At 69.3% G+C, this 56,248-nt stretch carries 53 protein-coding genes and 2 pseudogenes (1 of these 55 cut by a window edge); 32 read left to right on the forward strand and 23 right to left on the reverse strand.

Annotated features, from left to right (window positions below):
• Positions 1–116: 116 nt before the first annotated feature.
• Entirely contained in the window at positions 117–1,388 is a 1,272-nt protein-coding gene (locus HLA95_RS13805) for an aminotransferase-like domain-containing protein (RefSeq protein WP_191061715.1), read from the reverse strand.
• A 270-nt stretch (positions 1,389–1,658) separates the two neighbouring features.
• On the opposite strand from HLA95_RS13805, the gene HLA95_RS13810 reads away from it, so the two are divergent.
• The 4 genes and pseudogenes from HLA95_RS13810 to HLA95_RS29135 all read left to right on the forward strand — a co-directional run.
• Positions 1,659–2,123, forward strand: coding sequence for a class I SAM-dependent methyltransferase (locus HLA95_RS13810; protein WP_370467491.1), 465 nt, complete (start codon positions 1,659–1,661; stop codon positions 2,121–2,123).
• 50 nt (positions 2,124–2,173) lie between these two features.
• Positions 2,174–3,013 carry an MBL fold metallo-hydrolase gene (locus tag HLA95_RS13815; RefSeq protein WP_222183652.1) on the forward strand — a complete coding sequence of 280 codons (840 nt, stop codon included), beginning with the start codon at positions 2,174–2,176 and terminating at the stop codon, positions 3,011–3,013.
• On the forward strand, positions 3,010–3,810 hold the full coding sequence (locus HLA95_RS13820) for a class I SAM-dependent methyltransferase (protein ID WP_222183653.1): 801 nt from the start codon (positions 3,010–3,012) through the stop codon (positions 3,808–3,810). Before HLA95_RS13815 ends, HLA95_RS13820 begins: the two co-directional genes overlap by 4 nt.
• A 104-nt stretch (positions 3,811–3,914) precedes the next feature.
• Positions 3,915–4,235, forward strand: a pseudogene (locus HLA95_RS29135) (DedA family protein); the annotation flags it as partial.
• Positions 4,236–4,486: 251 nt separating this feature from the next.
• Here HLA95_RS29135 and HLA95_RS13830 read toward each other — a convergent pair.
• The 7 genes from HLA95_RS13830 to HLA95_RS13860 all read right to left on the reverse strand — a co-directional run bounded on the left by HLA95_RS13830 (position 4,487) and on the right by HLA95_RS13860 (position 11,272).
• Positions 4,487–5,275: an SDR family NAD(P)-dependent oxidoreductase gene (locus HLA95_RS13830; protein WP_222183654.1), complete on the reverse strand. Its 789-nt coding sequence runs from the start codon at positions 5,273–5,275 to the stop codon at positions 4,487–4,489.
• Between the two features lie 204 nt (positions 5,276–5,479).
• The gene (locus HLA95_RS13835) at positions 5,480–5,866 is read right to left on the reverse strand and encodes a RidA family protein (protein ID WP_191061032.1); all 387 of its coding nucleotides are present in this window, start codon (positions 5,864–5,866) and stop codon (positions 5,480–5,482) included.
• A gap of 294 nt (positions 5,867–6,160) precedes the next feature.
• Positions 6,161–6,712 carry a hypothetical protein gene (locus tag HLA95_RS13840; protein WP_191061033.1) on the reverse strand — a complete coding sequence of 184 codons (552 nt, stop codon included), beginning with the start codon at positions 6,710–6,712 and terminating at the stop codon, positions 6,161–6,163.
• Between the two features lie 103 nt (positions 6,713–6,815).
• Positions 6,816–7,757, reverse strand: a complete 942-nt coding sequence (locus tag HLA95_RS13845) for an ABC transporter permease (RefSeq protein WP_191061034.1) — start codon at positions 7,755–7,757, stop codon at positions 6,816–6,818.
• The gene (locus tag HLA95_RS13850; protein WP_191061036.1) at positions 7,754–8,800 is read right to left on the reverse strand and encodes an ABC transporter permease; all 1,047 of its coding nucleotides are present in this window, start codon (positions 8,798–8,800) and stop codon (positions 7,754–7,756) included. Before HLA95_RS13850 ends, HLA95_RS13845 begins: the two co-directional genes overlap by 4 nt.
• Complete coding sequence (locus HLA95_RS13855; protein WP_222183655.1) at positions 8,781–10,301, reverse strand: ABC transporter ATP-binding protein; 1,521 nt, start codon at positions 10,299–10,301, stop codon at positions 8,781–8,783. Before HLA95_RS13855 ends, HLA95_RS13850 begins: the two co-directional genes overlap by 20 nt.
• Positions 10,298–11,272, reverse strand: a complete 975-nt coding sequence (locus tag HLA95_RS13860) for a BMP family protein (RefSeq protein WP_191062086.1) — start codon at positions 11,270–11,272, stop codon at positions 10,298–10,300. Before HLA95_RS13860 ends, HLA95_RS13855 begins: the two co-directional genes overlap by 4 nt.
• Positions 11,273–11,553: 281 nt before the next feature.
• Between HLA95_RS13860 and HLA95_RS13865 the strand changes: the two genes are divergently transcribed.
• Positions 11,554–14,376 (forward strand): S53 family peptidase, encoded by a 2,823-nt coding sequence (locus HLA95_RS13865; protein ID WP_222183656.1) that lies wholly within the window; start codon positions 11,554–11,556, stop codon positions 14,374–14,376.
• A gap of 19 nt (positions 14,377–14,395) precedes the next feature.
• Here the strand turns inward: HLA95_RS13865 and HLA95_RS13870 are convergent, their stop codons facing one another.
• The 4 genes from HLA95_RS13870 to HLA95_RS13885 all read right to left on the reverse strand — a co-directional run bounded on the left by HLA95_RS13870 (position 14,396) and on the right by HLA95_RS13885 (position 18,561).
• Positions 14,396–15,952 (reverse strand): M10 family metallopeptidase, encoded by a 1,557-nt coding sequence (locus HLA95_RS13870; RefSeq protein ID WP_191060757.1) that lies wholly within the window; start codon positions 15,950–15,952, stop codon positions 14,396–14,398.
• A gap of 121 nt (positions 15,953–16,073) precedes the next feature.
• Positions 16,074–17,078 (reverse strand): CAP domain-containing protein, encoded by a 1,005-nt coding sequence (locus tag HLA95_RS13875; RefSeq protein WP_222183657.1) that lies wholly within the window; start codon positions 17,076–17,078, stop codon positions 16,074–16,076.
• Positions 17,053–17,478, reverse strand: a complete 426-nt coding sequence (locus HLA95_RS13880) for a hypothetical protein (protein WP_191062180.1) — start codon at positions 17,476–17,478, stop codon at positions 17,053–17,055. Before HLA95_RS13880 ends, HLA95_RS13875 begins: the two co-directional genes overlap by 26 nt.
• Positions 17,479–17,595: 117 nt before the next feature.
• A complete protein-coding gene (locus tag HLA95_RS13885; protein WP_222183658.1) occupies positions 17,596–18,561 on the reverse strand; it encodes a PRC-barrel domain-containing protein in 966 nt (321 codons plus the stop codon).
• 311 nt (positions 18,562–18,872) lie between these two features.
• Between HLA95_RS13885 and HLA95_RS13890 the strand changes: the two genes are divergently transcribed.
• The 6 genes from HLA95_RS13890 (at position 18,873) to HLA95_RS13915 (ending at position 24,957) form a co-directional block, all read left to right on the forward strand.
• Entirely contained in the window at positions 18,873–19,970 is a 1,098-nt protein-coding gene (locus tag HLA95_RS13890) for a sugar ABC transporter substrate-binding protein (RefSeq protein WP_191061353.1), read from the forward strand.
• Positions 19,971–20,046: 76 nt separating this feature from the next.
• Positions 20,047–21,030 carry an ABC transporter permease gene (locus HLA95_RS13895; RefSeq protein ID WP_191061352.1) on the forward strand — a complete coding sequence of 328 codons (984 nt, stop codon included), beginning with the start codon at positions 20,047–20,049 and terminating at the stop codon, positions 21,028–21,030.
• Positions 21,027–22,553: a sugar ABC transporter ATP-binding protein gene (locus HLA95_RS13900; RefSeq protein WP_222183659.1), complete on the forward strand. Its 1,527-nt coding sequence runs from the start codon at positions 21,027–21,029 to the stop codon at positions 22,551–22,553. Before HLA95_RS13895 ends, HLA95_RS13900 begins: the two co-directional genes overlap by 4 nt.
• 16 nt (positions 22,554–22,569) lie before the next feature.
• Positions 22,570–23,520, forward strand: coding sequence for an ABC transporter permease (locus HLA95_RS13905; RefSeq protein ID WP_222183660.1), 951 nt, complete (start codon positions 22,570–22,572; stop codon positions 23,518–23,520).
• Between the two features lie 157 nt (positions 23,521–23,677).
• On the forward strand, positions 23,678–24,568 hold the full coding sequence (locus HLA95_RS13910) for a cation diffusion facilitator family transporter (RefSeq protein WP_191061745.1): 891 nt from the start codon (positions 23,678–23,680) through the stop codon (positions 24,566–24,568).
• Between the two features lie 17 nt (positions 24,569–24,585).
• Positions 24,586–24,957 carry a hypothetical protein gene (locus HLA95_RS13915; protein ID WP_191061746.1) on the forward strand — a complete coding sequence of 124 codons (372 nt, stop codon included), beginning with the start codon at positions 24,586–24,588 and terminating at the stop codon, positions 24,955–24,957.
• A gap of 15 nt (positions 24,958–24,972) precedes the next feature.
• On the opposite strand, the gene HLA95_RS13920 is transcribed toward HLA95_RS13915, so the two are convergent.
• Positions 24,973–25,665: a TetR/AcrR family transcriptional regulator gene (locus tag HLA95_RS13920; RefSeq protein ID WP_191061747.1), complete on the reverse strand. Its 693-nt coding sequence runs from the start codon at positions 25,663–25,665 to the stop codon at positions 24,973–24,975.
• Positions 25,666–25,834: 169 nt separating this feature from the next.
• On the opposite strand from HLA95_RS13920, the gene HLA95_RS13925 reads away from it, so the two are divergent.
• From HLA95_RS13925 to HLA95_RS13955, 7 genes are all read left to right on the forward strand, one after another.
• Positions 25,835–26,698 (forward strand): sugar phosphate isomerase/epimerase family protein, encoded by an 864-nt coding sequence (locus HLA95_RS13925; RefSeq protein WP_222183661.1) that lies wholly within the window; start codon positions 25,835–25,837, stop codon positions 26,696–26,698.
• A 193-nt stretch (positions 26,699–26,891) separates the two neighbouring features.
• The gene (locus HLA95_RS13930) at positions 26,892–27,947 is read left to right on the forward strand and encodes an aldo/keto reductase (RefSeq protein ID WP_191059824.1); all 1,056 of its coding nucleotides are present in this window, start codon (positions 26,892–26,894) and stop codon (positions 27,945–27,947) included.
• Between the two features lie 298 nt (positions 27,948–28,245).
• Positions 28,246–29,055 (forward strand): carbohydrate ABC transporter permease, encoded by an 810-nt coding sequence (locus tag HLA95_RS13935; protein WP_191059825.1) that lies wholly within the window; start codon positions 28,246–28,248, stop codon positions 29,053–29,055.
• A 25-nt stretch (positions 29,056–29,080) separates the two neighbouring features.
• Complete coding sequence (locus tag HLA95_RS13940; protein WP_223861521.1) at positions 29,081–30,352, forward strand: ABC transporter substrate-binding protein; 1,272 nt, start codon at positions 29,081–29,083, stop codon at positions 30,350–30,352.
• A 106-nt stretch (positions 30,353–30,458) separates the two neighbouring features.
• Positions 30,459–31,340 (forward strand): carbohydrate ABC transporter permease, encoded by an 882-nt coding sequence (locus tag HLA95_RS13945; RefSeq protein WP_191059826.1) that lies wholly within the window; start codon positions 30,459–30,461, stop codon positions 31,338–31,340.
• 3 nt (positions 31,341–31,343) lie between these two features.
• Positions 31,344–32,411 (forward strand): ABC transporter ATP-binding protein, encoded by a 1,068-nt coding sequence (locus HLA95_RS13950; RefSeq protein ID WP_191059827.1) that lies wholly within the window; start codon positions 31,344–31,346, stop codon positions 32,409–32,411.
• 57 nt (positions 32,412–32,468) lie between these two features.
• The gene (locus HLA95_RS13955; protein ID WP_222183662.1) at positions 32,469–33,734 is read left to right on the forward strand and encodes a DUF2254 domain-containing protein; all 1,266 of its coding nucleotides are present in this window, start codon (positions 32,469–32,471) and stop codon (positions 33,732–33,734) included.
• Here the strand turns inward: HLA95_RS13955 and HLA95_RS13960 are convergent.
• The gene (locus tag HLA95_RS13960) at positions 33,715–34,488 is read right to left on the reverse strand and encodes a 3-ketoacyl-ACP reductase (protein WP_191061794.1); all 774 of its coding nucleotides are present in this window, start codon (positions 34,486–34,488) and stop codon (positions 33,715–33,717) included. The genes HLA95_RS13955 and HLA95_RS13960 overlap by 20 nt on opposite strands.
• Positions 34,485–35,627 (reverse strand): acyl-CoA dehydrogenase family protein, encoded by a 1,143-nt coding sequence (locus HLA95_RS13965; RefSeq protein WP_191061795.1) that lies wholly within the window; start codon positions 35,625–35,627, stop codon positions 34,485–34,487. Before HLA95_RS13965 ends, HLA95_RS13960 begins: the two co-directional genes overlap by 4 nt.
• Positions 35,628–35,779: 152 nt before the next feature.
• Here HLA95_RS13965 and HLA95_RS13970 point away from each other — a divergent pair, with 152 nt between their 5' ends.
• Positions 35,780–36,955: a benzoate/H(+) symporter BenE family transporter gene (locus HLA95_RS13970; protein ID WP_222183663.1), complete on the forward strand. Its 1,176-nt coding sequence runs from the start codon at positions 35,780–35,782 to the stop codon at positions 36,953–36,955.
• Positions 36,956–36,975: 20 nt separating this feature from the next.
• On the opposite strand, the gene HLA95_RS13975 is transcribed toward HLA95_RS13970, so the two are convergent.
• The gene (locus tag HLA95_RS13975; protein ID WP_191060097.1) at positions 36,976–37,854 is read right to left on the reverse strand and encodes an NmrA/HSCARG family protein; all 879 of its coding nucleotides are present in this window, start codon (positions 37,852–37,854) and stop codon (positions 36,976–36,978) included.
• A gap of 129 nt (positions 37,855–37,983) precedes the next feature.
• Here HLA95_RS13975 and HLA95_RS29140 point away from each other — a divergent pair.
• From HLA95_RS29140 to HLA95_RS29145, 4 genes and pseudogenes are all read left to right on the forward strand, one after another.
• Positions 37,984–38,330 (forward strand): annotated as a pseudogene (locus HLA95_RS29140) (LysR family transcriptional regulator); the annotation flags it as partial.
• A gap of 99 nt (positions 38,331–38,429) precedes the next feature.
• The gene (locus HLA95_RS28260) at positions 38,430–38,654 is read left to right on the forward strand and encodes a LysR substrate-binding domain-containing protein (protein ID WP_255591958.1); all 225 of its coding nucleotides are present in this window, start codon (positions 38,430–38,432) and stop codon (positions 38,652–38,654) included.
• A gap of 105 nt (positions 38,655–38,759) precedes the next feature.
• Entirely contained in the window at positions 38,760–40,298 is a 1,539-nt protein-coding gene (locus tag HLA95_RS13985; protein WP_191060096.1) for an acyl CoA:acetate/3-ketoacid CoA transferase, read from the forward strand.
• A gap of 39 nt (positions 40,299–40,337) precedes the next feature.
• Positions 40,338–41,939, forward strand: coding sequence for a GMC family oxidoreductase (locus tag HLA95_RS29145; RefSeq protein ID WP_191060095.1), 1,602 nt, complete (start codon positions 40,338–40,340; stop codon positions 41,937–41,939).
• Here HLA95_RS29145 and HLA95_RS13995 read toward each other — a convergent pair.
• Complete coding sequence (locus HLA95_RS13995) at positions 41,878–42,648, reverse strand: HAD family hydrolase (protein ID WP_222183664.1); 771 nt, start codon at positions 42,646–42,648, stop codon at positions 41,878–41,880. The genes HLA95_RS29145 and HLA95_RS13995 overlap by 62 nt on opposite strands.
• Entirely contained in the window at positions 42,645–43,823 is a 1,179-nt protein-coding gene (locus HLA95_RS14000; protein ID WP_255591974.1) for an MFS transporter, read from the reverse strand. The genes HLA95_RS13995 and HLA95_RS14000 overlap by 4 nt, the downstream gene beginning before the upstream one ends.
• Before the next feature lie 372 nt (positions 43,824–44,195).
• On the opposite strand from HLA95_RS14000, the gene HLA95_RS14005 reads away from it, so the two are divergent.
• From HLA95_RS14005 to HLA95_RS14015, 3 genes are all read left to right on the forward strand, one after another.
• The gene (locus HLA95_RS14005; protein ID WP_222183666.1) at positions 44,196–45,050 is read left to right on the forward strand and encodes a hypothetical protein; all 855 of its coding nucleotides are present in this window, start codon (positions 44,196–44,198) and stop codon (positions 45,048–45,050) included.
• 66 nt (positions 45,051–45,116) lie between these two features.
• Positions 45,117–45,698 (forward strand): helix-turn-helix domain-containing protein, encoded by a 582-nt coding sequence (locus HLA95_RS14010; RefSeq protein WP_191060640.1) that lies wholly within the window; start codon positions 45,117–45,119, stop codon positions 45,696–45,698.
• An 84-nt stretch (positions 45,699–45,782) separates the two neighbouring features.
• Positions 45,783–46,103, forward strand: coding sequence for a Dabb family protein (locus HLA95_RS14015; protein ID WP_191060639.1), 321 nt, complete (start codon positions 45,783–45,785; stop codon positions 46,101–46,103).
• Between the two features lie 16 nt (positions 46,104–46,119).
• Here HLA95_RS14015 and HLA95_RS14020 read toward each other — a convergent pair whose 3' ends face one another.
• From HLA95_RS14020 to HLA95_RS14040, 5 genes are all read right to left on the reverse strand, one after another.
• Positions 46,120–46,551: a DUF488 domain-containing protein gene (locus tag HLA95_RS14020; RefSeq protein WP_191060638.1), complete on the reverse strand. Its 432-nt coding sequence runs from the start codon at positions 46,549–46,551 to the stop codon at positions 46,120–46,122.
• Between the two features lie 332 nt (positions 46,552–46,883).
• On the reverse strand, positions 46,884–47,138 hold the full coding sequence (locus tag HLA95_RS14025; RefSeq protein ID WP_191060637.1) for a type II toxin-antitoxin system ParD family antitoxin: 255 nt from the start codon (positions 47,136–47,138) through the stop codon (positions 46,884–46,886).
• A 68-nt stretch (positions 47,139–47,206) separates the two neighbouring features.
• Complete coding sequence (locus HLA95_RS14030; RefSeq protein WP_191060636.1) at positions 47,207–48,031, reverse strand: carbohydrate ABC transporter permease; 825 nt, start codon at positions 48,029–48,031, stop codon at positions 47,207–47,209.
• Complete coding sequence (locus HLA95_RS14035) at positions 48,028–48,963, reverse strand: carbohydrate ABC transporter permease (protein ID WP_222183667.1); 936 nt, start codon at positions 48,961–48,963, stop codon at positions 48,028–48,030. Before HLA95_RS14035 ends, HLA95_RS14030 begins: the two co-directional genes overlap by 4 nt.
• Positions 48,960–50,285 carry an ABC transporter substrate-binding protein gene (locus HLA95_RS14040; protein ID WP_191059410.1) on the reverse strand — a complete coding sequence of 442 codons (1,326 nt, stop codon included), beginning with the start codon at positions 50,283–50,285 and terminating at the stop codon, positions 48,960–48,962. The genes HLA95_RS14035 and HLA95_RS14040 overlap by 4 nt, the downstream gene beginning before the upstream one ends.
• A gap of 214 nt (positions 50,286–50,499) precedes the next feature.
• On the opposite strand from HLA95_RS14040, the gene HLA95_RS14045 reads away from it, so the two are divergent.
• The 6 genes from HLA95_RS14045 to HLA95_RS14070 all read left to right on the forward strand — a co-directional run.
• Entirely contained in the window at positions 50,500–51,390 is an 891-nt protein-coding gene (locus HLA95_RS14045; RefSeq protein ID WP_191059411.1) for a dihydrodipicolinate synthase family protein, read from the forward strand.
• Positions 51,387–52,064 carry a GntR family transcriptional regulator gene (locus HLA95_RS14050; protein ID WP_191059412.1) on the forward strand — a complete coding sequence of 226 codons (678 nt, stop codon included), beginning with the start codon at positions 51,387–51,389 and terminating at the stop codon, positions 52,062–52,064. Before HLA95_RS14045 ends, HLA95_RS14050 begins: the two co-directional genes overlap by 4 nt.
• A 146-nt stretch (positions 52,065–52,210) precedes the next feature.
• Positions 52,211–53,281, forward strand: coding sequence for a zinc-binding dehydrogenase (locus HLA95_RS14055; RefSeq protein ID WP_191059413.1), 1,071 nt, complete (start codon positions 52,211–52,213; stop codon positions 53,279–53,281).
• A gap of 221 nt (positions 53,282–53,502) precedes the next feature.
• Positions 53,503–54,819, forward strand: coding sequence for an alpha/beta fold hydrolase (locus HLA95_RS14060; protein WP_191059414.1), 1,317 nt, complete (start codon positions 53,503–53,505; stop codon positions 54,817–54,819).
• Between the two features lie 230 nt (positions 54,820–55,049).
• The gene (locus HLA95_RS14065; RefSeq protein WP_191059415.1) at positions 55,050–56,090 is read left to right on the forward strand and encodes a Fe(3+) ABC transporter substrate-binding protein; all 1,041 of its coding nucleotides are present in this window, start codon (positions 55,050–55,052) and stop codon (positions 56,088–56,090) included.
• Positions 56,091–56,151: 61 nt separating this feature from the next.
• Positions 56,152–56,248 carry the beginning of an ABC transporter permease gene (locus HLA95_RS14070; protein ID WP_191059416.1) on the forward strand. It continues 1,547 nt past the right edge of the window, so the window shows 97 of its 1,644 coding nt (coding positions 1–97); it begins with the start codon at positions 56,152–56,154; the stop codon falls past the right edge of the window.

The following is a 56,248-nucleotide window of genomic DNA, read 5'->3' on the forward strand; positions in this document are numbered from 1 at the left end:
ACCTGGCCCATAGCGCATCCCTTGCCGCATGGTGATCCATTGTACCACCACATTGCGGGATCAAACACCTAGGCCCTGCCACCAGTGAGCCTTGCCCTGCCATGGCTGAGCCGGGCTCAGCCAGGCCGCTGCCCCGCCACCTCGGTCACCAGCCCCATGAGGCTGCGCACCCCCCGGTCGATCGTGGCTTCGTCGGCCAGCGAGAAGCTGAGCCGGAGCGTGTTCTTGCCGCCGCCGTCGAAGAAGAACGCGCCGCCCGGCACATAGGCGACCTTCGCCTCCTCGATCGCCCGCGGCAGCAGCGCCCGGGAATCGAGCCCGTCGGGCAGCTCCACCCAGACGAACAGGCCGCCGTCCGGCCGGCTCCAGCGCGTGCCGGCGGGGGCCGACTGTTCCAGCGCTGCCAGCATGGCGTCGCGGCGGCGGCGATAGGCTTGGCGGAGCACCGGCAGCCGGTCGGTGAGGCATGCGCGCGCCACCGTACCGATCACTGCCTGGTCGAGCGTGCCGCTGTGCAGGTCGGCCGCCTGCTTGATCAGCACGAGCTTCTCGATCAAGGCGCGCGGCCCGACGATCCAGCCCACCCGCAGGCCCGGCGCCAGGGTCTTGGAGAAGGTGCCGCAATAGACGCTGCAGGCCCCCTCGATCCCGCCCGCCTGCTGGCAGGCCAGCGCGGTGACCGAGGGCACCGGCTCGCCCGCGTAACGCAACTGCCGGTAGGCGGCATCCTCCACCACCAGCGCATGGGTGGCCTGGGCCAGTTCCAGGAGCCGGCGGCGCTGCGCCAGGTCCAGCGTCTCGCCGCTGGGGTTGGCGAAGTCCGGCACGACATAAAGGAGCTTCGGCCGTCCTCCATGCGCCCGGGCGCTGTCCAGGTAATGCGCCGGGGTCGCGTTGCCCCCGTCCAGGCGGAGCCGCTCGTAACGGGGCTCGTAGGCCGAGAATGCCTGGAGTGCGCCCAAATAGGTCGGTGCGCTGGCGATCACCGTGTCACCGGGCGAGAGCATCAGCTTGCCGATGAAGTCCAGCGCCTGCTGCGCCCCGGTGGTGATCAGCACGTTCTCCGGCGTGCAGTCGGCACCCTGCTCCGCCATGTGCGCCACAATCCAGCGGCGCAGCGCCGGATCGCCTTCGCTCAACGAATATTGCAGGCCGGCGGCACGGCGGGCCGGATCGGCGAACAGTTCCGCATAGGCCTGGCGGAACTGGTCTGCCGGGAACAATGCCGGGTCGGGGATGCCGCCCGCGAAGGAGATGACGTCGGGCCTGGCCAGGATCTTGAGCAGCTCGCGGATCTCCGAGGCTACCATCCCGCCGGCCCGGCTGGCGAACTGGGCGGTCCAGGGCTGGGCAGCGTGGTCGGACGAGGCGGACACGGTCGCGAGCATGTTGTGAATCAATCTGGGTCATTGCCGAGAATGTTATCATAACGCAGCCGTCGCCGACGGTCGATAGGGTAACATTGGCGATAATAGTATCGGTACAATCGATGCGCCGTTCCCTGCCAGCTGCGGCACCGACTCGCGCTGCCCCCTGGACAGGGCCGACCGGATCAGGCTCTTGGGGCGGAACGACGACCGCTGCGGAGTGCCTCCCTGACCCGGCTGGACAGCTTCATCCGGCGCCTGATCGCGCAACGGGCCTGCCTGGACGCCGCGGTGGAGCTGGTGGCCGGGCGGCCCGGCAGCGTGCTGGAGCTGGGGCTCGGCAACGGGCGCAGCTACGACCATCTGCGCGCCCGCCTGCCGGAGCGACGGATCGTCGTGGTCGAGCGCGACCCTAAGCCCCATCCCGCCTGCATGCCGCGCCCCGAGGACCTGGTGATCGGCACGTTCGAGACGGTGCTGCCGCGGGCCGCCACCCTGCTGCCCCACGACCTGGTCCTGGTCCATGCCGACATCGGCACAGGCGATCCGGTGCGCAACGCCTGCCTGGCCCGGGAGGTCGCCCGGCAGCTCGCGGGCTTCCTGCCGCAGGGCTGCATCATCGCCGGTGACCAGCACCTGCCGGCCGAGCGGCTTCGGACCCTGCCCGTACCGGAGGGCGTGGAGCCCGGCCGCTATCATCTATATCGCGTGACAAGCGGGGACGCGGACCACATCATGCTCAGGCCGGCAGGCTGAGCAGCGCGATGGCGCAGCCCGGAAATAGCCGGTCGTCAACGGCGAGGAACATGGGGCAGCCGTCGTCATTCTCGGTACGCTTCTGGGGTGTGCGCGGCACCGTTCCCGTCCCTGGCCCCTCGACGCTTCGCTATGGCGGCAACACGCCCTGCGTGGAGATGCGCTGCGGCGACCAGCAGCTGATCTTCGACGCCGGCACCGGCATCCGGGCACTCGGCCGCCAGGTCATGGCAGAGTGCCGCGGCTGCTCCGCCCATGTGTTCCTGAGCCATACCCATGTCGACCACATCAACGGCTTCGCCTTCTTCAAGCCGGCCTATCACAGCGGCAACCGGCTGAAGCTCTGGAACGGCCACCTGCTCCGCCAGGGCCGCCGGCTGCACGAGGTGGTGGGCAGCCTGATGCAGCGCCCGTTCTTCCCGGTCCCCTTCGACATCATGCACGCCCAGATCGGCTTCGAGGACTTCAACGCCGGCGACACGCTGGAGCCGGTGCCGGGCGTGCGGATGCGCACCCATTTCCTGCCGCATCCGGGCGGCGCCACCGGCTACCGGGTCGAGTATGACGGCAGAGCCGCCTGCTACGTCACCGACCTGGAGCATACGGAGGGCCGGCTGGACGAGGACGTGCTGCGCCTGATCGACGGTGCGGACCTCGTCATCTACGACGCGACCTTCACCGACGAGGAATATGTCAACTATCGCGGCTGGGGCCACTCGACCTGGCAGGAGGGCGTGCGCCTGTGCCAGGCCGCGGGTGCCAGGCGCCTGGTGACCTTCCACCACGAGCCGGACCATTGCGACGCCTTCCTGGACGGGATCGCCGTCCAGCTCGAAGCGGCCATGCCCGGCTCGGTGGTGGCCAGCGAAGGCTTGGTCATCGAGCTGTGAGCACCCTGCCCTCCCCGGAGCGGCCGGGCGTCTTCATCCCCTACCGCCATGCCGCCGCCGTCCGCCCCTGCGCCTATCCGGCCCTCCTGCCGATCTTCACCGCGGCCGAGCCGGAGATGCTGGCAGCACTCGCCGCCACGGAGCGCCACGCCGCCCAACTGCACCTGTTGGCGGGCCCGCCGCCCGAGCCCCGCTTCGACCAGGAATGGTTCCCGCGCCTGGATGCGGCCCGTGCCTACGCCACCGTCCACGAGCAGCGCCCGCGCCGGATCGTCGAGATCGGCAGCGGCCACTCCACCCGGTTCCTCGCACGGGCAATCCGCGATGCGGCCAGCGGCACCGAGCTGCACTGCATCGACCCCGAGCCCCGCGCCGACATCCGCGCCCTGCCGCTCGTCCACCATCCCTGCCGGTTCGAGGAGATGGCGGTCACGGAGATCGCCGCGCTGCTGGGGCCGGGCGACCTCCTGTTCGTCGATTCCAGCCACCTCCTGCTGCCCGGCGGCGATGTCGACCGGATCGTGAACGACCTGCTGCCCCGCCTGCCGCCCGGCGTGCTCCTGCACGTCCACGACATCTTCCTGCCCGACCCCTATCCCGAGCATTGGGCCTGGCGGGGCTATGCCGAGCAGAGCCTGATCGCCGCCCTGCTCCATGGCGGTGGCTGGCGCCTGCTCTGGTCGAGCCACTGGCTGGCCACCCGCCGGCAAGAGCGGGTCGCGGCCGGCCCGCTGGCGGCCCTGTCCCTGCGCGACGGCGTGCCCGAGACCTCCCTGTGGCTGGTCCGCAGGGCCTGAAAGGGCAGGCCGGCATGTTCGAGGCCCTGGCCGGATCCTGGCTGCCCCAGCTGATCCAGGCCCATGGCCTCTGGCTGCTGTTCACGGTGGTGGCGCTGGAAAGCATGGGCGTGCCCCTGCCCGGCGAGGCGGCGCTGATCGGCGCTGCCGTGTATGCGGGCTCGACCGGGGAGTTCGGCATCGCCAGCGTGATCGGCGTGGCCGCCGCCGGGGCGATCGTCGGCGACAATCTGGGCTATCTGGCCGGCCGCCGCTTAGGATTGCCCCTGCTCCGCCGCTACGGCCGGCATATCGGGCTGTCCCATGAGCGGCTGAAGCTCGGCCAGTACCTGTTCGCCCACCATGGCGGCACGATCGTGTTCTTCGGCCGGTTCGTCGCCTTCCTGCGCGCGTTCACGGGCGTGCTGGCTGGCGCCAGCCGGATGGCCTGGCCCCGCTTCCTGCTCGCCAACGCGCTGGCGACCGTATGCTGGGCCGCCCTGTTCGGCCCTTGCGCCTACCGGTTCGGCCAGGAGATCCACCAGGTGGCCGGCCCGATCGGGCCTCGTGGTGCTGCTGGCTGCCCTGGCCCTGCTCCTGCTGGGCGGGCACCTGCTGCGCCGGCGCGAGCAGGCATGGACCGCCCGCGCCCTGGCGGAGCTGCCGGACGAGCCGGCCCGCTGACCGGCGGCTCAGCTTACGTCTTGCCCGAGCCCGGCTCGGCCATCTTGCCGTGCATCTTCGCCAGCACGGCGGAGGGCGTGACATTGGCGACGGCTGCCTGCAGCTTGTTCTTCCAGCCGCTCACCACGTCGCCCTCGCCCTGCATCATCGCGTCGAAGCCGATCTTCGCGACGGTGGCCGGATCGTCCTTCGGCGCCTGGCCGAGCTTGGTGTCGAGCAGGCCGGCGCGCTCGAAGAACGCGGTGTCGGTCGGGCCCGGCATCAGGCAGGTGACCGTCACCCCGCTGTCTTCCAGCTCGGTGCGCAGGGCGAAGGAGAAGGAGTCCAGGAAGGCCTTGGAGCTGTTGTAGATGGCGTGATAGGCGCCCGGCATGAAGCCGGCGATCGACCCGGTGATCAGGATCCGCCCCTCGCCCCTGGCCCGCATGTCCCGGCCGACCTTCTGGATGAGGTAGAGCGTGCCGGTCACGTTCGTGTCGATCACGTGCCGGACCTCGCTGAACTCCTGGTCCAGGAACCCGCCGCGGATCCCCATCCCGGCATTGGCCAGGAGTGCCGCGACCGGCCGGCCGCCGGCCGCGTTGTAGAGGCGGTCGACCCCTTCGATCGTGGCGAGATCCGCCTGCACGGCCTGCACCTGCACGTCCGGCCCGCGCAGCTCCGCGGCCGCCGCCTCGATCGCCGGCTCGTCGGCGGCGATCAGCAGGTCGAAGCCGCCTTCGGCGCAGCACCGGGCCAGCTCGCGGCCGATGCCGGTGGACGCTCCGGTGACGATCGCCAGAGGACGGGTCGAGTTGGCCATGTCGCTATGCTCCTGCCGACGCTTGCGCGACCAACCCGTCGACCCCCGGCGGGTTCCGCACCATGGCGGCTGGCGCCACGGGGCGGAGAGCTGCCGGCAGCCTGAGCCGGCGCACCCGCCCCTGCCGCCGGGCGTGGTTCCAGCGGAACGAAACGAACCCGGGAACGGGCGAGGCTCGGAGCGGGGACGATCCGACGGCGACCCTCAGGCCGCCGCGATCGCCTCGACCTCGACCATGAAATCCGGCCGCGCCAGGGCGTGGACGAACAGGAGGGTCGACGCGGGCGCCGGCTCGGCGACCCAGGCGTCGCGCACCGCCATATAGGTCGCCCGGTCGCCCGGATCGAGCAGGTAGGCGGTGAGCTTGACCAGGTGGCTGCGGTCCATGCCGCCCTCTTTGAGCAGGCACTCGATGTTGGCGAACAGTTGCTCGGTCTGCCGGGTGATGCCGCTCGGCACCGAGCCGTCCGGGCAGATGCCGACCTGGCCGGACAGGAACAGCAGGCGGTCGGATCCGGTGACCGCCATGCCGTGATGGTAGCGTCCATGGGGTGGAAACACGCCGGCCGCGCCGGTGAGCGCCTTGCGCATGGCTTTTCTGCCCGCTGGTTGTCTGCCTCCGGGAGCAGACGCTAGCGGCACGTCCCCACCCTGGCGAGATACCGGGCACCTTCTGCCGCAGGTGCGGCGATGCAACCCTCTAGCGACCAGACGACAAAATTCGGAATTGATCGCTCGAACCGAAATTCTACTATTGCGCGATCATCGGCTTCCGGTTATCTCTTGGGTCGTCGCAGGGTTTCTACCCGATGACACCCGACTTGAGGCGTTTCCTCCCACTCAGGGGCCGTGCGAAAGCACGGCCCTCTTTTCTTGTCCTCGTCTTCAGAACGGCTGGCTGGAGCCCGGCAGGGCGGCGTCGAAGGGCTGGCGAGGATGCAGGCGCTCGGCAAGGCAGCGCAGGAAGTGCTGGGTGATCCGGTAGGTGCCCTCCAGCGGCACGTCCCAGAATCCCTCGTTGCCGGTCAGGAAGCGGACCTGCATGTGGCCACCCAGCGAGAAGCGGTCGATCAGGCCGGCCGCCTGCTCCGGCACGAGATTGCCTTCGATCATGGTCGGGTGGTCAGTCGGCAGGAATGGCAGGTCCAGCACCGGCCGGCCGTCCACCACGAAGCCGACACGGACCCGGGCTCCCGCCGGCACCGCCCAGCCTTCCTTGCTGAGATGGATGAAGGCTTGGCGCTCGTTGTCCACCTTGATCAGGAAGCCCAGCCCGTTGTTGAACTGCGAGATGCCGCACAGGCTGTGGCCGTCGTCATTGATCACGTGGAAGGCATCCCACGGCCCGACCTTCGCAAGTTCGGTGATCTCGGCCGCGGCCGGTCTCGCCAGGAACGCCCCTGCAAGCAGAACGAGCGCGGTTAACCACCTCATCATCGGTCTCATCCGGTGTCCGCCAGGAAATGCTGTCACCCTCAGAGGGGCAATCTAGCAGCTTCCGTCGAAGTTCAGATCAGACTCGGCTGGATGAAGTACGCCGCTACCGCTCGCCCGGCCGGTAAGGCTGCATGAGCGCCTGGGGCACCCGCGCCCGGCGCGACACCAGGACCAACGCAGCGATTGAAAGCAGATAGGGCATCATGAGGAAGAGCTGGTAGGGCACGCCCGGAACCAGTGGTTGAAGCCGCAACTGGAACGCGTCGAACATGCCGTAGAGCAGCGCGCCGAGCAGCGCCTTGCCCGGCTGCCAGGATGCGAACACCACGAGCGCGATGCACACCCAGCCACGCCCCTGGATCATGGAGAAGTAGAAGCTGTCGAACGCCGCCGTGGTGAGGAATGCCCCGCCGATCGCCATGAGCGCGCTGCCGGCGACCACCGCCCCGGTGCGCAGGCTGAACACGCTCACCCCCTGCGCCTCGCAGGCCTCCGGGCTCTCGCCCGCCATGCGTATCGCCAGGCCCAGCGGCGTGCGCCACAGGAGCCAGGCCACCAGGAGCACCGTCAGCAGCGCCAGCCAGGTGAGTGCGGTGTGCTGGAAGAAGGCCGGCCCCAGCCAGGGCAGGTCGCTCAGGACCGGCAGGTGCACCGGCGCGAACGGGGTGATCTTCGGCGGGGAGCCCGAGGCCGGCACGTAGAGCCGGTAGAGGTAGGAGGACAGGCTGACGGAAAACAGGGTGATGCCGAGCCCGGTCACGTGCTGGGACAGGCCGAGCCGCACCGTGAGGGCCGCATGGAGCAGCCCGATGGTGCCTCCGGCGACGGCGGCGACCGCGATGCCCAGCCAGAGCGGGGCGCCCAGATGCACAGAGAGCCAGCCGGTCATCGCACCGGCCGTCATGATCCCCTCGATGCCGAGGTTGAGCACGCCCGAGCGCTCGCCGATCAGCGCACCCAGCGTGCCGAAGATCAGCGGTGTCGCCAGGCGCAATGCGGCCGCCCAGAACGAGGCCGCCAGGACGATGTCCCAGAACTCGGTCATCGGCGCACCCGGTACTCGGTGAGGAACAGGGCGACCAGCATGGTGAGCAGTGCGGTCGCCACGATCACGTCGGCGATGAAGGACGGGACGCCATGCGCGCGGGCCATGGCGTCCGCACCCACGAACACCGCAGCCACGAAGATCGCGGCGGGGACCACGCCCAGCGGGTTCAGGCTCGCCAGCATCGCGACGATCACCCCGGCCGTGCCGAAGCCGGGCGACAGGTCGGTGGTGACATAGCCCTTGAGCCCGGTCACCTCGACCGCCCCGGCCAGCCCGGCCAGCGCGCCGGACAGCATGGCCGTCAGCAGCAGCACCCGCCCGACCGGGATGCCGGCATGGCGTGCCGCGGGCGTCCCCAGGCCCACCGCCCGCGCCGAGAGGCCGAACACGGTGCGGGCATTGAGGAAGGCGATCGCCAGTGCCGCCAGCAGGGCCAGGGCGAAGCCCAGATGGAGGCGGGTGCGCGCCAGGAGCTGCGGCAGGAGGCCGGCTTCGGTCACCGGCACCGATTGCGGCCAGCCGAACGCCAGCGGGTCCTTCATCGGCCCTTCGATCAGGAGCGAGACCAGCAGGATCGCCACGAAGTTCAGGAGCAGGGTGGTCACCACCTCGTCCACGCCCAGGCGCAGCTTGAGGAGAGCCGGGCCCAGGAGGAACAGGGCACCCGCCAGCGCACCGGCCAGGAGCAGGAGCGGCACCAGCAGGGCGGGCGGCAGGCCCCAGTCGGCCGAGCCGAGGGCCGCCACCGCAATGGCGCCGAGATAGAACTGCCCCTCCAGGCCGATGTTCCAGAACCGCGCCCGGAACGCCACGGCGGCACCGAGGCCGGTCAGGATCAGCGGCGTGGCCCGGGTCAGCGTCTCGGTGATGCCGAGCCGGCTGCCCAGCGCCTCCTGGAACAGGGTGGCGTAGGCGGCGAGCACAGGCGCACCGGCCAGCCCGATCAGCAGGCTGCACAGGACCAGCGCGGTCACGATCGCCGCCATCGGTGCCGCCACCAGCAACAGGGGCGGCGTCCGCTCACGCCGCTCGAGGCGCATCGCCATCCTCCCCCGCCATCATCAGGCCGAGCCGTGCCTCGCTCGCCGCCTCGATCGGGAGCGGGGCCGACAGGCGGCCCTTGAAGATCACCTGGACCCGGTCGGCCAGGCGGAAGATCTCGTCCAGGTCTTCGGAAATGAGCAGCACCCCTGCCCCGTTGCCGCGCGCCTCCAGCAGGCGCCGGTGGATCTCGGCCACCGCCCCCTCGTCCAGCCCCCGGGTCGGCTGGCTGGCGACGATCAGCCTGGGCTGCTCCACGAGGTTCCGCCCGAGGATCAGCTTCTGCATGTTGCCGCCGGACAGGAGCCGGGTCCGGGTCGTGGGCTCGGCACCGCGGATGTCGAACATCCGGATCAGGCCGGCGGCGTGGTCGAGCGCGGCCTGGCGGCGCAGCAGGCCCAGGCGCGAGAAGCGCCGGTCGCGAATCCGCTCCAGCACCGCGTTCTCATAAAGCCGCAGGTCGCCGACCACGCCTTCATGGTGCCGGTCCTCCGGGATGTGGGCGAGCCCGGCTTCGGCCAGGGCGTCATGATCGAGGCGCGCCACCGGCCGGCCCAGCAGCTCGATCCGGCCCGTCGGCTGCGGTGCCGTGCCGGCGAACAGCCGGGACAGCGCGTCCTGCCCGTTGCCGGCCACGCCCACGATGCCCAGCACCTCGCGCTCGCGCAGGTCCAGCGCGATGTCGTCCAGCAGGCGGCGTCCGCCGGCCTCGACCCGCACGCCGTCCAGCCGCAGGAGGCTCCCGCCGGGCTCGAGCGGCACCCTGGACGCATGGACCACCCGCCGGCCCACCATCAGCTCGGCCAGTTCCGCGCGCGAGGCGCCGGCAGCCGGCCGCTCGGCCACCAGCCTGCCGCCGCGCAGGACGGCCACCCGATCGGCATGGGCCACCACCTCGTGCAGCTTGTGGCTGATGAAGATCAGGCTCAGTCCCTGCCTCGCCATGCCGCGCAGGGTCGAGAACAGCCGCTCGGATTCCTGCGGGGTCAGCACCGCGGTGGGCTCGTCCAGGATCAGGATGCGAGCGTCGCGGTAGAGCGACTTCAGGATCTCGACGCGCTGGCGCTCACCGACCGAAAGCTCGCCGACCCGCCGGTCCGGGTCGACCGGCAGCCCGAACCGTTCCGCCAGCTCGACGAGGCGGCGCCTGGCAGCGCCGCGCCGGCTGCGCCAGGCGGACAAGGGCTCGGTGCCGATCGTGACATTGTCCAGCACGCTCAGGTTGCTGGCCAGCGTGAAATGCTGGTGGACCATGCCGATCCCGGCAGCGATCGCGGCCTTGGGATCACCCGGGGGCAGGACCTGGCCGAACGCCCTGACCGTCCCGGCATCGGCCACGTAATGGCCGAACAGGATGCTCATGAGCGTGGTCTTGCCGGCGCCGTTCTCGCCCAGCAGGGCCAGCACCTCGCCCCGGCCGAGCGTCAGGTCGATGCCGTCATTGGCGAGGAGCGTGCCGAACCGCTTGGTGATCCCCGTCAGTTCGAGGACCGGGCTCACGTCGGCTGCGAATCGTCGATCTCGACCTCGAACGCGCCGGACTTGATCTCGGCGCGCACCTGCTCCATCGCCGCCACCGCGTCGACCGGCACCAGCTGCGGGTCGAACGAGACGTCGTTGCCGCCAAAGCGCATGAAGCTGAACTGGCTGTAGTCCTTGCCGGTGGGCGTGCCGGCCTTCACGTCGGCGACCGCGGCACCCAGGATCGGGTCGAAGATCCAAAGCGCGTTGGCAAACACCGTACCCGGATAGCGCGGCGCATAGTCGAGCAGGGAGCCCACCGCCAGCACGCCCCGCTCCTTGGCGGCATCGGCCGTGCCGATCCGCTCGCCGAACAGGACGTCCGCACCGGCATCGATCTGGGCCATGCCCGCCTCCTTGGCCTTGGGCGGGTCGAAGAAGGTGCCGATGAACTGGACCAGGAACTTCGCATCCGGCCGGACCCGCGCCACCCCGGCGCGGAACGCGTTGATCAGCCGGTTGATCTCCGGGATCGGGTAGCCGCCCACCGCGCCATAGGTGTTCGTCTTCGACACGGCCGCCGCGAGCATGCCGCACAGATAGGCCGCCTCGTGGTTCCAGGTGCCGAACACGCCGAGATTGGGCTCCTGCGCCTTCAGGGACGAGCCCATCAGGAAGCTGATCTCCGGATAGTCCTTGGCCGCCTGGCGCGCTTCGCGCTCGACGCCGTAGACCTCGCCCACGACCAGCCTGGCCCCCTGCTCGGCATACTGGCGCATCGCCCGGACATAGTCGGTGTTGGCGACCGATTCGCTGAACACGTACTCGATCGTGCCGGCCTCGTTCGCGTTCACCAGCGCCTCGTGCAGCCGGGAGTTCCAGGCGTTCTCGACGGGCACGGTATGGATGCCCGCGACCTTCAGCCGCTCCTGGCCCTGGGCCGGGCGGACCAGGTTCAGGACGGGGATGAGGGCCGACGCGGCCACGAGGTTGCGGCGGGAGATCGACATGGTTCCTCCGGGGCAGGCTCGGCGAGTTCAGCGATGCTGCCGGCCGATCTGTCAAGGTGGCAGCGCAGGGCGATCCGGGGTATCGCAGCGCCGCTCCTCCGGGCCCATGCTGCAATGCGGCAGCGGCCGGGCCTTCCCGCCAGCACAGGGGAAGACATCCCGATCGCGTGAAGCCTTGGTGAAGGAGGCAGCCGTGCCTTGATCCAGTAGCCAGCCGACGGTTGATTGCGGCCGCACGAATTACAATTTCGCATCTGTTGAAGACCCCCGAGGACGTGGCATTGGCGACCATCGAGAACTCCACCTATCTCGACCTGACCTCCCATCGTGCCACCGACAAGACCAGCGTCGCCGAGGTCTTCGATCTCGATGCAGCCAGGATCGAGCAGGCGGCGGCCGACACCACCATGCGGGTGGCGCTGACGCTGGAACGGGCCGAGGATCCCTCCTCCCTGCTCGCCGCCGACTGGGCCACGCGGCAGGCGACGCTCGCCGAGATGAAGGCGGATGGCTCGCTCTGGTCCAGCTTCGGCGCCGATCCCGCGGCCCATGCCGGCGTGGCGGCGGAACTCTCCGGCGCCGGCTACCGGCTGCTCGACGCCGAGGACGGCTACGTCGCGTCCGCCGAATCGCGCACGGTCTGGGTCGAGCTCGATGCGCGGCAGTTCGACGAGCTGTTCGGCACCAAGCTGATGGTGGCGGATGCCGACGACCCGGCCAGTTCCTTTTTGTTCTGGAACGGCGAGCTTTCCCTGCCCGACGAGCTGGCCGGCTTGGTCGAGGGCATCTGGTTCGACTTCGGCGCCCCGGATGCCGCCAACGGCCTGGTGGAGGGCGAGGTCGAGCTGCCTGACGGCGCGCAGAGCATCGGCAATGGCACGGGCGCCATCGAGAGCCTGTCGCCCGCCGAGATCGCCGAGCTGTTTCATTTCCCCATCACGGACGAGGGTGTCGAGACCGGCCGGATCGGCCTGATCGAGCCCGGCATCGGCGCGGCGATGCCCGAGGATTCAGCGATCAGCTTCCAGGAGGGGCTGGACGACTACCGCCAGGAGATCGGGCTGGACGGGTCCGGGCGGTACTACGTGGTCAATGCGGCCCAGCAGGCGTGGGACCCGGACCTTGCGACCGAGCGCTCGCTGGATGTCGGGGTGGTCGCGGGGGCGGCCCCCAACAGCGAGATCGGGCTCTATGCCGGCAGCGGCGTGAACGGCACCGTGTTCACCGCCTACCAGAGCGCCATCTGGGACGAGCGGCATGATCCGGGCTTGCTGTCGTCCTCGTTCAGCGACTTCTCGATGCCCTCGCCGGATTCGCCGTTCGCGGCCGCCTACCAGGGACTGTTCGTCGATGCGGCGCTGCGCGGCCAGTCCGTGTTCATCGCACTGGGCGACGGCGGTTCCGGCGGCCTGATCGGCAACGGCCTGACCAATGTCGAATCGATCAGCTCCAGCCCCTATGCCGTGGCGGTCGGCGGGACCTCGGTCAGCACGATCGCGGCCGCCGGCGCCGACGACACGCTGCAGGACCTGCTGGCCCGCGCCGAGGACGGCGAGCTGGACCTGCTCCAGCTCCTGGTGGCCGGCGGCCTGCAGGAGCTGCCCGCAGACGCCCCGGACACGGCCAAGCTCGTCGAGACCGTCTGGAACGAGTATTTCCACTCCGGCGACCGGCTGCTGCCGGGCTACGATTCCAACGCGGCCACGGCCGGCGGCGTGGACCCGAACCAGCCCACGCCCTGGTACCAGGAGGCGTTCGGGCTGACGCCCACCACGACCGACCCGCTGAAGGAGACCGGCCGCGGCGTGCCGGACGTGGCGGCACCCGCCGGCGGCAACCTCTACTACTTCACCCCGGCCGACGACCTGCAGAGCTTCGACAATCTGGGCGGCGGCACCAGCGCGTCCGCGCCGTTCTGGGCAGCGCTCGGTGCTAGGATCAACGCCGTGTTCGAGGACCAGGGCCTGCCGCGCCTGGGCTACATGAACGACCTGCTCTACGTCGCCGCCACGGTGGCGCCGGGCGCCTTCAACGACATCCAGCTCGGCAACAACACGTCCAGCCACGTCAACGCGCCGCCGCTCGACGAGTTCTCGGACGAGACGCCGGTGCCGACCGGGTTCGGCTACGAGGCGGGCCCCGGCTACGACCTGGTGACCGGGCTGGGCTCGCCCAACGGGCTGCTCCTGACCCGGGCGCTCACCACCATCGCGCACAGCCAGTCCGGCCCCGCACTGCCGGGCGTGCTGGACCTGGACGATGGCCGCAGTGCCCTGGACCAGTCCCTCCTCCTGCAGCCTTCGCTGGCCGGAGCGCTGGATCTGGAGTTGCAGAGCGGCGGGGACGGCTATCGCTGGAACGGCGCGCCCGGCTCGCCCCATGCCTGGAGCATCCAGTTCGCCCAGCAGGCCTTGCAGGGCGACTTTTCCGCCGACCTCGTCCGGCTGTTCGACGAGGCGAGCCAGGGCCAGGCACTCCAGATCGACGCCCGGCAGGGCGACGCGCTCGGCATCGGCATCGGCGGCCAGGACGCGGCCGCGTTCCGCGAGACGCTCTCCAACGAGTACGGCTTCGTCGACTACACCACGGCCGATCTCGACAGCGCGCTGCGGGTCGCCCGCTCGGTCGCGGTCGCGGAGACCGCCGGGGATGCCGATGGCCAGGAGGCGGTCGTACGCGTCCGCCAGAACGGCAAGCTGGAATCCTCCCTGCTGTTCTACGAGGTCGACGACCTGCTCGGCACGATCGACGGCCTAGCGCCGGGCGATGCCGGCTATGCCGAGGCGAGCCTGGAGCGCGGCTACGAGACCAGCTCCGGCGAGCGCTGGATCAGCGGCCCGGGCTTTGGCGAATATCTCGAGACCAGCATCCTGGACGTGGACGATGGCGACCTGATCGCCATGCGGCTGAGCAACAAGCAGGGCGAGTTCTGGGGCTTCACCCAGGCGAACGAGCCGGAGGACGGCCAGCAGGTGGCGCATCTGTGGAACTACGGCCTGAACACCTGGGGCTGGGAGGACATGCGGGGCGGCGACTTCGACTATAACGACATCGTCGTCCAGCTCGACTTCGTCAGCACGAGCGGCCGGGCCCTGGTCGCCTGACCGCCTGCGCCTTCCTCGGTCAGGTCGTGGTGAACCAGTCTGCCCGCACGCCCGTGGCGCCCACCAGCAGCACGTCGTGGCCGTTGGCCAGGGCGAACGAGGTGTTGCCGCCGCTGGTGGTCGCCGCTGCCAGGAACTGGTCGACGCTGTAGCCGCCGCGCAGCAGGATCTGGTCGATGCCGGCGCTGAAGTCGGTGATCCGGTCGCTGCTGCCGGCGTCCGCCTCCAGGACGAACCGGTCTCGCCCGGTCCCGCCGGTCAGCACGTCGTCGCCGACCCCACCGTTCAGCAGGTCGTCGTCGGCACCGCCGCCCAGCACGTCGTCTCCGGCACCGCCCGCCAGGATGTCGTTCGCCGAGCCGCCATGGGCGATGTCGTCGCCGGCACCGCCGCCCAGCCGGTCCCGACCGTCCGCGCCGAACATCTCGTCATTGCCGGCACCGCCATCCAGCACGTCGGCGAGGCTGCCGCCATTGAGCAGGTCGGCGCCGGCCTCGCCGAAGAGCTGGTCGCTGCCGCCCAGGCCCAGCAGCCGGTCGTTGCCCCCGAGGCCGAGCAGCATGTCCGCACCGTCGAACCCGGCCAGGACGTTGTCGGCCCCATTGCCGGTGATGTGGTCGTTGCCGCTGCCGCCGTTGGCGTTCTCGATGATCGTGCCGAATGCCGTGCGCAGCGAGCGTGGCAGTTCAGCGTAGTTACCCGCCGGGTCCAGCCAGCCATACTCCCAGCCGACCAGGCTCCAGTTCCCCTGGCGCAGGTCGACCTGCACGTCAGCCACCTGGTTGCTGAGATCGAGCAGGTCGGTGCCGCCGTCATCCACCAGCGTGGTCAGCATCATCGGATCCTGCTCGAACCGGTACACGTCGTCGCCGGTGGCATGAGCGCGGGCACCATAGAGGAAGCGGAGCGCATCGACGTCATAGGCCGACAGGCCATCCGGGAACACGAACGGCCAGCTCCCGCTTGCCGGCACGTCTCCGGGGAACACGCGATAGCTCATCAGCGTGCCGCCCAGCCAGTCCTCGCCGGGCACCATGGCTGGGCTGCTGTCATGGGGATGCGTCAGGCCCAGCGCGTGGCCGATCTCGTGCAGGACAGTCATGTAATCGCTGCCACCCGGCAGGAGGTCCACTTCGGGCGTGCCGAACCACCAAGGCAGCCAGATGTCACCTGCGGCCGGGCTCTCATGGGGCAGGAAACGGTAGGCCCCCCCGGCGCTCTCCGACTGGGCGAAACGCAGGACGCCCACGCTCGCGGCACCATCCGCCACCGGCACGAACCGGACGTCGACGAACTGCTCGATATGGTCGAGTGCTGCACGGATCGCAGCACGCTGCGCGTTGCCCATCGTCACTACGTTGGCGGCATCGACGCTGCCGTCATACTCCGCCGACCAGGTGGAGCCGGGCCCTGCGAAACTGTAGCTGACCACGAGCCCGTTGCCGGCCTCATCCGTGCCGAGCCTGGTCCCGCCCAGAAGGGCGTTGCGCACCCGCGCGGCCGGATCGACCTGGTCGAGGATGAAGGTGAACGGGGTGAAAGCCCCGGGATGCACCGCGCCGAGCGTTTGAGCCATGACTGAACCTATCGGTAGAAGGTCCTGTGGACCGGGTATCTGCCCAGGATCATGCCATGCGTCACGTTACGCGAATATATCCTACGAGTCACAACTCAGAGGATAACACTGACGTTGCAGCTCACCGGTTTGTGCGCAGACGACCGAGCACCGTCACCGCGCTCTTGCCGCCCCTGCCGTCCGCTTGCGCTGCAAACCCCAGATGCGTCATGTCCGGGCTCAGCAAGACCTGAGCGGTCTCGGCACCGTCCAGCCACTGGCGGCTGAACCACTCGGCATCGGCGGCATCGAGCTTGGCCCCGCAGCCGCTGCAGCCGGCCGAGCTCCAGGCCAGCGTCGCCCAGCGTTCCCGTTCCTCCGCCGGCAACGCCGCGCCCAGATCGTCCGCCGGTGGGGCGGATTCGGTGCCGGGCTCGGGCAGGATCGCGCCGGCCACGCCGTCCAGCACCTCGCTCGCGGCCAGTTCGGGCAGCCCGCGCTCATCCCTGGCAGCGTTCACCAGCTCCAGCACCAGCGCCCCGGCTTCGGCCGGCGATACCGGCCGGGCCGGCTGGCCCTCTGCCTGCCCCGGCGAGCGGCCCGGCCCGGAGAAGGTCTGCACGGCCACCAGCCGGTCACCCTCCACGGCGATGCCGTAGCCGAACTGGTCCAGCTCAGGCGTGAGGAGGTTCTCCCGGTGCCCCGGGCTGTTCATCCAGCCTTCCTGCAGCGCCTCGATGCGGGCCGCATCGATCTCGGGCGGGCAGCCGGTGCACTGGGCGAGGTTCTCGGCGACCACCCGCCCCTCCGGCCCGCCATGCTCCCGGTAGCGATCCTGGACGTTGCGCCCGTCCGGTGATTCGTGGGCGAAGAAGTTTCGCGCCAGCATGTCCCTTGCATGTGCCTGGGCAGCCAGGTTCAGGGGTTCCGCCAGCTCCAGCGGCGCCAGGCCATGCTCGTCGCGGTCCGCATTCGCCGCCGCCAGGGCCTGCTCCCGCAGGGCCGGGAGATTGCCGGGGTCGGCAGCCAGGGCCGGAACCGTGCCCATGAGCAGGCAGGCGATGGCCAGGGTGGCCACCGCCCGCCAGCGCTCCGGCTGCTCCCGGAGCGGCTGGAGAAGGTCACGGATCACCGGGAGGTCCGGCACCTTCGTCCTGCAGCCGCTTCGCCACGTCGGCCACCAGACTGTCCGGCTCCCCCTGGCACTCGGCCTGCACCCGGTTCAGCGGGACCGGGAAGGCATTGGGGGCAGCGCCCGCGACGGCATCGCCATCGGCTTGCGCCGCCGCTTCCTGCCCGGCGCCCGCAGTACCGCCCTGGCTGGCGGTGCCCGGCAGATCCAGGGCGTACATGACGCCTTCGAGCTGCCGCTTCTTCATCGTCGCGAACTCGCGGCAAGTCACCTGCGCAGGGTCGATACCCTCCAGCGCCGCTCCCTTGTGCACTTCACTCTCATTGTAGACTTCGTTCTCGTCAGGAGCCTGCGTGGCCTGTTCCTGGGCGAGCAGTGGGCCGGCGGATGCCGCCGCCAGCAGGAACAGCACCAACGCGCCCCGGCTGCATGTCATCATCTTGCCTGTTCCCGGGTGAATGCCCTTGCTGCGAGCAACGCCAGCGTCATGGGCCGGTTCCAGGGGTCTGGCCGGCCCGGTGGCCGCACCGGCCTATTGCTGCTGACCCTGCTGCGGCACGGCCTGCTCGCCCAGCGCCTGCGACCAGTACTGGTCCAGCTCCTGCGCGCCCTCGCCCTGCCCGCGGAACTCCGGCGCCTGCTCCATGGCGTCCTGGCTCACCGGCAGGAGGATGGTCTCCAGACCGGGCGTTGCCCGCAACTGGTTCCACGGCACCACCACGTCGCGTGTACCCAGGCCGAGGAAGCCGCCGGTCGCGACCACCACGTACCGGATCTGGCCGGTTTGCGGATCGAGCACGATGTCATCGACCTGGCCCAGATTCTCGTCCTGGGCGTTGCGGACATCGGTGCCGACCAGATTGTCGGCCTGGACCGAGGAAGTCACCTCATTGATCGGGCGCGCGTTCACGATCTGCTCCTGGCGCCAGCCGGTCACCTCGTCCGGGTTCACGCCCAGCTCCTGCAGCCGTCCGACATATTCCTGATAGATCGTCTGGGTGGCGTTCAGCACGGTCTGGCAGCCCTGCTGGTCGCCGCGCTGCGCCAGGATGCCGGCTGCCCGGTAGAGCGTGCCGATCTCCTCGGACGGCCGCGTCTGCCAGCCCGTGTCACCCCACGGGCTGACGGGTGCCTGGGACGGCATCCCGGCCTCCTGGCCCGCACCGGCGGCGGTCCCGTCGACCGGCGGCGGTGTCGTCGCAGCCGTCCCGCCGCCCGCCGGTGGCGCGTCGACCGCTGGCGGGACATCGGCCGGCGTGGCACCACCGGCCGGCGCCGCGGCACCCGCACCCAGCCCGCCGCGCCAGCCCGAGAGCCAGTAACCCTCCTCCTGCATCCGCTGGCCGAGCGCCTGCAGGTCGTCGCGGCACTGCTGCGCCTGGGCGGCGCCGTCCGCCGTCGGCTGGGGCGCTGCCTCCTCGGTCTGCGCCAGGGCCACGCCGGCCGAAGCCGCAGTCAGCAGCGCAGCAGCGGAGACGCTCATCAAGTACATCTTCATGGCCTGCCCTTTCCGGTAAGGTATTCGTTCAGTGCTCCTTAAGCGGCACCCGACTTCCCAAACGAACACGGCTTACCAGGTTCCAAAAATTTCTTCATGTATACATGTCATCATCATCATCATGCTCCGGGCCGCCCGCCTGCGGCTTCGGGCCTCCGCCGGCAGACGGCCCCCACGGGCGAATTCGCGACGTGGAGGGAGACGGCCAGCGGGCATCGGCGGCGCGTTCGCGCTTGCGCCACAAGTAACCAACCGGTTATGTAGCTGCACCGCTTGCGGTCATGACAGAACGAATCAGGGAGGCGAGACCGATGGAATCGCTCGGGAGCATCTTCGAACGGGCCAAGCTGGAGCGGCGCCGGCTGCTCCTCACCTCGCTGGCGGGCCTGGGTGCCGCCGGCATGACCGGTCTCGCCGGCAGGCGCGCCTTCGGCCAGGACCAGCCGCAGCTCGCCAACTCGCTGCGCTCGCTCACCAACCCCTACCATGCCTCGTTCGCCAAGGGCGGCGAGATGTTCGCCCAGTCGGTGGGTGCGCCCTACGAGGTGCTGGTCACCGAGGGCAACAGCGAGAAGGGCATTTCCGACGTCCGCGCACTGCTCGCCAAGTCCGGCGGCAACCTGGCGCTGTGCATCGATCCGAACGACACGCCGGACACCCGCGTGATCGTCGAGGCCTGCGCCAAGGCCGGGGCGTCCGTGGTGACGATCTGGAACAAGCCCGCCGACCTGCACCCCTGGGACTTCGACCCGAACTACGTCGCCCATATCAGCTTCGACGGCGCGCCCTACGGCAAGCAGATGGCGGAGACGCTGATCGAGAAGATGGGTGGCTCGGGCGGCATCGTGGCACTGGGCGGCATCTTCAACAACACCCCGGCGATCGAGCGCAAGCAGGGCCTGGACGAGGCGCTGGCCGCCAATCCCAATGTCCATCTCCTGGACTTCCAGGTGGCCGACTGGCTCGAGACCAAGTCCTTCGAGATCACCCAGGCCTGGCTCACCCGGTTCGGCTCGGACATCAAGGGCATCTGGGCCGCCAATGACGGCATGGCGCTGGGTGCGATCGAGGCGCTGCGCGCCGAGGGCCTGGCAGGCTCGATCCCGGTCACCGGCATCGACGGCATCCGGCAGGCGGTCGACGCCGTGAAGTCCGGCGAGATGGTCGGCACGGTCGACTGGGATCCGATCTGGGTCGGCGGCATGGGCCTCTCGATCGCCTATCACGCCCACACCAAGAAGATCGACATCGCCAAGGAGCCGCATCTGCACCGCGAGTTCTACGGGACCGGCGTGCCGATCACCTACAAGAACGTCGACGAATACATCGCGAACTACATCGACAAGACCCCGACGATCGACTGGAACGATCTGTGGGGCCGGGTCTCCGGCCAGATCCGCGCCGGCTGAGCCCCACCTTCGCCGGCGGCCGCCCCGCCGGCGAAGGCCTTCCTGTTCCGTCACAGATCAGGTCAGCGAACCTTAGATGGCCGCCTCCGCTATCCGACTGCCGCCCGCCTCGCGGATCGAGAGACTGCGCGCGTTCACTCCGGTGATCGTCCTGGTGGTCGTCTTCGCCGTGATCGGGGCGATCGCCCCCGCCTTTTTGTCGATCGACAATCTGGTGCGGATCATGAACGCCTCGGCGATCCCGCTCTGCCTGGCGCTGGGCGCCACCTTCATCATCCTGATGGGCTCGATCGACCTGTCGGTCGAAGGGGTGGTGGCCATGGGTGCCGTGCTGACGGCGCTGCTGGTCCAGAACGGCGCGAATGCGAACGATCTGGGCTTTCTCGCCATTCCGCTCGTGCTGCTGATGGGGGCGGCGTTCGGCTTCGTGAACGGCGTCGTCCATGTGAAGCTGCAGATCCCCTCCTTCATGGTGACGCTCGGCATGAGCTTCATCGCAATCGGCATCGCCACCGTGATGCTGGCCGGCGAGCGGGTGCGGATCACCGACACGACCTTCCGCGAGCTGGCGCTCGGCCGGGTGCTGGGCATCCCGATGGGGGTGTGGGTGGCGCTCGCGGCGACGCTGGTGGCCTATGTGATCCAGACCCGCACCCGGCTCGGTCGCTGGATCTTCGCCGTGGGCGGCGGCGAGGACATCCTGCGCCTGACCTCGGTGCCGGTCGGCCGCGTGCGGATCCTGGCCTTCACCCTGGCCGGCGTCTTCTACGGCCTGGGCGGCATCCTGTCGGCCGCGCAGCTCGGCCAGGGCCACGCGCTCATGGGCCAGGGCCGCCTGTTCACCACCATCACCGCGGTGGTGGTCGGCGGGACCTCGCTGATGGGCGGCCAGGGCGGCGTGCAGAACACGCTGGTGGGCGTGCTGATCGTGGTGGGCCTGGCCAACGGCATGGTGCTGATGGGCGTGCCCCCCTATGTCCAGACCGGCGTGCAGGGCGTGCTGATCATCGCCGCGGTGGCACTCGCGGTCGACCGCAGCCGGGCGAGGATCATCAAATGAGCGCTGGCGGCCGGACGGCGGCACTGGAGCTGGTGGGCGTCGACAAGCGCTTCCCGGGCGTCCACGCCCTCAAGAATGTCAGCCTGGAGGTGCGTCCGGGCGAGGTGGTCGGGTTGATCGGCGAGAATGGCGCCGGCAAGTCGACGCTCATGAAGATCCTGTCCGGCGTCTACCAGCCGGACGGCGGCGAGATCCGCCACGACGGCAGGAAGGTCGTGCTGCGCAGCCCGATCGACGCGGCGGCCACCGGCATCGGCATGGTCCACCAGGAACAGTCGCTCCTGACCAACCTGACGGTCGCGGAGAACATCTGGCTGGGCAAGGAGAAGCCGTTCCTGAAAGGCCGGCTGATCGACCACAAGGCCATGGCCGCGGCGGCGCGCCGCCAGCTCGAGAAGGTCCAGATCGACATCGACCCCACGGTCGTCACCGAGAAGCTGAGCTTCGCCCAGCGGCAGATGGTCGAGCTCGCCAAGGTGCTGACCCTCGAGGAGGAGATCGAGGGCCATCTGGTCATCATGCTGGACGAGCCGACCTCGGTGCTGGAGCAGGCCGAGATCGACATCCTGTTCGCCAGGGTGCGGGCACTGCGCGACCGCGCCTCGTTCGTGTTCGTCAGCCACCGGCTCGACGAGATCCTGGACCTGTCGGACCGCGTCTACGTGATGAAGGACGGCGCGGTGGTGGCCGAGATGCCGTCGGCCGACGCCGACACCGAGAAGCTCCATTCCCTGATGGTCGGCCGCTCGCGCAATGCCGAGTACTACAAGGAGAACCGGCAGAAGCCGTACCGGCCCGAGGTGGTGATGGCGGCGAGCGGCCTGACGCTGGCCGGCGCCTATGAGGGGGTCGATTTCGAGCTGCATGCCGGCGAGGTGCTGGGCATTGCCGGGGTGATCGGTTCCGGCCGCGAGGAGCTGGCCCGCACGCTGGGCGGCCTGGCCCCGGCAACCGGCGGCACGCTCACCGTGTTCGGCCGGCCGGCACGGCTGGCCACGCCCGGCGAGGCCGTGTCGCTCGGCATCGGCTACGTGCCGCGCGAGCGCCGGGTCGAGGGGATCGTGGGCTTCCTGCCGGTGGTCGCCAACATCACGCTGGGCAACCTGCGCGCCGTGACCAGAGGCGGACTGATCGACCATGCCAAGGAACGCACGACCGCCGAGACCTGGGTCAAGCGCCTGGCGATCAAGACGCCCACCATCCGCACCCTGGTCATGAACCTGTCGGGCGGCAACCAGCAGAAGGTGGTGCTGGCCAAGTGGATCAATGCCGGGGCGAAGATCATCGTGCTGGACCACCCGACCCGCGGGCTGGACGTCGGCGCCAAGGAGGAAGTCTACGAGCTGGTGCGCTCCATCACCGCGGAGGGCGTGGCCGTGATCCTGACCTCGGACACGCTGGAGGAGACCATCGGCCTGTCGCACCGGATCATCGTGATGAAGGACAAGCGGGTGACCGAGCGGTTCGAGGCCATGCCGGGCGGCAAGCCCGACCAGCTCGACCTGATCCGGCACATGGTCTGAAGGGAGTGACCGGCCGATGAATCCCGCTGTCGCCGCCCGCCTGCGCGACGTTGCCCCGATCCTCACCCTGATCCTGCTGGTGCTGGTGGTCGGCATCGGCAGCCGGGGCTTCCTGTCGCCCGAGACCCTGCTGGTCCTGGCCGCCGACACCTCGACCCTGTTCATCATGGCCGCCGGCATCACCTTCGTGATCCTCCTGGGCGGCATCGACCTGTCGGTGCAGGCGGTCGCCAGCATGAGCAGCGTGGTCATGGCCCTGCTCCTGCCGAGCCTGGGCTATGGCGCCTTCCCGGCTGCCCTGGCCGCCGGCGCCCTGCTGGGTCTGGCCAACGGCCTGGCGTTCACCCGGCTGCGCGTGCCCTCCTTCATCAGCTCGCTGGCGGTGGGCGGCATCGCCACGGCACTGGCCCTGGCCTTTTCGGGCACGCGCTCGATCCCGATCGGCGAGGAACTGCGCCACGCCTATCTCTGGTGGATCACCGGCCGGATGCTGGGCATCCCCGCCGAGATCTGGCTGGGCCTGATCGTGCTGGCCATCTGCCTGTTCGTGGAGCGCTACACCCTGTTCGGCCGCTGGAGCCTGGCAGTGGGTGCCGGCGAGCCGGCGGCGGTCGCCTCGGGCGTGCCGGTGGCGCTGGTCAAGCTCCTGGCCTGCGTCGTCTCGGCCACGCTCGCCGCCTTTGCCGGCATGGTGCTGGGCGGCCGGCTGGTCGCCGGCTCGCCGACCCTCGCCAACGAGTTCCTGCTGCCGGCCGTGGCCGCGGTGGTGGTGGGCGGCACCGCGCTCACTGGCGGGGTCGGCAGTGTCTGGCGCACCCTGATCGGCGCGCTGATCGTCTCGGTCGTGCGGGTCGGCATGACCTTCCTGGGGGTGGACGTGTTCGTCCAGCAGATCGTGCTGGGCATCGTCCTGATCCTGGCGGTCTGGATCACGATCGACCGCGCCAAGATCCCGATCGTGAAGTGATACGATCGTGAGGTGACTCCGATCCCGAGGTGAGTTGAGGCAAGGCTAACAAGGTTGCGGTTGTCGCTCTGGGCCGCTCTGGCTATTGGCGGCCGACACCTGTGGCTGCGCAGTCCAGCCGCGCCGCCCCGACAAGCTGCCTCGGATATTTTCGTCAATGGATCGCCCGCTCAGGCTCGCGCTCGGGAGCATCGCCATTGGCGTGATCGTCCTCGGGCTGAAATACTACGCCTACCTCATCACCGGGAGTGTGGCGCTCTACTCCGATGCGCTGGAGAGCATCATCAACGTCGCCACGGCGGTCGCTGCGTTCTTCGCGGTGCGCCTGGCGGCGGTGCCGCCCGATGCCAACCATCCTTACGGCCATTACAAGGCCGAATATCTCTCCGCCGTGCTCGAAGGCGTGCTGGTCATCCTGGCCGCCCTGTCGATCCTGCGCGAGGCATATGCCGGCTGGCTGGCGCCCGCCCCGCTGGACGCGCCCTGGCGCGGCCTCCTGATCAACGGCTTTGCCGCCGCGATCAACGCGGTCTGGTGCTCGATCCTGTTCCGCTACGGACGGCGCTGGCGCTCGCCGGCCCTGGTCGCCGACGCGCGGCATCTTTGGACCGACGTGATCAGCTCGGCCGGCGTGATCCTGGGCGTGGCGCTGGTCCCGTTCACCGGCTGGGCCCGGCTGGACGCGGTGCTGGCGGCCCTGGTCGCCCTGAACATCCTGTGGGCCGGCTGGCGGCTGATGCGGGAATCGATCGGCGGGCTGATGGACGAGACCGTTTCGCCGGAAACGCTCGCCCATGTGCGCCAGGTGATCTCGCAGCATGCGGAAGGTGCCCTGGAGGCACACGACCTGCGCACCCGCCATGCCGGGCGGATGATCTTCCTCCAGTTCCACCTAGTGGTGCCCGGCTCCATGACGGTGTCCGAATCGCACGCCTTGTGCGACCGGATCGAGGCCGCCCTGCGCGAAGGCCTGAAGGACGTCGTCATCGATATTCATGTGGAACCGGAGGAAAAGGCGAAGCATCCTGGCGGCGTCCCGGTGCTTTGACCTCGAGGAGATCCGGATTGTCCGCCCGTCATCGTCCGCAGGCCCGCATCCTCGCCTGCGGTAGCCTGATGCTGGCCTTGGCCGGCTGCAGCCTGACTGCCCTCAACGAGCCGCTCAACTTCGCGACGGCCTGCCGGACCGACACGGCACTCGAGATGGCGCAGCGCTCGAGCACCGGCGAGGGCGTGGTCGACCCGATCCTCGGCAAGGTCGCCGAGCTGGTGGTCCTGAAGGATGCCGGCCGGACCACCGCCTATACCCGGGCGCGCGACAAGCTGCTGGCCGGGTATGAGAGCATGACCGCCGCACAGATCGACGAGGCGGTCGATTCCAAGGTCAAGGAGATCCGGGAGGCCCGGGCACGCGCCACCGGCAAGGCGGCCTGCTGACCGGTATCTCCTGCCTCAGGGGCGGCGCAGGTAGCTCAGGATCGTCTCGACCATGACCACGCGCCGCTTCTCCATCTCCGGCTCCGCACCCAGGTCGACCCCGTAGATCACCGAGAGCGTCCAGCGGTTGTTGAGATAGTAGAAGCCCAGTGCCGCGATCGAGATGTAGAGTTGGTTCGGGTCGATGCCGTCTCGGAACACGCCCTGGCGCACGCCGCGCTCCAGCAATTCGCCGATCAGCGCCACGAACGGCGAGTGCATCTCGCGGATCTTCTTGCTGCGCTTGAGGTAGCGCGCCTGGTGGATGTTCTCCGTCACGATCAGGCGCAGGAGCTCCGGGTTCTGCCGGTAGTAGTTCCAGGTGAACTCGATCAGGGCCACGAACGCGTCCTCGGGCTCACGCCCGGCGAAGTCGACCAGCCGCTCGGCCCGGCGCAGGTCGCCATAGGCCTCCTCCAGCACGGCGAGGTAGAGCTCCTCCTTGCTCTTGAAATAGTGGTAGATCATCCGCTTGTTGATCTTGGCCCTGGTCGCGATCGCATCGACCCGCGCCCCCGCCAGCCCTTTTCGGGCGAACTCGCTCTTGGCGGCGGCCAGGATCCGCGCACTGGTCAGCTTGGGGTCGCGCAGGCGCAGCGCCTTGGCGGATCGCCCTTCGCCCTTGCCCTTGCTCAGGGTGGCCGGCTCGGCCTCGCTGCTGCGCGTCATGCGCCGTCTTCCTCGTTTCCGTGGCCGCGGTTCGCACAGGTCCCGCCGTGCGCAAGCCTAGCAACTCGCCGCGCGACGGTCTTGTAGGAACGAACCAGTCCGTTACCTTGGCGGTCAGGATGGCCGGCCGGACGCGCCGGCACCACCCCCGACGGAGGCACGACCAGGCATGGTCACGACGCCCGTGCGGCGCTGCCGGCTCGCACTCAACACCGCCACGCTGGGCTTCAGGCACACGCTGCCGGAGATCGTGGCGGCGCTGGCCGGCCGCGGCATCACGGGCATCGCGCCGTGGCGGCGCGAGCTCGCCGACACGCCACCGGTCGAGGCCCGCCGCCGCTTCGAGGATGCCGGCCTCGCCGTCACCTGCCTGTGCCGGGGCTCGTACCTGACCTTCGCCTCGGAGCAGCAGCGCACCGCCATCCTGGAGGACAACCGCCGTGCCATCGACGAGGCGGCGGCACTGGGGGCACCCGTGCTGTGCATGGTGGTGGGCGGCCTGCCCGAGGGGATGCACGACCTCCGCCTGGCACGGCGGCAGGTCACCGAGCAGCTCGCCGCCCTCTTGCCCCATGCCCGGGCGCACGGGGTAAGGCTGGCACTGGAGCCCCTGCACCCGATGTACGCGGCCGACCGCTCCTGCGTCTCGACCCTGGTGCAGGCGCTGGACATCTGCGACCAGGTCGGGCCGGAGCTGGGCGTGATGATCGACGTCTACCATCTCTGGTGGGACCCGGACTTCCAGGCAGGCCTCGCCCGTGCCGGGGCCGACCGGCTGCTGGGCTGGCAGATCTGCGACTGGCGGGTGCCGACCCGCGACCTCCTGCAGGACCGGGCGATGATCGGCGACGGGGTGATCGATCTGGCCCGGATGCACCGGGAGGTCGCCGCCGCCGGCTGGCGGGGCATGGTCGAGGTCGAGATCTTCTCGGCGCTCGACTGGGACCAGCGGCCGATGACGGAAACGCTGGACGTGCTGTGCGCCCGCTTCGACCGGCTCGCACTCCCCGACCCGGCCGATCTGCTGCCATAGCGGCGGCGCCGTCCAGCACGGGCGGCCGCGGCAACAGGCGGGCAGGATTTCGTTGATGACCGACGCTCGGCACACACCTGCCGCCAGATCGGCCTGAGCGGGCTGCCCCGGCGACGGTGGTGGCACGACGTCGGGTGATCGGGCTAGATCGGTCTGCCGGTGCCAGCCGGACCATCCAGGGAAGTCGCGCCTCATGCAGTATCGCCAGCTCGGCCGGTCCGGCCTTCGCGTCTCCGTCCTGACCCTCGGCACCATGACCTTCGGCGGTGCCGGCAGCTTCGCCAAGACCGGGTCGACCGATGCCGCGGGTGCCCGCCGCCTGGTCGACCTTTGCCTCGAAGCTGGGGTGAACCTCTTCGACACCGCCGATGTCTATTCCCGGGGGCAGTCCGAGGAGATCCTGGGACAGGCGGTGCAGGGCCGGCGCGACCGGGTGCTCCTGACCACCAAGGCGCGCTTTACGATGGGCGACGGGCCCAACGACGCCGGCTCCTCGCGCCAGCACCTGATCCAGGCCTGCGAGGCGAGCCTGAAGCGCCTCGGCACCGACTATCTCGACCTCTACCAGCTCCATGAATGGGACGGGCAGACCCCGCTGGACGAGACCCTGCGTGCCCTGGACGACCTCGTCCGCGCCGGCAAGGTGCGCTATGTCGGCGTGTCGAACTTCTCGGGCTGGCACCTCATGAAGATGCTGGCCACTGCCGAGGCCGGCCATCTGATCCGGCCGGTCAGCCAGCAGATCCACTACACGCTGCAGGCGCGCGAAGCCGAGCACGAGCTGGTGCCGGTTGCCGTGGACCAGGGGGTGGGCATCCTGGTCTGGAGCCCGCTGGCCGGCGGCCTCCTGACCGGCAAGTACCGGCGCGGTCAAACGATGCCGGAAGGGACGCGCCACCTGGCCAACTGGGGCGAGCCGCCGGTCCATGACCAGGACCGGCTCTACGACATCGTCGACGTGCTGGTGGAGCTCGCCGATGCGCGGGGCCTGCCGCCGGCCCAGCTGGCGCTGGCCTGGCTGCTGGGCCGGCCGGGCGTGTCGTCGCTGGTGATCGGCGCGCGTACCGAGGAGCAGCTCCTGGCCAACCTCGCCGCGGCCGATCTGGAACTCAGTGCGGAGGAACGCCGCCGCCTGGACGAGGTGAGTGCCGTCCCCCTGCCCTACCCCTACTGGCACCAGGCCAAGACGGCCAAGGACCGCCTCTCGCCTGCCGACCTGACGCTGCTGGGGCCATACCTGCCCGGCTGACCGAGGCATCCGGAACAAGTGCCGTCCCTGCCGGGCGGACAACCGGATGCTCCTAGCGGTGCCGTGGATCGTGCGCAGGCGGACTGCCTAGCGGGTTCGGCCGCCATAAGCACGGCGTGTATCCGGTAAACTGCGCTTGGCAGCAGGCCGGGCGTCATGTCATGACAGCTTGGCAAGCCGGTCATCGCGTGTGGTGGTTCCGGCAGCCAGCGGGGGCTGGATCCGTGCGCGCGTTTCTCGTCCATCACGGCCGCCGGGCGGCCGGGTGCGGTGTGGCCCGGGGTCAGAGGAGCGGCGCGTGCGCTGGCTGAGGCGGGCGGCCCCGCATCTGGTCCTGATCCCCTTCTCGCTGGCCGTCGTCCTGCCGCTGCTCTGGCTCCTGCGGGTCAGCCTCACCGACCGGCGCACCGCCTACCAGATCCCACCCGAATGGAGCACGCCGCATCTCGGCAACTATGTCGAGATCTTCACGGCCTACCCGTTCGCGACCTGGTTCTGGAACAGTCTGAGTGTGGCGCTGCTCTCGACGGCGGTGGCATTGCCGCTCGCGACCATGCTGGCCTTCGCCTTCGCCCGCTACAACAGCGGCGGCGCACCGCTGCGCCTGTCGATCCTGGCCAGCCAGATGCTGCCGCCGATCGTGATGGTGTTGCCCCTGTTCGCGGTGTTCCTGGGTGCTGGCCTGCTGAACAGCCGCACCGCCGTGGTCATCGCCCATGTCGGCATGAACCTGCCCTTCCTGGCCTGGATGATGATCGCCTTCTTCGAGGGCGAGGTGCGCCAGCTCGAGGAGGCGGCGCGGGTCGAGGGGGCCACGCGCTTCCAGGCCTTCTGGAAGGTGGCGGTGCCGGTGGCGGCCCCGGGCCTGCTGGCAGCGGCCCTGCTGGCCTTCATCATGTCCTGGAACGAGTTCCTGTTCGCCCTGATCCTGACCGGCAAGCGCACCGCCACGCTGCCGGTCGGCCTGTCCACGCTCGACACCCATCGCGGCGTCGAGATCGCCCTGCTGGCCGCCGCCAACATGGTCGCGATCCTGCCGGTCTTCCTGATGATGCCGTTCCTGCGGCGCTATCTGATCAAGGGTTTGTCGCTTGGTGCATTGAAGTAATCACGAGTTTTCGGGGGAGCCCATAATGAAGAAGTTCCTGCTGGCGAGCAGCATGCTGATCGCATCCGCGTTCGGTGCGGAGGCGCAGACCATCAACATCCTGATGGAAAGCGTGCCGGACACCCGCTACGTCCAGGAGATGCTGCCGGAGTTCAAGGAGAAGACCGGCATCGACGTGCAGCTCGAGGTCGTGAACTACGCCGAGATGCACACCAAGCTGGTCCCGCAGCTGGTGGCACCCGAGGGCTCCTACGACGTCATCATCGTCGACTTCTACTGGGTCGGCGAGTTCACCAAGGCCGGCTGGCTGCAGCCCTTGGACGAGCGGATCCAGGCCGACGAGTTCCCGGTCGACAACTACATCCCCTCGATCATGGACCTGACCGGCAAGGTCGACGGCACCACCCTGATGCTGCCGTTCTACAACTACGCCATGGGGCTGACCTACCGGAAGGACCTGCTGGAGGACCCCAAGCACCAGGAGGCGTTCAAGGCCAAGTATGGCCGCGACCTGAAGGTCCCGACCGAATGGCCGGAATATCTGGACCAGGTGAAGTACTTCTCCGAGGACGCCGGGATCGAGGGCTTCAAGGGCGTGGTCAACCAGGGCCAGCGCCCCGACCCGATCTCGATGGAATGGTCGAACTACCTGTTCGCCAATGGCGGCCGCTACTACGACCCGGAGACCTGGCAGCCGACCCTGGCGACGCCGGAAGGCATCGCGGCGCTCACCCAGTACCGCGACAGCATCCAGAAATACGGCCCGATCGGCGCTGCCAACTTCAGCTTCGACGACGCCTTCAACGTCGCGGCGCAGGGCAAGGCCTATTCCTACCTGACGTTCAACATGTTCCGCCCGGTCTATGACGATCCGGCCAGCTCGCAGGTGGTGGGCAAGATGGAGATCGCCCCGGTGCCGGGCGGCGGGATGAACGGCTCCTGGGGCTGGGCGATCCCGAAGTCCTCGCCCGATCCGGACGCGGCCTGGGAGTTCATCAAGTTCATCGAGAGCCCGGAGATCGCCAAGAAGCGTGCCCTGCTGGGCGGTGCCGCCACGCAGAAGCAGATCTACGAGGACCCGGAGCTGATCGAGAAGTTCTCCTACTACCCGCAGCTCGGCGAGCTCTTGGCCTATGCCCAGAACTTCCCGGTCTTCACCTACACCCCTGAGTTCGTGGACGTGCTCGGCCGCGAGCTTAGTCTGGCAGTGGCCGACGGCAAGGACCCGAAGGAGGCGCTGGAGCAGGTGGACAAGGACTTCGCCGAACTTCTGCGCAAGGACGGCAAGCTGCAGTGACCTTCCTGGGAGCTGCCGCCGATAAGGGTGCAGCTCCCGCGTCTCTGTCCGGCCCGCCCCCGCGGTGGACGGTCATCCCCGCCCCCAGCCCGAAGACAAACCGTTCATGACCGCCGCGATCGCGCAGCGTGACCGCTGGTTCGGCTTCGCCATGACCCTGCCGGGCCTCCTGGCCCTGCTCCTGGTCGTGTTGTTCCCGATCCTGTTCACGCTTTGGACCAGCACCTCCGACTTCACCCTGCTGAAGCCGTCCAACGACGCCTTCCTCGGCCTCTCCCACTACACCCAGGCCTTCGCCACGCCCGAGTTCCGCCACGCATTGTCGGTGACCCTGGCCTTCGTGGTCGCGGTGGTGGTCCTGGAGTTCCTGGTGGGCTTCGCGGTGGCGCTGGCGCTGGACAAGGTCGAGCACGGCAAGGCCGTCTATTACGTGATCCTCCTGTTCCCGCTCCTGATGAACCCGATCGTGGTCGGCCTCATCTGGAAGATGTTCCTCCATCCCACGCTCGGCATCGTCAACTACGTGCTGAGCCTGGTGGGCATCCCGCCGGTGGACTGGCTGGGCGTGCCGGACAACGCGTTCTGGACGGTGGTGGCGGTCGACATCTGGCACCAGGTCTCGTTCATGATCGTCCTGCTCCTGGCCGGGCTCGCCGCCCTGCCCAAGGAGCCGTACGAGGCGGCGCGGCTGGAAGGGGCCGGCACGATCCGCTGCTTCTTCTGGATCACCCTGCCCTTGATGCGCCCGGTCATCGTGGTGACGCTGCTGATCCGGCTGATCTTCGCGGTGAAGACCTACGACATCATCTACATCATGACCCGCGGCGGCCCCGGACAGGCCACCGAGCTGGTCAGCTACTACATCTACCGCCGCGCCTTCGTCGGCCTGGACGTGTCCCAGGCCAGCGCCATGGCGGTCATCCTGCTCCTGGTGGTCCTGGCCCTCACCGCCTGGCTCCACCGCTACATGCGCTCTTTGGCCCAATAGACCATGACCGAGATCCGCCTCGCCAACGTCACCAAGACCTATGCCGGCGGCCAGACCGCCGTGGACGCGGTCGACCTCACCATCCATGACGGCGAGTTCTTCGTCCTGCTGGGCCCCTCGGGCTGCGGCAAGTCGACCACGCTGCGCATGATCGCCGGGCTGGAGCCGATCTCGTCCGGTGACCTGTTCATCGGCGAGCGCCGGATGAACGAGGTCGACCCCAAGGACCGCGACCTGGCCTTCGTCTTCCAGAACTACGCCCTGTTCCCGCATTTGACCGTGAAGGGCAACCTGACCTTCGGCATGAAGCTGCGCGGCGTGCCGGGGCCGGAGCAGGAGCGGCGCCTGGCCGAGGTCACCGCCATGCTGGGCCTCGCCCCCTATCTAGACCGCAAGCCCGGCCAGCTCTCGGGCGGCCAGCGCCAGCGCGTGGCGCTCGGCCGAGCACTCCTGCGCGACCCGGTGGCCTTCCTGCTCGACGAGCCGCTCTCCAACCTGGACGCCAAGCTGCGCGCGCAGATGCGTACCGAACTGGTCAAGCTGCACCGCCGGGTCGCCCGCACCATCATCCACGTCACCCATGACCAGATCGAGGCCATGACCATGGCCGACCGGATCTGCATCATGCAGGACGGCAAGGTCGCCCAGGTCGGGGCGCCGATGGAGGTCTACCGCAACCCGGCCAATACCTTCGTCGCGACGTTCACCGGCAGTCCGCCGATGAACCTGGTGCCGGGCCGGCTGGAGCATGGTGCGGTGCAGTTCGCCGGCGCCAGCCTGCCGGTCGACGTTCGTGCTTCCGGCGGCGACGTGACGGTGGGCTTCCGGCCGGAGGATCTGAGCCTGGTCGCCGCCCCGGCAAGGCTGCCGATCAACGCCGAGGTGGTAGCGGTGGAGACGCTGGGTGCGGACGCGATCCTGGTCGCCAGCCTGATCGGCGGCCAGGAGGTCGGGATGCGGGTCCCGGCCGATACGGCGCTGAGCCCAGGCCAGCCGATCGCGGTCCATCTCGACCCGGACCGGCTGCGCCTGTTCGATCCTGGCAGCGGCAAGACGCTGCCCCGTCGCTGACCCGGGCGATCTCGGCTATCAGGCAACGGGACCACTCCTGACCGGGGCACCTGCCTGATGCCGTCGCGCTGGAAATGGCTGCTCATCCATTACGGGCGGCAGCTCTGGGTGCGGGCATTGCTGTTCGCGCTGGTCGGGCTGCTGAGCGCCCTGGCCGCGGCCGTGATCAGCCCGATCGTGCCGGCCGGCTGGGCCGCCGCGGTGGGCGCGGATTCGCTCGACAACATCCTGGGCATCCTCGCGTCGAGCCTGCTGGCGGTCGCCACCTTCTCACTGTCCACCATGGTCGCCGCCTACGGCTCCGCGTCCAGCGGCACCACGCCCAGGGTGGTCCAGCTGCTGATGGCCGACAGCCGGGTGCAGAACGCGATCGCCACCTTCATCGGCGGCTTCCTGTTCAGCCTCGTCGCCATCATCGCGCTCGCCACCGGCCTGTACGGCGAGGACGGCCGGATCGTCCTGTTCGCGGTCACGATCGTCGTGGCCGCTCTGATCGTGATCACCTTCATCCGCTCGATCGAGCACGTCTCCCGGCTGGGCCGGGTGAGCGACGCGATCGACCGGGTCGCGGCCACGGCCATCCGGGTCTTGTCCGAGCGGCGTGCCGATCCCTGGCTGGGCGGCCAGCCGCGCGGCGGGCGGTTGCGGCCGGGCTTTCCCCTGTTCACGGACAGGATCGGCCACGTCCAGCACCTCGACATGGCGGCACTCCAGGCGGTCGCCGCGGCAGCGGACGGCGAGGTGCATGTCGAGGCGCTGCCCGGCAAGTTCATCGACCCGTCGCGGCCGATCGCCTGGACCAGCTTCGCGCCGGACGACGCGGCCCGGGACCGGTTGCGCGACGCGTTCACCATCGACCGGCACCGCTCCTACGACCAGGACCCGCGCTTTGGCGTGGTGGTGCTGGCCGAGATCGGGGCCAAGGCCTTGTCCACCGGGATCAACGATACCGGGACGGCGATCGAGGTGCTGTCCGCCCTGGTCCGGGTCCTTGCCGCCTGGCTGGCGCCGGTGGACCAGCCGGAGGTGCGGTTCGATCGGGTCTTCCTGCCCGAGGTCGCGGTCGAGGACCTGTTCGAGGACGCCTTCTACGCGATCGGCCATGACGGTGCCGCGGCCCTGCCGGTCGGCATCAAGCTGCAGAAGACCCTGGCCATCCTCGGCCGGCTGGGCGACGACCGGGCGGTTGCCGCCGCCCGGCACCAGTCGCACCTGGCCCTGGCCCGCGCCAAGCTGGTGCTGCGCCTGCCGGACGACGTGGAACGGCTGGCCGCGACCGCCGTCGAGCTGCGCCAGCCGGCGGTCAGAACCGCTTCATCGTGAGCCCGCCATCCACGGCGATCGCTTGGCCGACCGTATAGGGCAGGTCGCCCGCCGCCAGGGTCGCGATGCACCGGCCGACCTCCTCCGCCTCGCCCCAGCGCGGCATCGGCGCGCCGTCCTGGGCGAAGAAGGCATCGTACTTGGCGGTCGAGGGGGCGGTCATCGGCGTGCGGATGATGCCCGGGCGGATCTCGTAGACGCCGATCCCGTGCGGGGCCAGGCGGGCGGCGAACAGGCGAGTGACCATGCTGGCCGCGGCCTTGCTGACGCAGTATTCGCTCCGGTTGAGCGAGAGCGCCTCAACATTGCTCGACGTGGTGACGACGATCGAGCGGTGCCGGTCCGGCAAACCGTCGCTCGCCAGCAGATGGCGGGCGACGTGCTGCAGGAGGAAGAACAGGCCGCGCGTGTTGACCGACATGCAGCGGTCGAAGCTCTCCACGCCGACATCGAGCAGGTCGCCCCGGACCATGACCGACACGCCGGCATTGGCGACCAGGCAGTCCAGGCGGCCAAACGCTTCCAGCGCCTGGGCGAGCAGGGCCGGCTGGCCTTCCAGGTCGGCGACGTCACCATGCACCACCGCTGCCCGTCCGCCGGCGGCCGTCACCGCCTGGCGGGCCTCCTCCGTATCGTCGGCCCGGGTTCGTTCGTGCAAGACCACGTCGAAGCCGCGGCCGGCCAGCGCCACCGCTGCGGCCTTGCCGATGCCACGGCCGGAGCCCGTGACCCAGGCGACGGGACGGCCGTTCACGAGGCCGCTCCCTTCAGGAGCTCGCGGGCGATGATGGTGCGCTGGATCTGGTTGGTGCCCTCGTAGATCTGGCAGATCTTGGCGTCCCGGTAGAGCCGCTCCACCTCGTAGCCCTTCACGTAGCCGGTCCCGCCGAACACCTGCACCGCGTCGGCCGAGCGCGCCACCGCCACGTCGCCGGCCATGCACTTGGCCATCGAGCAGGCCATGTTGGCGCCGGGATCGCCGTTCTCCAGCTTCACCGCAGCGTCCCAGGTGAGCAGGCGCGCTGCCTGGATGTCCTTGGCCATGTCGGCGAGCAGCCATTGCAGCCCCTGAAACTCGGCGATCGGCTGGCCGAACTGGCGGCGCTGCCTGGCCTGGGCGAGTGCCGCCTCCAGCCCGGCCTGGGCGATGCCCACGGCAAGGGCCGCGATACCGACCCGGCCCTTCTCCAGCACGCTCATCATGATGTGGAAGCCCCGCCCTTCCGGCCCCAGCAGCGCGTCCTCGGGCAGCTCCACCCCGTCGAAATGCAGGGCACCCACCGGCGAGCCGCGCTGGCCCATCTTGTGCTCCTTGGCCCCGCGCGAGAAGCCGGGGCTGGTGGCGTCCACGATGAAGATGCTCATGCCCCGGTGGCCGGCCGCCTTGTCGGTGCGGGCCAAAACCACGGCGAAGTCGCAGACCGGGGCGTTGTGGATCCAGAGCTTGCCGCCATCCAGCCGCCAGCCGCCCGGGACCCGGGTAGCCGTGGTGCGGATCCCCGACACGTCGGTGCCGGCATCGGCCTCGGTGATCGCATAGGCCGGCCGCAATTCAGCACGCAGGGCCGGACCCAGCCAGCGCTGGCGCTGGGCATCGGTGCCGTAGCGGGTGAACAGCGTGCCGATCAGTTCCAGCAGGCCGCACTGGTCGGCCACCGAGGCATAGCCCTTGGACAGTTCCTCCATCACCACGGCGTAGGAGAGCACGTCCATCCCTGCCCCGCCCAGCTCCGCCGGCACGGTGATGCCGAACAGGCCGAGCTCGGCCATCTGCCGGTAGATCTCGGCAGGGAAGCGCTCGGTCTCGTCCAGCTCGCCGGCGACCGGGCGGATCACCTCGGCGGCGAAGCGGCGCACCGCGTCCTGCACCTCGCGATGTTGCTCCCCCAGCATGCCCGCCTCCCCGGCTCGTTCGCGAAGTAAGTAACCGGTTGGTTATCTGCCCCGAACCGGCCGCGCACGCAAGCCGGCAGCGGATTGCCGGATCGCATCGGTGGGCGCAAACACCCGAGGGACCGCCGGTACGGAGCGACACAAGAGCGATGATGACCGCCGAGACTTCCCGGGCCAGCCTGCTGCAACCGGTCACGGCCGGCCTGCTCGCCGCGATCGTGGGCTTTGGCAGTTCCTTCCCGATCGTGCTCCAGGGCCTGGCCGCGGCGGGCGCCAGCCCGGCGGAGGCCGCGTCCGGCCTGATCGCGCTCTCGGTCGTGATGGGGCTGCTCGGCATCCTGCTCAGCCTGCGCACGCGCATGCCGATCTCGGTCGCCTGGTCGACCCCCGGTGCGGCCCTCCTGGTCGCGACCGGCATGCCCGAGGGCGGGTTCGCCGCTGCGGTCGGCGCGTTCCTGGTGGCGGCCCTGCTGGTCGTGCTGGCGGGAGTTTGGCGCGGCTTCGGCCGTGCGGTGGCGGCCATCCCGGCCCCGCTGGCCAACGCCATGCTCGCCGGCGTGCTGCTCGACCTCTGCCTCGCACCGGTGCGGGCGGTCGGCGCCATGCCGGCCCTGGCCCTGCCGATCGTGCTGGTCTGGGCGCTGGCCTGGCGGTTTGCCCGGCTCTGGGCCGTGCCGCTGGCGGTCCTGGTGACGGCCGTCATCGTGCTGGTCTGGACACCCGTTCCCGAGGGTGCCATGGCCGACATCCTGCCCCGCCCCGTCCTGGTCATGCCCGTCCTGTCGCTGGATGCGATGATCGGCATCGGCCTGCCCATGTTCCTGGTCACCATGGCCTCGCAGAACGTGCCGGGCCTGGCCGTGCTGCGGGCCAATGGCTACCAGCCGGACGTCCAGCCGATCTTCGTGACCAGCGGGCTCGCCAGCATGGTCACCGGCCTGTTCGGCGGCCATCTGGTGAACCTCGCCGCGATCACCGCAGCCTTGTGCGCCGGGCCGGAGGCGCATCCCCATCCTGGACGGCGCTGGATCGCCGCGGTGGCCAACGGTATCGGCTACGTGCTGCTCGGCCTGTTCGCCGGCTTCGCCGCGGCCTTCATCGCCGCCTCCCCGCCTTTGCTGATCCAGGCCGTGGCGGGTCTGGCCCTGCTGGGTGCCCTGGCCAGTGCGATGTCCGGAGCGCTTGCCAAGGAGAGCGAGCGGCTGCCGGCGATCATGACCTTCGTCACCACCGCGTCGGGCGTATCCTTCTTCGGCATCGGTGGTGCCTTCTGGGGCCTGCTCGCCGGCGGGGCGATGCTGTTGCTGGCGCGCGGCACGGCACGCTGAGCCTTGGGCACCCCGCAGGATCAGCCCTGGAGCCACGCCTTCGCCATCTCCTGGGCGAAGGCGCGGTAGGTTCGCAGCGGCCGGCCCAGCATGGTCTCCAGGATCGGCACCGTTTCCGGTCCGGCGACCATGCCGTGCCGGTGAAAGGCGTCCAACATGATCCGCATGTCGCGCGCGGACCAGGCTGGCGAGAACTGCCGGAACATCGCTTCGGCGGCGTCCAGATCATTGCCGGCACTGGCCACTTCCCGGCCCAGTGTTTCCGACCAGATCCGCGCGACCTCACTGCCGGTCAGCCGGTCCGGGCCAACCACGGAGATCGTGCAGCGGGGCAGTGGCCCCTCCGCGTTCTCGCGCCGCAGCAGCTCCAAAGCTGCCACCTCGGCGATGTCGCGCGCGTCGACCATGTTGAGGCCGACCTCGCCGATCGGCATCGGATACACGCCCTGGCCGACAATCATGTCCTTCAGCATCACGTCGTTCTGGAAGAAATAGGCCGGGCGCAGGATGGTCGCGGGAAGATCGGCGTCCTCGATCATCCGCTCGACCTGATACTTGCCGGTGAAGTGCGACACGGCGGTGAAGACGGAGCCGTTGAAGACCGAGAAGTACACGATCCGCCGGACGCCGGCCTCGCGGGCCAGATCGAGCGTGAGGAGCGCCTGGGTGAGCTCATCGGGCACCACGGCATTGATGAGGAAGAGCGTGTCGACGCCCTGCAAGGCTGCCTGCATGGCATCGACGTCCATCATGTCGCCCTGGACCTGCTGCACGCCCGGACGTGCCTCGGTAGTCGTCCTGCCATGAACCAGGGCACGGATCGCTGCACCCCGCCGGGACAGCTCGTCCACGACCAGCGATCCGATCTTGCCCGTGCTGCCGGTCACTAGAATGGTCATCCCGTTCTCCATTCCCGACTTGGAAGGATTTGTCGCAGCGGTCGCCCGCTCGTCCGATGACATAGACGCCAGGCTGCGGCGCATGCAGGTACCAGGGGCGGGACGGGTCGTTTCGTGGATGGAACGCAGATGGACCTCGTGGCGCTCGCCGACTTCAACGCCGTCGCCAGTTCCGGCGGCTTTGCGGCGGCCAGCAGGACCACCGGCATTCCCAAGGCCACGCTGTCACGCCGGATCCGCACCCTGGAGGCCGAACTGGGGACGCGTCTGTTCGAGCGGGGCGGGCGCGAGCTCCACCTGACCGAGGAGGGCCTGGTCCTGCATCGCCGGATCGGGCCGCTGCTCGCCGAGCTGGTGCAAAGCGGCGAGGAGATCAGTGGTCGCTCCGGGGTGCCACGCGGCAGGCTGCGCGTCAGCGTGCCGGTTCTTCTGGCGAATCTGGTGATGGGGCGGATCGCCGCCGGGTTCGTGGCCGCCTTTCCGGAGATCGACCTCGAGATCATCGCGGAGGATCGCGCGGTCGATCCGGTCGTGGAAGGCTTCGACGTCGTCATCCGCGCCTGCGGGTGTCCTCGATGTCCCTGGCACATCAGGCAGCGCTCCATGCAGCTGGCGCTGCCATCCTGCCGATGGCGATTGCCCGGCCGGACATCGAGGCCGGCCGGCTCAGGCTCTGGGGTGGGCTGCACGGCCGCGGTGCCGAAACCTGGATCCTGTACGCATCGCGCCGGCTCCAGCCGAAGAAGGTCGGGGCCTTCGTCCGCTTCGTGCGCGAGGCCTTTCCCGACCAGCATCTCTAGCCGCCCACCTCCTGCATCGCCGCAGCCGCCATCCCCTTGTCGGGCCTGCCACAAGTATGTAACTAGATAGTTCAATAATGACGGGCCGCACGCAGGGAGCCGGGCTTGGACAAGCGGATCGATGCCGACGCGGTGGCGGCCACGATCGAGGATGGCGCCACCATCCTTCTGGCGAGCTCGGGCGGCGGGCTAGCCGAGGCCGACCATGTCTATGCCGCGATCGAGCGGCGATTCCTCAAGACGGGTCACCCGCGGGACCTGACCGTGGTTCATGCGCTCGGCATCGGCGACGGCAAGGAGAAGGGCCTGAACCGGTTCGCCCATGAGGGCATGGTCCGGCGGGTGGTCGGCGGGCACTGGTCCTGGTCGCCCAGGATGCAGGCGCTGGCCGGGGCCGAGCTGATCGAGGCCTTCGTGCTGCCTGCCGGCTGCATCGCCCTGCGCAACCGCGAGGTCGGTGCCGGCCGGCCAGGGCTCATCACCCATGTGGGCCTCGGCACCTTCGCCGACCCGCGACTTGCCGGCGGGGCCGCCAACGAGCGTGCCCGGCGATCCGAACAGCCGCTGGTCGAGCTCATCGAGATCGGCGGCGAGGAGAAGCTGCGCTACCTGCCGTTCCGCGCCGACCTCGCCATCGTCCGCGGCTCGATCGGCGACCCGGCCGGCAATGTCAGCTTCGTCCACGAGGCGGCCGAGCTCGACATGCTGGCGGCGGCCAGTGCCGCCCATGCCACGGGCGGGCGGGTGGTCGCCCAGGTCGGCGAGCTGACGGAGCGCCACGCCCTGCTCGCGCGCCAGGTTGCCCTGCCGGGCATCCTGGTGGACCATGTCGTCCACTGCCCGGACCAGCAGCAGTCCTATATCGGCCGGTTCGACCCGGCGATGAGCGGCGAGGTGCACCGGCCGGACGACGAGCCGCCGCTCGACGAGCAGCCGGTCTTCGGGCCGCGCCTGATCATCGCCCGGCGGGCCGCCCAGGAGACGCGGGCCGGCGCCTCGGTCAATTTCGGCTACGGCATCCCGGGCGCCATCCCGGGCGTGCTGCGCCAGCAGGGCCTGATGCGAACGCTCTGGGTCACCGTCGAGCAGGGCATCCACAACGGCGACCTCTACGACGACTTCATGTTCGGGGCCGCCCGCTATCCCGAGGCGATCGTCAGCTCGACCCGGCAGTTCGACTTCTACTCGGGCGGCGGCATCGACGTGGGCTTTCTCGGCATGGGCGAGCTGGACCGGGACGGCAACGTCAATGTCAGCCGGCTGGGCAGCCGCATCGTGGGCCCCGGCGGCTTCGTCGACATCAGCCAGAACGCCAAGGAAGTGGTGTTCTGCGGCACGTTCGACGCCAAGGGCACGCGCTATCGCCATGAGCCCGGCCGGCTGGTGCTGGAGGCGCCGGGCGAGGTCCGCAAGCTGGTCGACCAGGTCCGCGAGATCACCTTCTCCGGCCATTACGGCCGGGTGCGCGGCCAGAAGGTCCTCTACGTCACCGAGCGCGCGGTGTTCCGACTGGCGCCGGACGGGATCGAGCTGATCGAGGTGGCGCCGGGCATCGACCCGAAGGCGGACGTGATCGAGCAGATGGGCTTCGTCCCGCAGGTCGCGAACGAGCTGCGCACCATGCCTTCGGCACTGTTCGACTGAGCAGCCGGCCAGCACAGCAACCAGGGGGGAAGCGGTAACGTGCGGAGCTACGACTATGTCATCGTCGGCGGCGGCAGTGCCGGCTGCGTGCTGGCGGCCAGGCTGTCGGAGCTGCCGGACGTCCGCGTGCTCCTGCTGGAAGCCGGCCCGCCCGACCGCGACCCCTACATCCACATGCCGGTGGGCTTCGGCAAGATGACCGGCGGCGGGCTGACCTGGGGCTATGCCACGGCACCGCAGAAGCACTGCAACAACCGGGAGATCCCCTACGCCCAGGGCCGGGTGATCGGCGGCTCCAGCTCGATCAATGCGCAGATCTACACGCGCGGCGTGCCGGCCGACTATGACCGCTGGGCGTTCGAGGAAGGCTGCCCCGGCTGGTCGTTCGCCGAGATCAGGCACCTGTTCCTCCGCGCCGAGGACAACGACACGTTCGCCGGCGAGTGGCACGGCATCGGCGGGCCGCTGGGCGTATCCCAGCTCCAGCCCCATCCGCTCACCCGCGCCTTCGTCCAGGCCTGCCAACAGGCGGGCATCCCCTACAACCCGGACTTCAACGGCAAGGCGCAGGCCGGCAGCGGCGTCTACCAGACCACGATCCGGCACGGGAAGCGCTGCTCCGCCGCGGTGGGCTATCTCCATCCGGTGCGCGGCCGCCCCAACCTGGACGTCATGACCGACTGCCGGATCACCAGGATCCTGGTCGAGCATGGCCGGGCGGTGGGCGTGCGCTTCCTCCACTTCAACAATGAACAGGAGGTGCGGGCCGAGCGCGAGGTGCTGCTCTGCGCCGGAGCGATCGGCTCACCCAGGCTCCTGATGCTCTCCGGGATCGGCCCGGCCGACGAGCTGCGCCGGCACGGGATCGAGGTGGTGCACGACCTGCCGGGCGTGGGCCAGAACCTCCACGATCATTACGGCACCGACGTCATCTACGAACTGCACGACCAGGTCAGCCTGGACCGCTACAAGAAGTGGCACTGGATGATGTGGGCCGGACTCGAATACAAGCTGTTCGGCAAGGGGCCGGTCGCCTCCAACATCGTGGAAGGCGGCGCCTTCTGGTTCGCCGAACCCGATGCGCCTACCCCCGACATGCAGTTCCACTTCCTGATCGGGGCGGGCGTGGAGGCCGGTGTCGCGGCGGTGCCGTCCGGTGCCGGCGTGACCATGAACAATTACTGCCTGCGGCCCCGCTCGCGCGGCAGCGTCACCCTGCGCTCGAGCGATCCCATGGCCCCGCCGGTGATCGACCCGAACTACCTGGCCGAGCCCTACGACCTGAAGGTCTCGATCGCGGGGCTCAAGAAGATGCGCGAGATCATGGCGCAGCCGGCCTTCGCCAAACTGGTCAAGCGCGCCCACCATCCGGCCGATCTGAAGGACGACGGGGAGGCCGAGGCATTCCTGCGCCGCTCCGGCCGCACCTCCTACCATCCGGTCGGCACCTGCAGGATGGGCCAGGACGAGCGGGCGGTGGTCGACCCGGAGCTCCGGCTGCGCGGCATCGACGGCCTGCGCGTGTGCGACGCCTCGATCATGCCGAGCATGATCGGCTCCAACACCAACGCGCCCACCATCATGATCGGAGAGATGGCGGCGGACCTGATCCGGGGCAATCGGCGCCAGGCAGCCGCCTGAGCACGTCAGGCAGTTCGCGGAGCGAGCGGAGCGTCAGAAAGGGGATTCCGCCCGGGTCGCCCACCTGCTCGTGCGCCCAGGTCAGGTGGTAGGGAACGTAACATGCGAGCCCGCCCAGCTCCGACACCGGCAGCACGTCGGAGCGCAGCGAGTTGCCGGCCATGACGAACTCCTCCGGTGCCACGCCGTGGCGGGCGAGCAGGCGGCGATAGGCGTGGGTGTCCTTCTCCGACAGGATCTCGATCCGGTCGAAGCGCTCGGCCAGGCCGGAGCGGGCGATCTTGCTCTCCTGGTCGAACAGGTCGCCCTTGGTGACCAGCCAGAGCTCGCAGCCGGCCTGGCGCAGCGCCTCGATCGCCTGCTCGGCCCCGCCGATCAGCTCCACCGGATGGTCCAGCATCGCCCGGCCGAAGCGCAGGAGCTCGGCGATGTCGCCGGCCGGGATCCGGCCCCCGGTCGCCTCGATCGCGGTCTCCACCATGGACAGGACGAAGCCCTTGATGCCGTAGCCGTAGGTCTTGAGGTTGCGCCGTTCGGTGTCGAGCAGCCAGGCATCGATCCGCTCGGGCGGCAGGTCGACATGGCGCAGCAGGAGGGCGCGGAACCGCTCGTGCGAGGTCACGAACATGGTCTCGTTGTGCCAGAGCGTATCGTCGCCATCGAGCGCCACGACCCGTGGCCGCGCCTGCAGCCGGTCCATCATGCTCATGGGCATCCCTCCAGGAATGGCCGGCCAGTATCGGGCATGGCCGGGCGCAGTGCTGCCCGCATCAGGAGGAGGCAGGCGAGCGAGGCGAGGCCTCCGGCCAGTGCCGCGCCCGGCCACCCCCACCATGCCGCCAGCAGGGCGTAGACCGGCGGGCCCAGCAGCGAGCCGCTGGCCCCGAACTGGGTGAGCAGGCCGCTGGCGCCGGTGAGCCCTTCCCTGCCCGCCACCTCCGGCAGCAGTGCGAAGGCCAGGCCGGGAAAGATCCCGGAGACGGCATTGAGCAGGATCGCCAGCGTGGCCGCGACCGCCAGGCCCGGTTCTGGCCGGAACAGGAGGAACAGGAGGGCTGCCGGCAGGAGGAGGGCCAGCGCCAGGAGCGGGCCGGTGCCGGACCGCTGCCGCCGGCGGTGCCAGGCGGCGACGATGCTGCCCACCAACGTCGCGAACGAAGCAAGCCCGGTCACCAGGCCGGCGAGCCCCGTGCCGGCCCCCGTCTGCTCGACCAGGAAGCTCGGCAGCAGCGCCAGCATGCCGACCTCGAACAGGGCATAGCAGCCGAAGGCGGCCGAGAGCGCCCAGGCGCGCGGCGCCAGCCGACTGCGTGCCGCTTGCGGCGATCTCACCGGCTCCGCCGGTGCCGGAACTACCCAGGTGGCGAGGCAGGCAAGGCCGGCCGCCGCCGCGATCGCCAGCAGCGAGACCCGCCAGGACCAAAGCTCGGCGAGCAGCCCGGCCGACATGGCCCCCAACGCCACGCCCACCGGCACGAAGCTGCTCCACAAGGCGAGCGCGCTGCCCCGGTCCGCTTCCCGGGCGCTGTGGAAGATCAGGACCGGGGCCGCCACCACGATCGCCAGGTAGCCGACGCTCTCCAGGGCGCGCCAGGCGAGCAGCCCGCCCGAACTGGTGCCAAGCCCCTGGCCGAGCCCGGCCACCGTGAGCAGTGCCAGGCCCGCCACGACGCTCCGGCGCAGCCCCAGCCTGGCGACGATCCGGCCGGCCGCCAGGCCCAGCAGGGCGCCGGCCAGCTCCAGGAGCGAGATCACCATCGCCACCGAGGCCAGCGGGAGGTCCAGCGCCTGGCCGATCGGCGTCGCCAGGGCCGACAGCTTGCCGAGCTGGGCTGCCGCCAGCACGCCCACGGCGTAGAACCACCCGATCCGGAGCCAGGTCATCACGTTCACTGCAGCGTTGGTTGTCCGGGCTCGGCTTGCCACGCAGGCGGCCAGGATGCAGCGCATAACTTATGCGCTCCGTCGTTCGCTGCCCGGTAGGCACGGGAAGACCTCGCATCAACCGGTTCTTTTCCTGGCGTTACTGGAAGCCGACAGAATCCTGGTGCAATAGGCGGCCCACTCTGTTAAGCGGCACCGTTCGTTCGATCCGTCCGGTTTCAGGATACGTCGAGCGCAGCGGCATCGATGTTCTTCAGGCCTTGCCGGCCTGCATCTGCAGTGCGGATGCAGTTATTTCTCAGGATCAACAAGTCCATGCTATTGCGCAAGATCGCGCTGGCCCTGGCAATGGTGATTGCCGCCGGCGTTCCTATGCCCGCACTGGCTGTCAAGCCGGCCCAGGCGAAGAAATTCCCGGTCTATTACGCGCTGAAGTTCAACCAGCCGGTGAGCGGCTTCGAGCAGTGTGGCCTGAGGGCCCTGCCGATCATCTATCCGGGCTCGCTGTTCAAGGGGAGCAAGCTGGGCGACCGGCCGGACTACGCGCAGCTCCGCAAGGTGGGGGCGCCCACGGTGCGCAACGCCACGGCGAACACCGCTGACAAGCTCGCGGTCCTGGACGTGGAAGGCAGCTGGGACCTCCAGCCCGGCGACAGTGCCGCGGTGATGGCGGGCAAGGCCCTCGACTATCAGGACCTGCTGCACTTCCTGAAGCTGGAGCTGCAGAGCCTGCGGGCGACCGCCAGGCTCGGCTACTTCCGGGTAGCGCCGCCGGCCTTCTACCAGAGCCCAGGCAAGAACGGGCAGAAGACGCCCTATGAACTCGCCACTGCCGCCCTGAAGAAGGTCGGCAACGAATCGGACGCGCTGTTTCCCCAGCTCTACGGCTACACCACGCCCGAGAACTTCCGGGCCTATGCCAACGGCACGCTGAGGGTCGCGCGGGCGAACTGGCCGGGCAAGCCCGTCTATCCCTTCCTCTGGATGCAGCGCCGGGTCGACCCGGCGCGGACCGGCGGGCAGCTCCGTCACGAATTCCTGCCCAAGGGGGCGTTCGGCCTGCAGCTCCAGGCGGTCAAGGACGCCGGGGCCGAAGGGGTGGTGATCTGGGGTACGGTCGGCGACGGGCAGGCTCGGGCCGACTGGAACAGGAATGCCGACTGGTGGCTGGAGACCAAGTCGTTCCTGAAGAAGCAGGGCGTCGACCTAAAGGCCTGCAAGCTCTAGCCGCGGGCGCGCCAGCCGCTATCCTGGGAAGCGTCGGACATCGGCCTCCTTGGAGGATGCGAGGACATGGCGGAGGTGGCGATCGCCTGCCACGATCCAACCAGGCTCGGCCGCTCCCTGCGGGGCTGGCGGGCGCTCAGGCGGGTCAAGCAGAGCCACGCGGCGGAGCTGCTGGGCGTGACCCAGGCCACCGTGTCGCGCTGGGAGAACGGGCAACTGGCACCCGATCCGGACGGGCAGCGGGCGATCCGCCTGCTGCTCCAGGCACGGCTGGACAGCGCCGCCGATTTCGAGCTCGCCCGCATGGTGCGCCGCTCCACCGCGCCGGTCCATCTGGTCTGCGACCTGACCCACCGGCTGCTGGCGCTCTCCGCGGCGCGGGAGCGTTATTGCCGGGTGCCGGCGACGGAGCTGATCGGCACCTCGCTCTGGCCCTGCGCCAGCCCCGGCATCATCGCGGCCGAGGCAAGGCTCGGCGAACTCGGCTGGTTCGAGCCAGCCGCCCCGGCGGTCGAGCTGCAGACCGGGGCCAACGACGGCGCGCTCATCCAGATCCAGGACAGCCGGCTGCGCTGGGTGCGCTTCCAGCTTTCCGACGGCAGCTTCGCCCGGCTGGCGGAGACGCTGGCCCATGGCCGAGACGCCTGAGCCCGGGAACCGCCTGGACGGTTCACCTGCTGACTCGATGGTACTATCGTTCGCGGCAGACGGCCGCTCGGGAAGGTGCACCGCATGATTCGCCATGTCGTCCTGTTCAAGCCGCGCGAGGATCTGCCCAAGGGCGAGTTGCAGAAGATCTTCGACGGCTTGGCTGCCCTGCGTCATGCGATCCCCGGCATGATCGACTTCCACGGCAGCGAGAACTGCAGCCCGGAGGGCCTGAACCGGGGCTACACGCACGGCTTCACCATCGACTTCATGGACGTGAAGGCCCGCGACACCTACCTGGTCGACCCGGAGCACAAGGCGCTGGGCGAGCGGCTCAGCGCCGCGGCGGATGGCGGCAAGGGCGGGCTGCTGGTGTTCGACATCAACCTGTCCGACGCCCACTAGGCCCCAGCCGGCGCGGTCAGGCCAGGAGGTGGCGGGTCGGCAGGTCCAGCCGCTCGGCGATGACCAGCCGGTGGCAGTGGTGCAGCTGCCGCTCGTAGCAGAGCAGGCAGCAGCGCCGCCGCCCGGCGAGCTCGCGCAGCAGCTCGAACTCGTGGACGGCCTCCGGCGTTTCCAGATGCGCCGTGAAGATCCGGCGCATGTCGTCATAGTGGCCGGTGCGGGCGGCCAGGCGTCCCGCGGCGGGTGTACCCAGGGCGCGCAGGTGCAGGTACTCGACGCCGATCGCCGCGACGCCCGAGCGCAGCGCGTTCTTGGCGAAGCCCGGCCGGCGCGAAGCGGAGACCGCCCGGACGTCGACCAGCATCTCCACCCCTGCCCCAGTCAACGCATCCAGTACGTCCCGCTGGGCGAGGCCCTCGTAGCCGATGGTGAACAGGGGTTCGGTCACGGCAAGGCTCCGCGATGCTAGAAGACGAGGTCATCTAGGTAGCGCGCACCATGCACTACTCTGACGATGTCGACCCCGCCTGGTCGGGGCCAGTACAGGATCAGGTACTTGCCCACCACCCGACCGCGTTTGTGACGCGAGTTCGAGCCGTGCCCGCCCAAGCAGTGGACACTCGCCCAATACGCGGCAGGCCTTCTCGATCCTGTCGATCAGGCGCAAGGCAGCTACCGATTGGCCGCCGCGACATAATCCATGAGTTCCGCGAGGTCGGCCTCGGCGGCCGGCCTGAACCGGAAGCTCATGGGAGCTCAGGAGGTCCCGCCCGTTTCGTCCTAGCGCTTGCGCAGCCGGGCCAGGACGAGCGTGCCTTCCTCGGCAGGCCCGCTTTCCAGCCCGTCCTGCCAGCGCTGGCGCAGTTCCTCGACCTGCCGGGCACGCGCCTTCTGGTGCTCCATCCACAGGCGCAATGCATCGCGCACCACCTCGCTGGCCGACGCATACTGGCCGCTCTGGACGACATCCCGCACCAGATGCGCCATCTCCTGGGTGATGGCGACCGTGATCCGCTCGACACCGGGCTGCGCCATGATCGACATCCGCACAAGCTGCACCGGCTCCAGTATGAAGGATTCATACCCACTGGCCAAGCAGCGCCTCATCCCCCCTTCACCGCCCCCGCCGTCAGCCCGGCCACGATCTGGCGCTGTGCTGCCACGGTCAGCAGCAGCACTGGCAGGGTCACCAGCAGGGCGCCGGCGGCGAGCGGCCCCCAGCTCAGCTGCTCGAACGAGATCATGTTGTAGACCGCGACGGGCAGAGTGCGGGTCTCGCGGCCGGCCAGCACGATGCCGAACACGAAATTGTTCCAGGAGAAGATCACCGCCAGGATGAAGGCCACGGTGATGCCGGGCTTGGCGATCGGCAGGGCCACGTGGCGGAACACCTGCCAGCGCGAGGCGCCGTCGATCACGGCGGCTTCCTCCAGCTCGAGCGGCGTGGTCTCGAAATAGCCGATCATGATCCAGATGATGATCGGCACGGTGATCACCAGGTGGATGATGATCTGCGGCAGGAGCGTGCCCATCAACCCCAGCCACTGGAAGAGGAGGAAGAGCGGGATCAGGTAGGACAGGCCGGGCGTCATCCGTGCGATCAGCACGACCACCGCGGACTTGGTGGCCTTCATCCGCGCCATGCCGTAGCCGGCGGGCACGCCGACCAGCAGGCCCAAGAGGGTGGCGGAGCCGGTGACGAGCACGCTGTTCAGGAAGTAGGTGCCGAAGCGGTTGGATTCGAGCACCGCCGCATAGTTGGCCCAGGCGAAGGTCTCCGGGATCAGGATCGGCGGGTAGGCGGCGTTGTCGATCTCGTATTTGAGCGAGAGCGACAGCATCCAGACGAAGAACAGGACCGCCGGCGAGACGATCATCAGGACCGCGAACCACAGCCCGATCCGGTTCAGGAGCCGCTTCGCCCTCATGCGCCGATCCCGACCTCGGTCCACTGGACGCGCTTCTTCAGCCAGAGCAGCAGGACCGCCAGGCCGATCACCATGAGGAAGAACACCACCGCGATCGCCGAGCCGTAGCCGATGTCGTAATAGGCGAAGGCGACGCTGTAGAGGTAGAGGTTGATCGTCTCCGACGCGGTGCCGGGCCCGCCCTGGGTGATCGCGTAGATGATGTCGAAGCTCTTGATCGCGTCGATCGAGCGGATGATCGCCGCCACCATGACGAACGGCAGCACCAGCGGCAGGGTGATGTGCCAGAACATCTGCCAGCCGCTGGCGCCGTCGATGAGGGCACTCTCATAGGGTTCGGTCGGGATCGCGGCGAGCCCGCCCAGCACGATCAGCATGACCAAGGGCGTCCACTGCCAGGTCTCGACCAGCACCAGCGACGGGATCACCGTGGCCGGGTGGAACACCCAGAGCTGCGGCGGGATGCCGACCAGCGAGAGCAGGTAGTTCAGCACGCCCAGTTGCGGGTGGAACATCATCGCCCAGACCAGGGCGATGGCGACCGGCGTCGCCATCATCGGCATGACGAACAAGGCGCGCAGGAAGCCGCGCGCCTTGAAGTTCTGGTGGAACACGATGGCCGAGAACAGGCCCAGCACCACCGGCAGGATCACCGCCAGTGCCGTGAAGTAGAGCGTGTGCCAGAGCGCATCGTGGAAGCGCAGGTCGGTCAGGAGACGCCCGAAATTGGCCAGGCCCACGAAGCTGCTGCCGCCGCCGATCTGCCACTCGTTCAGGCTCATCCAGATGGTGAACGCCCAGGGGAACACGATCACCGAGGCGACCACGATGAGCGCCGGCAGCACGAACGGCCAGAGCGAGCCGCCGGCCCGCCGGCGCGAGGCCGGGGGCGCGGCGGCGGCAGGCTTTTCCAGGGCCAGGCTGGACGTCATGCCTCGCTCTTGTCGAGCACCGGCTGGAACTGCTGCGTCGCCTGCTTGAGCAAGGCAGCGGGATCACCCTCGGAGAGCAGGGTCGTGAGCGCCGTGCCGAACGTGTCACGGAACTCGGTGACCGGGATGATGACCGGCAGGCCCAATTCGCTGACCTCGGCCGACCCCGCCACGCACTCGACCCATTCGGCCGGCAGCGTCACGCCCTTGCGCACCTCGGGATCGTTCAGGATCGACTTGCGGAACGGCACGCCGCCGCCGGCCTGCAGGAGCCTGCTGCCCATCAGCTTGGAGACTGCCCACTGGCAATAGAGGTAGCCAGCCTCCTTGTTGCTGCTGGCCTCGGCCACGCCGATTCCGTCGCCGAACGTGGCCGAGACCTGCTTCACCGGGCCCTTCGGCATCACGCCGTAGCCGACCTTGCCCACGATCCGCGACTTGGTCGGATCCTCCAGCGGCGGGGCGAAGCCCACCCCGTCCATCCACATGCCGACCTTGCCCTGCAGGAAGGCCGACTGGCATTCCGACCAGTTGAAGCCGGCCACACCGGGCGGGGCCGACTTGGTGAGCAGGCGCTGGTAGAGCTTGGCCGCCTCGATCGCCTCGGGCGTGTCGGTCTTGAGCTGGCCCTGCTCGTCGACCATGGTGCCGCCATAGCCCAGCAGGAACGAGGTCCAGACCGGCACGTTGGCGTTGCGCAGGCCGCGGGCCACGAAGCCGTACTCGCCGTTCGCGGGGTCGGTCAGCTTCTCGGCGGCCGTAACCAGTTCGTCGAACGTCGTGGGATAGGCCACGCCTTTGCGCTCGAACATCTCCTTGTTGTAGTAGACCATCCAGTAGTCGACCGAGAACGGCAGCGAGCGCATCTCGCCGGCATCGTTCTTGGCGTAGAGCAGGCCTGCGGCGGAGAAGTCGTCCTCGGTCAGCGTCGCCTCCGTGAGGTTGCTGTCCTTGAGGAACTGCGAGAAGTCGGCCAGCCATCTGGCCTTCTCGAACTGGCGCTTCTGCACGTGATAGCTGAGATGGATCACGTCGAAGCTGGGCGAGCCGGAGGTCAGCTCGATCACCGCCTTCTGGCGCTGCTGCTGCTCGGGGATCTGCTCGGAGCCCACCCGGATGCCGGTGAGCTCGGTGAACTCGTCCTCGTATTTCTGCAGCGTCTCGCCACGCGGCCCCTTGGTCAGCATGACCTCGAGATCGGTGCCCTCGAACGCCTTCCAGGCCGGATCGGCCCATGCCAGCCGCGCCCCCGAGAGCCCGAAGGCACCGGCCGCCATCGTGCCGGCCAGCACCGAACGCCGCGTCGTCCTGCCGAATCTCATTTCGCTCGCCTCCCCGTCCGGCCGCCATTCTGGCGCGGCCTGTTCATGGCGCGATGCCAGTCGCCGGTCTCCTGCCGGGCTCGGCATCACTTCCTGATCGTTTCACAGGAACAAACATGGACCCGGCGACCCTGCAAGCGGAATATCCTCGCACTGACATGTCAGCCATGGCATCAGTCTGTCGACAGGGCTGGCTCGAATGGCGGAATGACGGATGGCGGGCGAACGGTTCGGACTATCGGCGGCACTCGCGACCCCGTTTGCCGAGGATGGCGGCATCGACCTCATGCGGCTGGTGCGCCATGCGAGCTGGTGCCTTGCCAATGGCTGTGCCCGGGTCACCCTGTTCGGCACCACCGGCGAGGGCGCCTCGATCGGGGACAGCGAGCGCGAGGCGGTCTGGCAGGCCCTGGAGGCCGCCGGCATCAGCGAGCACCGCCTGATCGGCGGCGTCGCTGCCTCTTCCATGGAATCGGCGCTGTTCCAGGTGGGCCAGGCCTATGAGCACGACGCCCATGCCGTCCTGCTGCCGCCTCCCTTCTACTTCAAGGACCTCGACGACGAGGGCCTGTTCCGCTGGTTCGCCCGCCTGATCGAGCTTCTGGGCGGCCGCGCCCGCGACCTGCTGCTCTACCACATCCCGTCCGTCACGGCGGTCCCGCTCAGCCTGGCGCTGGTGACGCGCCTGGCCGAGGCGTTTCCGGGCGTGGTGACCGGGGTGAAGGATTCCTCGGGCGACTGGGCTTATGCGGAGGCCCTGCTCGCCGCCCATGCCGACCGGCTGACCATCCTGATCGGCGACGAGCGCCAGCTGGCGCGGGCAGTACGGCTGGGCGGCCAGGGGGCGATCTCCGGCCTGGCCAATCTCTGCCCTGCGGCCCTGCTGCCGCTCGCCACCGAGGGCCGGGACGATGCACGGATCGCGCCGTTCGTGGATGCGATCTGCGGCCAGCCGGTGATCCCGGCGGTCAAGGCGCTGGTGGCGGCGCAGACCGGCGACCCCGCCTGGACAGCGGTGCGCCCCCCGCTCCTGCCGGCCAGCGATGTCGGGTCGCTCCTGCCGCTGCTGGACGGGATGCTGTCCCGGCAAGCCACCGCGACATGAGCATACCGGAGGCCGGCGACGGCGCTGTTCAGCTGAAGCTGCGCGAGCAGGCCTATGACCGGTTCACCCGGCAGCTCCTCACCCGCGAGCTGCGGCCCGGCCAGTTCGTCTCGCAGCGCGAGCTGGTGGCGCTCACCGGCATGAAGCTGGGCGCCATCCGCGAGCTGATCCCGCGCCTGGAGGCCGAGGGTCTGATCCGCACCGTGCCGCAGCGCGGCATGCAGATCGCCCATCTCGACCTGAACCTGATCCGCGACGCCTACCAGTTCCGCCTGTTCCTGGAGGGCCCCGCCACCCGCCTGTTCGTCGAGACCGCAGCCGACGAGGTGCTCCAGGCCCTCCATGCCCGCCATCTCCTGGTGATCGAGCGCGCCCGCGCCGAAGGCCATTCGGCGGAACTAGAGGCGCTGGCCCAGGCGACCGACTGGGGCATGCACGACCAGATCATCGACTCGCTCGGCAACGAGATCATCAGCAAGGCGTACCGGGTCAACTCGATCAAGATCCGCTTGATCCGCGATGCCGCCACCCGCATCGACGCGCTGGTGGTCCCGGTCATGGAGGAGCATCTGCGCATCGTCGATCGGATGCTGGCCCGCGATGCCGCCGGTGCCGAGGCCGCGATGGCGGCGCACATCCAGCACGCCCGCAACCGGGCACTCGGGATGGGCTGAAGCCGGCATCCTGCGGCCTCCTGCCCCGAGGCAGTCGGACGATTTCACGTTCAGGCCATGGCCATGCTGCCCTATCGTCCATCCCGTTCAGGGAATGGCCGGCCGTCGCCAGGAGGCGGCGCGCCCAATCACGAGGAAACGACGCCATGCGCGCGCTGCGCTTTCATGGGGCCAAGGATCTGCGGGTCGACGACGTGGCACCGCCGGACCGGCCGGGGCCGGGCGAGGTGGTGCTGGCGCCGCGCTGGTGCGGGATCTGCGGGACCGACCTGCACGAGTTCATGGCCGGGCCGATCTTCATTCCGACCTCCGCCGACCCGTTCACTGGCGCCAAGGCGCCGCAGATCCTGGGGCACGAGTTCTCCGCCAAGGTGCTGGCGACCGGCGAGGGCGTCACCAGCGTGGTGGCCGGCGATCGGGTGGCGGTGCAGCCCCTGGTGGCACCACCCGACGACTTCTACGCTAGGCGCGGCTTCGGCCAGCTCAGCAGCAAGCTGGGCCTGGTCGGGCTGAACTGGCCCTGGGGCGGGTTCGGCGAGCAGGCGCTGGTGCGCGAGGCCAATGTCGCGAAGCTGCCGGACGAGGTCACGGACGAGCAGGGTGCCATGATCGAGCCCGCGGCCGTGGTGGTGCATGCGGTCGACAAGGGCAAGGTGCAGGCGGGCAGCTCGGTGCTGATCACCGGGGCGGGGCCGATCGGCGCGCTGGCCGCCCTTGCCGCCAGCGCTGCGGGTGCCACCCGGATCATCGTTTCGGAGACCAACCCGCTGCGCCGCGAGCGGATCAGGGAACTGGGCGTGGTCGACGACGTGGTCGATCCGCAGGACCAGGGCACCCTCCAGCGGATCGCCGGGCAGACCGAGGCCGGCCAGGGCGTGGACGTGGCGATCGAATGCGTCGGGCATGCCGGGGCGCTGGACACCTGCATCCATGCGGTGCGCAAGCGCGGCACGATCGTGCAGGTGGGCCTGAGCGTGGCGCCCGGCACCGTCGACATCTCTGCCCTGGTGACCAAGGACATCACGCTGGAAGGGAGTTGGTGCTACCCACTCACGCTCTGGCCGCGCACCATCAGCCTGGTCGCCTCCAGCAAGCTGCCGGTCGAGCGGATCCTGTCGGACAAGGTCGGGCTGGACGAGGCGGTGGGACGCGGCTTCGACGTCCTGACCCGGCCGGGCTCGGACAAGCTGAAGATACTGGTCAGCGCTGCGGCTTGAGCAGCAAGGCCTGGACGGCCTGCCGCGCATCAGCGGATAGCCGAAGCGCGGCGGGGCCGGACCAGCCCGAAGGAGGAGCCGGCTGCATGGCTGGCGGCGGGACAGGCGCGCCACGTCCAGGCCATCCGGCCTCCTCTCCACCGCACGTTCGTTCGGAACTGCGTCGGCAGCCGTTGGTTTGCCCTCGGACGCCGCAGCGCACCATGCCACGGAGGCTCCGCATGTTCCGAACAGCCTACGCACCCCAAAGCGTCTGGACGGACGTGCCTTCTCTGGGCATCGCCATGCATGCCCGTGTGTGGCCCGGGGACACGACGTACGAGGTCATTCCGGTCGTCCTGGTCCACGGTCTCGGCCTGTCCAGTCGTTCCATGGTCCCGCTGGGTCGGCGTCTGGCTGCGCTCGGCTACGAGGTCCTGGCACCCGACCTGCCGGGCTTCGGCAGCTCGCCGGCCCCCGTCGATGCACCATGGCCGGCGGGATCGGACGTCCGCGCGCAGGCCGACCAGCTGCTGGCATGGATGGATGCCCGCAACATCCGCAAGGCCGTCCTGTTCGGCAACTCCCTGGGTGTGCAGGCGGTCGTGGACCTGGCCGTCCGCTTTCCCCACCGGGTCGAGCGACTCGTGCTGGCCGGCCCGCCCCCGGATCCGGCCTATCGTACACCGCTCAGCCAGTATGCGCATGTCCTCATGAACATGCCGTTCGAGGCCCCGTCGCTGAACCCGATCATGCAGGCTGACTACGCGTCGTGCGGCATCCCGCGGATGGTCCAGCAGCTGCGTCGCACCGTCCGCGACCCGATCGAGCAGCGGCTGCCGGCCGTGCAGGCGCCGGCCCTGGTGATCCGGGGCGAGCACGACCAGGCCCTGTCGCAGGCCTGGGCGGAAGAGTTCACGCGGCTCTTGCCGGACGGCAGGCTGGTGGTCATCGAGGGTGCGGCGCACAATGTCCAGTACACGGCCGCCCGGGTGACGGCCCGGCTCATGCACGCCTTCCTCCAGGGAGCGCTCACGTCGGATGCTGCGGCCGCGGCGGACGGGGTCGTGGTGCCGCGCCTGGCGGACACGCGGGATCCGCTCGCAGCGCCCAAGCCGATCTCGACCAGGCTGCATGGCATGCTCGACTATGCCACAGCACTCCTGTGCCTGACCCTGCCCCGCGCGCTCGGCTGCAGCCCGCGGACGCAGCAGGTGCTGGCGACGAACGGCATGATGGCGCTCGGCTACAGCCTGTTCACCGACTATGAGCTGGGCGCTGCGCGAAAGATCCCGATGCCTGCCCATCTCAACATGGACGCGGCCGGAGGGGTGCAGTTGCTGCTGGCCTCGGCGACGGTGCTGCGCGGCGCTCCGGCGCCGGAGCGTCTGGCGGTGGCGGCACTGGGGCTGTTCCACCTGTTCGCCGCCGCCTCCACCCAGATGCCGATGGGCCCGGCCCGCCTGGTCCCGGTAGCCGCCGGCCGGCGCCATCCGCCCATGGGCACCGAGCCCGGGACGAACGAGCCGGCACCGGCAAGAGATTTCGCGCCGGCCTGAGCCGGTAATGGCGTCGACATCCCCGTATCCTGCCACGACGGCAAGAAGCACGGCGTGAGCCAGGGATCTCCGGTCAAGTCCAGTACAGAATTCGACCAACTGCCACCAAGGAAGCAGCATCCGAATTAGACCAATTCTAAGACATCGACATCTGCTTGCGTCTGCCCCGCGAATGTCGTTTGACCTACCACGTCGCCGGACGAGGTGACCGAGGAAGGAGGGGCATCGACATGACCGTTGGGAACTCACTGCGCCGCTGGGCGCCCGGCACGCTGCTGACCAGTGCCATCATGCTGGTGGCGCAGGGAGCTTTCGCCGACGAGGTCAATATCTACACGACCCGCGAGCCGGGCCTGATCCAGCCGCTCCTCGATGCCTTCACCAAGGAGAGCGGCATCGAGGTCAAGACCGTGGCGCTCAAGGACGGGCTGGCCGAGCGGGTCGCCAGCGAGGGCGAGAACTCGCCCGCCGACGTGCTGATGACCGTGGACTTCGGCAACCTGGTGGACTTGGTCGAGGCCGGCGTGACCCAGCCGGTCAAGTCCGAGGCGCTGGAGAGCGCCATCCCGGCCAACCTGCGCGACGCGGATGGCAACTGGTTCGCCCTCTCGCTGCGCGCCCGGGTCCTCTATGCCGACAAGGACCTGAACGACCTCACCAGCTTCACCTACGAGGAGCTGGCCGATCCCAAGTGGGACGGCAAGGTCTGCATCCGCTCGGGCAAGCATCCCTACAATATCGCGCTCATCTCGACGATGATCGCCAAGGACGGGGCGGAGAAGACCGAGGCCTGGCTGGAGGGCGTGAAGAACAACCTCGCCCGCCCGGCGGCCGGCGGCGACCGCGACGTGGCGCGCGACATCCTGGGCGGCATCTGCGAGATCGGCATCGCCAACTCCTACTATGTCGGCCTGATGCGCAGCGGCAAGGGCGGGCCCGAGCAGGAGGAATGGGCCAAGGCGATCAAGGTGATCCTGCCGACCTTCGCCGATGGCAGCGGCAGCCAGGTCAACGTGTCGGGTGCCGCGGTCGCCAAGCACGCGCCGAACAAGGACAATGCCGTCAAGCTGCTGGAATATCTCGTCTCCGACGAGGCGCAGGGCATCTATGCCAGCGCCAACTACGAGTATCCGGTGAAGCCGGGGGCACCGATCGACCCGATCATCGAGGCGCTGGGTCCGCTCAAGGTGGACGCGACCCAGCTCACCGAGATCGCCGCCAACCGCAAGACCGCGGCCGAACTGGTCGACAAGGTCGGCTTCGACGAGTAATCGCCCGGGGTGGTGGTGCCCGCCACCGCCCCTCTCCCATTCCGGATCATCGTGGCGCCCGATGCGCTCTTTCCTCGCGACGGCGCTCGATCGTTCGTCCTCCCATATCGGCCGTGGCTGGCAGATCGCCGCGGCCGCCATCGCCTTCCTGGTGGTGC

The sequence above is a fragment of the Geminicoccus harenae genome, assembly GCF_019800005.1.
Classification (GTDB): domain Bacteria; phylum Pseudomonadota; class Alphaproteobacteria; order Geminicoccales; family Geminicoccaceae; genus Geminicoccus; species Geminicoccus harenae.

Coding starts and splice junctions, on each gene's coding strand:
- HLA95_RS13805 (WP_191061715.1), bottom strand. CDS start 1,388: ATGCTCGCGACCGTGTCCGCCTCGTCCGACCACGCTGCCCAGCCCTGG.
- HLA95_RS13815 (WP_222183652.1), top strand. CDS start 2,174: ATGGGGCAGCCGTCGTCATTCTCGGTACGCTTCTGGGGTGTGCGCGGC.
- HLA95_RS13830 (WP_222183654.1), bottom strand. CDS start 5,275: ATGGCCAACTCGACCCGTCCTCTGGCGATCGTCACCGGAGCGTCCACC.
- HLA95_RS13835 (WP_191061032.1), bottom strand. CDS start 5,866: ATGCGCAAGGCGCTCACCGGCGCGGCCGGCGTGTTTCCACCCCATGGA.
- HLA95_RS13840 (WP_191061033.1), bottom strand. CDS start 6,712: ATGATGAGGTGGTTAACCGCGCTCGTTCTGCTTGCAGGGGCGTTCCTG.
- HLA95_RS13845 (WP_191061034.1), bottom strand. CDS start 7,757: ATGACCGAGTTCTGGGACATCGTCCTGGCGGCCTCGTTCTGGGCGGCC.
- HLA95_RS13850 (WP_191061036.1), bottom strand. CDS start 8,800: ATGCGCCTCGAGCGGCGTGAGCGGACGCCGCCCCTGTTGCTGGTGGCG.
- HLA95_RS13860 (WP_191062086.1), bottom strand. CDS start 11,272: ATGTCGATCTCCCGCCGCAACCTCGTGGCCGCGTCGGCCCTCATCCCC.
- HLA95_RS13870 (WP_191060757.1), bottom strand. CDS start 15,952: ATGGCTCAAACGCTCGGCGCGGTGCATCCCGGGGCTTTCACCCCGTTC.
- HLA95_RS13885 (WP_222183658.1), bottom strand. CDS start 18,561: ATGAAGATGTACTTGATGAGCGTCTCCGCTGCTGCGCTGCTGACTGCG.
- HLA95_RS13890 (WP_191061353.1), top strand. CDS start 18,873: ATGGAATCGCTCGGGAGCATCTTCGAACGGGCCAAGCTGGAGCGGCGC.
- HLA95_RS13895 (WP_191061352.1), top strand. CDS start 20,047: ATGGCCGCCTCCGCTATCCGACTGCCGCCCGCCTCGCGGATCGAGAGA.
- HLA95_RS13900 (WP_222183659.1), top strand. CDS start 21,027: ATGAGCGCTGGCGGCCGGACGGCGGCACTGGAGCTGGTGGGCGTCGAC.
- HLA95_RS13905 (WP_222183660.1), top strand. CDS start 22,570: ATGAATCCCGCTGTCGCCGCCCGCCTGCGCGACGTTGCCCCGATCCTC.
- HLA95_RS13910 (WP_191061745.1), top strand. CDS start 23,678: ATGGATCGCCCGCTCAGGCTCGCGCTCGGGAGCATCGCCATTGGCGTG.
- HLA95_RS13920 (WP_191061747.1), bottom strand. CDS start 25,665: ATGACGCGCAGCAGCGAGGCCGAGCCGGCCACCCTGAGCAAGGGCAAG.
- HLA95_RS13925 (WP_222183661.1), top strand. CDS start 25,835: ATGGTCACGACGCCCGTGCGGCGCTGCCGGCTCGCACTCAACACCGCC.
- HLA95_RS13930 (WP_191059824.1), top strand. CDS start 26,892: ATGCAGTATCGCCAGCTCGGCCGGTCCGGCCTTCGCGTCTCCGTCCTG.
- HLA95_RS13940 (WP_223861521.1), top strand. CDS start 29,081: ATGAAGAAGTTCCTGCTGGCGAGCAGCATGCTGATCGCATCCGCGTTC.
- HLA95_RS13945 (WP_191059826.1), top strand. CDS start 30,459: ATGACCGCCGCGATCGCGCAGCGTGACCGCTGGTTCGGCTTCGCCATG.
- HLA95_RS13950 (WP_191059827.1), top strand. CDS start 31,344: ATGACCGAGATCCGCCTCGCCAACGTCACCAAGACCTATGCCGGCGGC.
- HLA95_RS13955 (WP_222183662.1), top strand. CDS start 32,469: ATGCCGTCGCGCTGGAAATGGCTGCTCATCCATTACGGGCGGCAGCTC.
- HLA95_RS13965 (WP_191061795.1), bottom strand. CDS start 35,627: ATGCTGGGGGAGCAACATCGCGAGGTGCAGGACGCGGTGCGCCGCTTC.
- HLA95_RS13970 (WP_222183663.1), top strand. CDS start 35,780: ATGACCGCCGAGACTTCCCGGGCCAGCCTGCTGCAACCGGTCACGGCC.
- HLA95_RS13975 (WP_191060097.1), bottom strand. CDS start 37,854: ATGACCATTCTAGTGACCGGCAGCACGGGCAAGATCGGATCGCTGGTC.
- HLA95_RS28260 (WP_255591958.1), top strand. CDS start 38,430: ATGTCCCTGGCACATCAGGCAGCGCTCCATGCAGCTGGCGCTGCCATC.
- HLA95_RS13995 (WP_222183664.1), bottom strand. CDS start 42,648: ATGAGCATGATGGACCGGCTGCAGGCGCGGCCACGGGTCGTGGCGCTC.
- HLA95_RS14000 (WP_255591974.1), bottom strand. CDS start 43,823: ATGACCTGGCTCCGGATCGGGTGGTTCTACGCCGTGGGCGTGCTGGCG.
- HLA95_RS14005 (WP_222183666.1), top strand. CDS start 44,196: ATGCCCGCACTGGCTGTCAAGCCGGCCCAGGCGAAGAAATTCCCGGTC.
- HLA95_RS14010 (WP_191060640.1), top strand. CDS start 45,117: ATGGCGGAGGTGGCGATCGCCTGCCACGATCCAACCAGGCTCGGCCGC.
- HLA95_RS14015 (WP_191060639.1), top strand. CDS start 45,783: ATGATTCGCCATGTCGTCCTGTTCAAGCCGCGCGAGGATCTGCCCAAG.
- HLA95_RS14025 (WP_191060637.1), bottom strand. CDS start 47,138: ATGGCGCAGCCCGGTGTCGAGCGGATCACGGTCGCCATCACCCAGGAG.
- HLA95_RS14030 (WP_191060636.1), bottom strand. CDS start 48,031: ATGAGGGCGAAGCGGCTCCTGAACCGGATCGGGCTGTGGTTCGCGGTC.
- HLA95_RS14035 (WP_222183667.1), bottom strand. CDS start 48,963: ATGACGTCCAGCCTGGCCCTGGAAAAGCCTGCCGCCGCCGCGCCCCCG.
- HLA95_RS14040 (WP_191059410.1), bottom strand. CDS start 50,285: ATGAGATTCGGCAGGACGACGCGGCGTTCGGTGCTGGCCGGCACGATG.
- HLA95_RS14045 (WP_191059411.1), top strand. CDS start 50,500: ATGGCGGGCGAACGGTTCGGACTATCGGCGGCACTCGCGACCCCGTTT.
- HLA95_RS14050 (WP_191059412.1), top strand. CDS start 51,387: ATGAGCATACCGGAGGCCGGCGACGGCGCTGTTCAGCTGAAGCTGCGC.
- HLA95_RS14055 (WP_191059413.1), top strand. CDS start 52,211: ATGCGCGCGCTGCGCTTTCATGGGGCCAAGGATCTGCGGGTCGACGAC.
- HLA95_RS14060 (WP_191059414.1), top strand. CDS start 53,503: ATGTTCCGAACAGCCTACGCACCCCAAAGCGTCTGGACGGACGTGCCT.
- HLA95_RS14065 (WP_191059415.1), top strand. CDS start 55,050: ATGACCGTTGGGAACTCACTGCGCCGCTGGGCGCCCGGCACGCTGCTG.